This window comes from Rhodobacter viridis (genome assembly GCF_003217355.1).
Lineage (GTDB): Bacteria > Pseudomonadota > Alphaproteobacteria > Rhodobacterales > Rhodobacteraceae > Rhodobacter > Rhodobacter viridis.
Genome location: NZ_QJTK01000013.1, coordinates 1 through 55,513 on the forward strand (window position 1 = coordinate 1; position 55,513 = coordinate 55,513).

The 55,513-nt window shown below is 65.5% G+C and carries 53 protein-coding genes, 2 tRNA genes and 2 pseudogenes (1 of these 57 cut by a window edge); 37 read left to right on the forward strand and 20 right to left on the reverse strand.

Annotated features, from left to right (window positions below; translation table 11 throughout):
* Positions 1-87: 87 nt before the first annotated feature.
* Together C8J30_RS14275 and C8J30_RS14280 are read left to right on the forward strand one after the other, a co-directional pair.
* Positions 88-615 carry a DUF6634 family protein gene (locus C8J30_RS14275; protein WP_110806518.1) on the forward strand — a complete coding sequence of 176 codons (528 nt, stop codon included), beginning with the start codon at positions 88-90 and terminating at the stop codon, positions 613-615.
* A gap of 51 nt (positions 616-666) precedes the next feature.
* Positions 667-1,104 carry a hypothetical protein gene (locus C8J30_RS14280; RefSeq protein WP_110806519.1) on the forward strand — a complete coding sequence of 146 codons (438 nt, stop codon included), beginning with the start codon at positions 667-669 and terminating at the stop codon, positions 1,102-1,104.
* A gap of 24 nt (positions 1,105-1,128) precedes the next feature.
* Here C8J30_RS14280 and C8J30_RS14285 read toward each other — a convergent pair whose 3' ends face one another.
* Both C8J30_RS14285 and C8J30_RS14290 read right to left on the reverse strand, forming a co-directional pair.
* Complete coding sequence (locus C8J30_RS14285) at positions 1,129-2,409, reverse strand: type II toxin-antitoxin system HipA family toxin (protein WP_110806520.1); 1,281 nt, start codon at positions 2,407-2,409, stop codon at positions 1,129-1,131.
* Positions 2,399-2,728, reverse strand: coding sequence for a helix-turn-helix domain-containing protein (locus C8J30_RS14290; RefSeq protein ID WP_110806521.1), 330 nt, complete (start codon positions 2,726-2,728; stop codon positions 2,399-2,401). Before C8J30_RS14290 ends, C8J30_RS14285 begins: the two co-directional genes overlap by 11 nt.
* Positions 2,729-3,128: 400 nt before the next feature.
* Between C8J30_RS14290 and C8J30_RS14295 the strand changes: the two genes are divergently transcribed.
* The 12 genes and pseudogenes from C8J30_RS14295 (at position 3,129) to C8J30_RS14350 (ending at position 13,772) form a co-directional block, all read left to right on the forward strand.
* Positions 3,129-3,812 (forward strand): hypothetical protein, encoded by a 684-nt coding sequence (locus C8J30_RS14295; protein ID WP_110806522.1) that lies wholly within the window; start codon positions 3,129-3,131, stop codon positions 3,810-3,812.
* On the forward strand, positions 3,809-4,168 hold the full coding sequence (locus tag C8J30_RS14300) for a hypothetical protein (RefSeq protein ID WP_110806523.1): 360 nt from the start codon (positions 3,809-3,811) through the stop codon (positions 4,166-4,168). Before C8J30_RS14295 ends, C8J30_RS14300 begins: the two co-directional genes overlap by 4 nt.
* 195 nt (positions 4,169-4,363) lie before the next feature.
* Complete coding sequence (locus tag C8J30_RS14305) at positions 4,364-4,843, forward strand: hypothetical protein (protein ID WP_110806524.1); 480 nt, start codon at positions 4,364-4,366, stop codon at positions 4,841-4,843.
* Positions 4,844-4,860: 17 nt separating this feature from the next.
* Positions 4,861-5,661 carry a hypothetical protein gene (locus tag C8J30_RS14310; protein WP_220033756.1) on the forward strand — a complete coding sequence of 267 codons (801 nt, stop codon included), beginning with the start codon at positions 4,861-4,863 and terminating at the stop codon, positions 5,659-5,661.
* A gap of 107 nt (positions 5,662-5,768) precedes the next feature.
* Positions 5,769-7,931, forward strand: coding sequence for a DDE-type integrase/transposase/recombinase (locus C8J30_RS14315; protein ID WP_110806526.1), 2,163 nt, complete (start codon positions 5,769-5,771; stop codon positions 7,929-7,931).
* Entirely contained in the window at positions 7,928-8,983 is a 1,056-nt protein-coding gene (locus C8J30_RS14320; RefSeq protein WP_110806527.1) for a TniB family NTP-binding protein, read from the forward strand. Before C8J30_RS14315 ends, C8J30_RS14320 begins: the two co-directional genes overlap by 4 nt.
* Positions 8,984-9,693: 710 nt before the next feature.
* On the forward strand, positions 9,694-10,422 hold the full coding sequence (locus C8J30_RS14325; protein ID WP_110806528.1) for a VPLPA-CTERM sorting domain-containing protein: 729 nt from the start codon (positions 9,694-9,696) through the stop codon (positions 10,420-10,422).
* 643 nt (positions 10,423-11,065) lie between these two features.
* A pseudogene (locus tag C8J30_RS14330) lies at positions 11,066-11,545 on the forward strand (organoarsenical effux MFS transporter ArsJ); the annotation flags it as partial.
* A 239-nt stretch (positions 11,546-11,784) separates the two neighbouring features.
* A complete protein-coding gene (locus tag C8J30_RS14335; RefSeq protein ID WP_110806596.1) occupies positions 11,785-12,075 on the forward strand; it encodes an ArsR/SmtB family transcription factor in 291 nt (96 codons plus the stop codon).
* A complete protein-coding gene (locus tag C8J30_RS14340; RefSeq protein ID WP_110806529.1) occupies positions 12,072-13,127 on the forward strand; it encodes a permease in 1,056 nt (351 codons plus the stop codon). The genes C8J30_RS14335 and C8J30_RS14340 overlap by 4 nt, the downstream gene beginning before the upstream one ends.
* Before the next feature lie 11 nt (positions 13,128-13,138).
* On the forward strand, positions 13,139-13,369 hold the full coding sequence (locus C8J30_RS14345; RefSeq protein WP_110806530.1) for a thioredoxin family protein: 231 nt from the start codon (positions 13,139-13,141) through the stop codon (positions 13,367-13,369).
* Between the two features lie 10 nt (positions 13,370-13,379).
* On the forward strand, positions 13,380-13,772 hold the full coding sequence (locus C8J30_RS14350) for a rhodanese-like domain-containing protein (protein WP_110806597.1): 393 nt from the start codon (positions 13,380-13,382) through the stop codon (positions 13,770-13,772).
* A gap of 33 nt (positions 13,773-13,805) precedes the next feature.
* Here the strand turns inward: C8J30_RS14350 and C8J30_RS14355 are convergent, their stop codons facing one another.
* From C8J30_RS14355 to C8J30_RS14365, 3 genes are read right to left on the reverse strand one after another with little or no spacing between them, the layout of a single operon-like run.
* Complete coding sequence (locus tag C8J30_RS14355; RefSeq protein ID WP_110806531.1) at positions 13,806-14,867, reverse strand: 2Fe-2S iron-sulfur cluster-binding protein; 1,062 nt, start codon at positions 14,865-14,867, stop codon at positions 13,806-13,808.
* Positions 14,864-15,652 (reverse strand): PepSY domain-containing protein, encoded by a 789-nt coding sequence (locus C8J30_RS14360; protein WP_281269382.1) that lies wholly within the window; start codon positions 15,650-15,652, stop codon positions 14,864-14,866. Before C8J30_RS14360 ends, C8J30_RS14355 begins: the two co-directional genes overlap by 4 nt.
* 7 nt (positions 15,653-15,659) lie before the next feature.
* Positions 15,660-17,792 (reverse strand): TonB-dependent receptor plug domain-containing protein, encoded by a 2,133-nt coding sequence (locus C8J30_RS14365; RefSeq protein ID WP_181420896.1) that lies wholly within the window; start codon positions 17,790-17,792, stop codon positions 15,660-15,662.
* Between the two features lie 191 nt (positions 17,793-17,983).
* Here C8J30_RS14365 and C8J30_RS14370 point away from each other — a divergent pair, with 191 nt between their 5' ends.
* The 4 genes and pseudogenes from C8J30_RS14370 to C8J30_RS19310 form a co-directional block, all read left to right on the forward strand.
* Positions 17,984-19,069: an ABC transporter ATP-binding protein gene (locus C8J30_RS14370; protein ID WP_245909833.1), complete on the forward strand. Its 1,086-nt coding sequence runs from the start codon at positions 17,984-17,986 to the stop codon at positions 19,067-19,069.
* Positions 19,070-19,171: 102 nt separating this feature from the next.
* Positions 19,172-20,185: an extracellular solute-binding protein gene (locus C8J30_RS14375; protein ID WP_110806534.1), complete on the forward strand. Its 1,014-nt coding sequence runs from the start codon at positions 19,172-19,174 to the stop codon at positions 20,183-20,185.
* 8 nt (positions 20,186-20,193) lie between these two features.
* Positions 20,194-21,888 (forward strand): ABC transporter permease, encoded by a 1,695-nt coding sequence (locus C8J30_RS14380; RefSeq protein WP_245909835.1) that lies wholly within the window; start codon positions 20,194-20,196, stop codon positions 21,886-21,888.
* 152 nt (positions 21,889-22,040) lie between these two features.
* Positions 22,041-22,121: pseudogene (locus tag C8J30_RS19310) on the forward strand (hypothetical protein); the annotation flags it as partial.
* Positions 22,122-22,280: 159 nt separating this feature from the next.
* Here C8J30_RS19310 and C8J30_RS14385 read toward each other — a convergent pair.
* A complete protein-coding gene (locus C8J30_RS14385) occupies positions 22,281-23,585 on the reverse strand; it encodes a CorA family divalent cation transporter (RefSeq protein WP_110806535.1) in 1,305 nt (434 codons plus the stop codon).
* Between the two features lie 212 nt (positions 23,586-23,797).
* Here C8J30_RS14385 and C8J30_RS14390 point away from each other — a divergent pair, with 212 nt between their 5' ends.
* Positions 23,798-24,274: an SRPBCC family protein gene (locus tag C8J30_RS14390; protein WP_110806600.1), complete on the forward strand. Its 477-nt coding sequence runs from the start codon at positions 23,798-23,800 to the stop codon at positions 24,272-24,274.
* A gap of 52 nt (positions 24,275-24,326) precedes the next feature.
* On the opposite strand, the gene C8J30_RS14395 is transcribed toward C8J30_RS14390, so the two are convergent.
* Positions 24,327-25,184: a MurR/RpiR family transcriptional regulator gene (locus C8J30_RS14395; protein WP_110806536.1), complete on the reverse strand. Its 858-nt coding sequence runs from the start codon at positions 25,182-25,184 to the stop codon at positions 24,327-24,329.
* A gap of 91 nt (positions 25,185-25,275) precedes the next feature.
* Here C8J30_RS14395 and C8J30_RS14400 point away from each other — a divergent pair, with 91 nt between their 5' ends.
* From C8J30_RS14400 to C8J30_RS14420, 5 genes are read left to right on the forward strand one after another with little or no spacing between them, the layout of a single operon-like run.
* Positions 25,276-26,298: a polyamine ABC transporter substrate-binding protein gene (locus tag C8J30_RS14400; protein ID WP_110806537.1), complete on the forward strand. Its 1,023-nt coding sequence runs from the start codon at positions 25,276-25,278 to the stop codon at positions 26,296-26,298.
* A 4-nt stretch (positions 26,299-26,302) separates the two neighbouring features.
* Positions 26,303-27,379: an ABC transporter ATP-binding protein gene (locus C8J30_RS14405; protein WP_110806538.1), complete on the forward strand. Its 1,077-nt coding sequence runs from the start codon at positions 26,303-26,305 to the stop codon at positions 27,377-27,379.
* On the forward strand, positions 27,376-28,257 hold the full coding sequence (locus C8J30_RS14410) for an ABC transporter permease (protein ID WP_110806539.1): 882 nt from the start codon (positions 27,376-27,378) through the stop codon (positions 28,255-28,257). Before C8J30_RS14405 ends, C8J30_RS14410 begins: the two co-directional genes overlap by 4 nt.
* A complete protein-coding gene (locus C8J30_RS14415; RefSeq protein ID WP_110806540.1) occupies positions 28,254-29,081 on the forward strand; it encodes an ABC transporter permease in 828 nt (275 codons plus the stop codon). Before C8J30_RS14410 ends, C8J30_RS14415 begins: the two co-directional genes overlap by 4 nt.
* A gap of 3 nt (positions 29,082-29,084) precedes the next feature.
* On the forward strand, positions 29,085-30,143 hold the full coding sequence (locus C8J30_RS14420; protein ID WP_110806541.1) for a DmpA family aminopeptidase: 1,059 nt from the start codon (positions 29,085-29,087) through the stop codon (positions 30,141-30,143).
* A 15-nt stretch (positions 30,144-30,158) separates the two neighbouring features.
* Here C8J30_RS14420 and C8J30_RS14425 read toward each other — a convergent pair whose 3' ends face one another.
* Both C8J30_RS14425 and C8J30_RS14430 read right to left on the reverse strand, forming a co-directional pair.
* Positions 30,159-31,727, reverse strand: coding sequence for a trimethylamine methyltransferase family protein (locus C8J30_RS14425; protein ID WP_110806542.1), 1,569 nt, complete (start codon positions 31,725-31,727; stop codon positions 30,159-30,161).
* Positions 31,728-31,805: 78 nt separating this feature from the next.
* Positions 31,806-32,738 carry a LysR substrate-binding domain-containing protein gene (locus tag C8J30_RS14430; RefSeq protein ID WP_110806543.1) on the reverse strand — a complete coding sequence of 311 codons (933 nt, stop codon included), beginning with the start codon at positions 32,736-32,738 and terminating at the stop codon, positions 31,806-31,808.
* 100 nt (positions 32,739-32,838) lie between these two features.
* On the opposite strand from C8J30_RS14430, the gene C8J30_RS14435 reads away from it, so the two are divergent.
* Both C8J30_RS14435 and C8J30_RS14440 read left to right on the forward strand, forming a co-directional pair.
* Positions 32,839-34,815, forward strand: coding sequence for an oxidoreductase (locus C8J30_RS14435; protein ID WP_110806544.1), 1,977 nt, complete (start codon positions 32,839-32,841; stop codon positions 34,813-34,815).
* Positions 34,816-34,947: 132 nt separating this feature from the next.
* Complete coding sequence (locus tag C8J30_RS14440; RefSeq protein ID WP_110806545.1) at positions 34,948-36,501, forward strand: trimethylamine methyltransferase family protein; 1,554 nt, start codon at positions 34,948-34,950, stop codon at positions 36,499-36,501.
* Positions 36,502-36,590: 89 nt separating this feature from the next.
* On the opposite strand, the gene C8J30_RS14445 is transcribed toward C8J30_RS14440, so the two are convergent.
* From C8J30_RS14445 to C8J30_RS14460, 4 genes are read right to left on the reverse strand one after another with little or no spacing between them, the layout of a single operon-like run.
* Positions 36,591-37,931, reverse strand: coding sequence for an NAD(P)/FAD-dependent oxidoreductase (locus C8J30_RS14445; protein ID WP_110806546.1), 1,341 nt, complete (start codon positions 37,929-37,931; stop codon positions 36,591-36,593).
* Positions 37,928-39,424 carry an aldehyde dehydrogenase gene (locus tag C8J30_RS14450; protein WP_110806547.1) on the reverse strand — a complete coding sequence of 499 codons (1,497 nt, stop codon included), beginning with the start codon at positions 39,422-39,424 and terminating at the stop codon, positions 37,928-37,930. Before C8J30_RS14450 ends, C8J30_RS14445 begins: the two co-directional genes overlap by 4 nt.
* A gap of 1 nt (position 39,425) precedes the next feature.
* Positions 39,426-40,331: a dihydrodipicolinate synthase family protein gene (locus C8J30_RS14455; protein ID WP_110806548.1), complete on the reverse strand. Its 906-nt coding sequence runs from the start codon at positions 40,329-40,331 to the stop codon at positions 39,426-39,428.
* 15 nt (positions 40,332-40,346) lie between these two features.
* Positions 40,347-41,048, reverse strand: coding sequence for a GntR family transcriptional regulator (locus tag C8J30_RS14460; protein WP_110806549.1), 702 nt, complete (start codon positions 41,046-41,048; stop codon positions 40,347-40,349).
* Positions 41,049-41,206: 158 nt separating this feature from the next.
* Between C8J30_RS14460 and C8J30_RS14465 the strand changes: the two genes are divergently transcribed.
* From C8J30_RS14465 to C8J30_RS14505, 9 genes are all read left to right on the forward strand, one after another.
* The gene (locus C8J30_RS14465) at positions 41,207-42,292 is read left to right on the forward strand and encodes a quaternary amine ABC transporter ATP-binding protein (RefSeq protein ID WP_110806550.1); all 1,086 of its coding nucleotides are present in this window, start codon (positions 41,207-41,209) and stop codon (positions 42,290-42,292) included.
* Complete coding sequence (locus C8J30_RS14470; RefSeq protein ID WP_181420897.1) at positions 42,292-43,230, forward strand: ABC transporter permease; 939 nt, start codon at positions 42,292-42,294, stop codon at positions 43,228-43,230. Before C8J30_RS14465 ends, C8J30_RS14470 begins: the two co-directional genes overlap by 1 nt.
* A 33-nt stretch (positions 43,231-43,263) precedes the next feature.
* Positions 43,264-44,250: a glycine betaine/L-proline ABC transporter substrate-binding protein ProX gene (gene proX / locus C8J30_RS14475; protein ID WP_110806552.1), complete on the forward strand. Its 987-nt coding sequence runs from the start codon at positions 43,264-43,266 to the stop codon at positions 44,248-44,250.
* Positions 44,251-44,341: 91 nt separating this feature from the next.
* Positions 44,342-45,292 carry a GlxA family transcriptional regulator gene (locus tag C8J30_RS14480; RefSeq protein WP_110806553.1) on the forward strand — a complete coding sequence of 317 codons (951 nt, stop codon included), beginning with the start codon at positions 44,342-44,344 and terminating at the stop codon, positions 45,290-45,292.
* Positions 45,293-45,398: 106 nt separating this feature from the next.
* Positions 45,399-46,505, forward strand: a complete 1,107-nt coding sequence (locus C8J30_RS14485) for a mandelate racemase/muconate lactonizing enzyme family protein (protein WP_110806554.1) — start codon at positions 45,399-45,401, stop codon at positions 46,503-46,505.
* A 3-nt stretch (positions 46,506-46,508) separates the two neighbouring features.
* Positions 46,509-47,234, forward strand: a complete 726-nt coding sequence (locus tag C8J30_RS14490) for an SDR family NAD(P)-dependent oxidoreductase (RefSeq protein ID WP_110806555.1) — start codon at positions 46,509-46,511, stop codon at positions 47,232-47,234.
* Positions 47,231-47,962 carry an SDR family NAD(P)-dependent oxidoreductase gene (locus tag C8J30_RS14495; RefSeq protein ID WP_110806556.1) on the forward strand — a complete coding sequence of 244 codons (732 nt, stop codon included), beginning with the start codon at positions 47,231-47,233 and terminating at the stop codon, positions 47,960-47,962. The genes C8J30_RS14490 and C8J30_RS14495 overlap by 4 nt, the downstream gene beginning before the upstream one ends.
* A 103-nt stretch (positions 47,963-48,065) precedes the next feature.
* A complete protein-coding gene (locus C8J30_RS14500) occupies positions 48,066-49,445 on the forward strand; it encodes a dipeptidase (RefSeq protein WP_110806557.1) in 1,380 nt (459 codons plus the stop codon).
* Positions 49,446-49,506: 61 nt separating this feature from the next.
* Entirely contained in the window at positions 49,507-49,755 is a 249-nt protein-coding gene (locus C8J30_RS14505) for a hypothetical protein (protein ID WP_110806558.1), read from the forward strand.
* Positions 49,756-49,792: 37 nt separating this feature from the next.
* Here C8J30_RS14505 and C8J30_RS14510 read toward each other — a convergent pair.
* From C8J30_RS14510 to C8J30_RS14535, 6 genes are all read right to left on the reverse strand, one after another.
* Positions 49,793-49,869 (reverse strand) — tRNA-Met (locus C8J30_RS14510).
* A gap of 64 nt (positions 49,870-49,933) precedes the next feature.
* On the reverse strand, positions 49,934-50,980 hold the full coding sequence (gene mnmH / locus C8J30_RS14515) for a tRNA 2-selenouridine(34) synthase MnmH (RefSeq protein WP_110806559.1): 1,047 nt from the start codon (positions 50,978-50,980) through the stop codon (positions 49,934-49,936).
* The gene (locus C8J30_RS14520; protein ID WP_245909837.1) at positions 50,980-51,603 is read right to left on the reverse strand and encodes a L,D-transpeptidase; all 624 of its coding nucleotides are present in this window, start codon (positions 51,601-51,603) and stop codon (positions 50,980-50,982) included. Before C8J30_RS14520 ends, mnmH begins: the two co-directional genes overlap by 1 nt.
* A gap of 142 nt (positions 51,604-51,745) precedes the next feature.
* Positions 51,746-52,246, reverse strand: a complete 501-nt coding sequence (locus tag C8J30_RS14525; protein ID WP_110806601.1) for an acyl-CoA thioesterase — start codon at positions 52,244-52,246, stop codon at positions 51,746-51,748.
* A gap of 168 nt (positions 52,247-52,414) precedes the next feature.
* On the reverse strand, positions 52,415-53,062 hold the full coding sequence (locus C8J30_RS14530) for a GntR family transcriptional regulator (RefSeq protein WP_110806561.1): 648 nt from the start codon (positions 53,060-53,062) through the stop codon (positions 52,415-52,417).
* A 30-nt stretch (positions 53,063-53,092) separates the two neighbouring features.
* Positions 53,093-53,791, reverse strand: a complete 699-nt coding sequence (locus C8J30_RS14535) for a M48 family metallopeptidase (protein ID WP_110806562.1) — start codon at positions 53,789-53,791, stop codon at positions 53,093-53,095.
* A gap of 116 nt (positions 53,792-53,907) precedes the next feature.
* Here C8J30_RS14535 and C8J30_RS14540 point away from each other — a divergent pair, with 116 nt between their 5' ends.
* Positions 53,908-54,237, forward strand: a complete 330-nt coding sequence (locus tag C8J30_RS14540; protein ID WP_110806563.1) for an FYDLN acid domain-containing protein — start codon at positions 53,908-53,910, stop codon at positions 54,235-54,237.
* A gap of 197 nt (positions 54,238-54,434) precedes the next feature.
* A tRNA-Ala gene (locus tag C8J30_RS14545) sits at positions 54,435-54,510 on the forward strand.
* A 124-nt stretch (positions 54,511-54,634) separates the two neighbouring features.
* Here C8J30_RS14545 and C8J30_RS14550 read toward each other — a convergent pair.
* Positions 54,635-55,513, reverse strand: the 3' end of a protein-coding gene (locus tag C8J30_RS14550) for a phosphatase PAP2 family protein (RefSeq protein WP_110806564.1). It continues 1,437 nt past the right edge of the window; only the last 879 of its 2,316 coding nucleotides appear in the window; its start codon lies off the right edge, out of view; it ends in the stop codon at positions 54,635-54,637.

Sequence of the window (55,513 nt, forward strand, 5' to 3'; positions counted from 1 at the left end):
GCGGTGGTCCGCGGCTACGCTCATCGGCCCCGGCATCACTGAACTGGCGCAGTTTTTCGCACATTTGCAAAAGCAAGGAGGCCCCGTATGACGCCCGACGAGATCATCGATCCGCTGCGCCCCATGCAGCACCTATCCGACACGCTGCGCAACACATTGCATCCGCATCAAGGGGGGGCGCGCGATATCGCCCCCGAAATCCCTATTTTGCTCGAGACCTGCCGATGGATGCAAGGCGCGGATCCTACGGCGCCAATCTTGACGCGCGATCTGGTCAGCTTGTGCGACTATCTCGACGCGCTCGCCGACGCCGAACCGGAGGCGATCCTCCTTGCCGATGCGCCCCGGATCGATCGCTGGTGCGCCGCCGTGATCGCCGATCTGCCAGTGCTTGTCAGCCTCGTCACGGGCCATCCCCGGTTGCGGCAGGGCGCACGCACAGTCACCTCGCCCCTTGTTCGCATCGCCCCCGACCGGGGCTGGGCACGCACCTTTTCGCGCTATTACCGGCTCGGCCGCCCCGATCAATCCGTTTTTACCGCACTGCTCGCAGAGGGCCGCTTGCATCCGGGCGCACTGCGTTTCGACATTCCAGATCTCGGGGGCTGGACCTGAAGACTCTGGGAGGGGTATCCCGTGCCCACGCCCGAATATATAGGAGACCCGATGTCCCGAGACGCCGAAATTCGTGACAAGCTTGCCCGGCTCGAGGCCCTGTTCGCGCGCGGCGCGACCGAAGGCGAGCGCGCCGCCGCCGGAGCTGCGATCGACCGCCTGCAGGCTCGCCTAGGGTCTGCGGCACCCGCCGACGAGCCGGAAACCGAGATGCAATATACTTTCCCCGACAGCTGGTCGGTGCGGATCTTCATTGCGCTCTGCCGCAAGCATGGCGTTCGTCCCTACCGCTATCCCCGACAGCGTCGCACCACAGTGATGGTCCGCGTGCGGCAGGGCGCGTTCGAAGCAACCGTCGCGGCGGAATTTCGCACGCTGCACCGCGAACTGATCGGATATTTCGACGAGATGGTCGATCACCTGATCGCTGACGCGATGCGCAGTGATGGCAACGACGAGACCCTGGAGCAACGCCAGATCGCTAAGTGAGGGAAAGCCCCGACGGCCACGCAGTCAGGGCTTCAGAACTGCCAACGGACCATAGCCGTCGAAGGCATAGGCGGGAAGGAACTGCCGACCAGCGAAATAGTGCTGCTCGATGGGGCTCATGCCCGCCTCTTCGGTGACCTGCCGCCAGTTCCGCACAATCGTTTCGACCTGGGCATCGATGATCTGGCGCGCCGTTCCGGAATCAAGCAGGAAGGCCGGGGCTGCGGCCAGGGCAAGCGTCAACTGCGCCGTCCGACGACCTTCAGCCACGATCATCGCTTGGTTCGCCTCGATGCCCGACCGCCTCTGTGGGGCGATATCGTAGGCGGGGGTGAGATGCAGATATTTTCCGTCCCAGAAGGCCGCATGATTGCGCGCATGATCGTCAGTGTTGCCTACTAGGATGTTGAAACTCAGACGCGCGAACAGTTCGCATAGGGTCTCTTTCGGCGCCGCGAATTTCTTACGAATGATGTCGGCAAGCCCGGGGTAGGAAATGTGATGGGCCACCATCTCATGCTCCTGTGTCCAGGTCAGCGCCGAGACCATCGCCCGTCGAGCCCAGGCGCCTTGGCCTGCGGCCACCCGGTCGAACCGTTCCACCAGAAGAACGTCGCGATCGAGGACCCGCGTGATCGTCACGGGAGCGGTGTCGATCCCGGCCAGCGCCGCCAGCCGCATGGCGGTGAATTCGGCCTTGACCATCGCGAAGCTGTCGTTCGTCGCGGAGAATTTTGCGATCAGCTTTCGCTCGGACGTCGCGTCGGTGATCAGCGCCTTGGGCCGCGCGCCACCGATCGAACTGCCATGCAGGACGGCCCGGTCGAGCGCGGGCGGAACCGGATCGCCAGCCTCGATCCGGTCGGCGAAATCAAGCAGATCGGCGAGGCTCGCTTCTTCGCTTTCGCGTGGCACGCAATGCGTCCCCGCAGCCTGAAAATCGAGGGCCCCGATCCGGTCTGAGCCAGAGTGCGCCATGAAGGTCATCTCGCCAAAGGCATCCTCGGCGATTTCGGCGCGCTTGTGGCCCAAGAGATCATGCACGATGACACGCCTCCCCCATCTGTCGGGCAGGGCGTCGCGCAGACTTGGCGCCAGATCGTGCCCGGGCGGCGGATCGATCATGCCCGGCTGAAGCGGCAGGTCGAGATCGAATACGGCGATCGCGTCGGGACGATCAAGGTAGCTTCGCCCATAGTTGAAGAAGATCCGCGTGCCTTCCCGCGCCACCCGCCCGGCCACGACAGGCTGCGTCGCCCCGGGCAACCAGATCCAAACGAAGAGTTCCGTGGGCTCAGAAATCATCCTTCAACTCCGGCTTGCGGGAATGGATACGACGTGGCAGCAGATCGAGCCTGCCTCGCGTCTCTGCCAGCCGACCTTCAACAGCCGCCGCGTCCCCGAAGAGTTGCAGCCCGACAAGAAATGCAGCCTCGAACACCGTGCCGATCGCCACCGTCGGCTTGCCGCTTTCCAGCGCACGCACAGTTTTTCGAGCGCAACCCAACCGATCGGCAAGATCCTGTTCGCTCCAACGCAAGAGCTTACGGCGAGCCTGAATCTCGTCGGCGAGAAGCTGCAGGCCGTGTCGGGTTGCAAGGGAGTGGGGACGAGGGTGGGTCATCGGAGGGGGCGGGCGATGTTGATTTTCGGAGCGATCATGGCGGAAAACCTGTGATCATACAATGCCCTGAAAGGGTTAAAGACTATCTAAGGAAACTATAATGTGATTTATGACTCCCAAAAGATACAATCGCACATCATCCTAAGTCCTGTTCGGATGTTGCACCACGAGACGGGAACCCGATCCGGCTCTTCCACAACGCTGGGGCCTGGGATCTGCCATCTTTCACTTCCGCCTCTAGAAAAATGCCTTGCCGCATTGCGAGAGCGCGGTTGTCGAACACCGCGCGACAAGTATTGTAAAATTTTTTTCCGAATACTCCTTGCCATTTTCGTCTGGTCGTCATAGGTGCGATGCAGAAGTGGTAAGGAAGTGCCCTAAAATGGCTACAGTAGGTCAAATGCGCGACGCGCTCTGCGCCGAATTCGGCGTGAGCCCGATGCGAATGAAAGCGCTGTCCCAAGCGCTGTCCGAGGCTTCTTTGCGCACCGAGGGAGGGGCGGGCCGAGGCGCGGCGACGATGACCGGCACCGATGTTGCCATCCATGCGATTTCCGCAATGCTGAATCTGGCCACGAAAGACGCACCAGACGTGATCCGTAGTCTGCTGGCGATGCGGCTTGTTAATTTCGCCCGCCATTTGGGGCCCAATGCACTTTGCGAATTTCCGACCCAACCCAGCGGTTCGAAACTGCTTGACGCGTTGACAACTGTTCAGCAAAAGCTCGCGATGCCTGAAGCGGAGTACCCGGTGCCGGAGACTTTTGGCGCCTTTCTTGGGCAATGGGTGGAGGGTATTCTCGACCCGACCATCGGCACCTACCCCCAGGCAACTGGAAACCGTGTGCGCCCCGCGGATGGGACCGCAACTCTCAAAATCTCGCTCAATGGCCATTACGCGACCTACACCTACGTAATCAATAGCGGATCCCATGAATTCGCAGATGATTTTGACAGGGTTGAAGCGACCTATTCTGTCGACGGGGTTCTGGCCCCAGTGCGGCTAAAATGGGAGAATATGCTTATCATCACTGACGCAGTATTCCGGCGTTTGCGCGAGATTGCGGTGGAGACGAAGAAATGATGATGCACCCGCCCATTCAAGCCGACTCGGTAGAAGAGACCGCCTCTTTCATTTTCCTCTACGCCCTCACCATCGGCATGCCGTGGGGAAAATACTGGATTATTGGGTCGGCATTGTTGCGCGCAGTTGCAAATTCCGTTTCGGTTATGGCTCCATGCCTGGCCGCGAAAAATTCGGGCGGGAAAATGCAAGTGACGTGCCGGCAACGCAACTACCGCGCCGGGGCCGTCAGCGATAAAGTCTCTTCATTCCATTTTTCGCACATGGTCGAAAAATGCATTTCTTGCAATGAGTTGGCGATCATGGCCACCTCGTTTTCGCAAGCAGGCCGGACGGCGATAGGCATAATAGCCTGATCAATCCGGTCGGCGAAACGCCGACAAACACACCACAACCATTCTGCCCAGCAATGCCCTGACCGTGGCCACGGTCGCGCTTTGCCTGAATCCTGACCTCCATCGTCATGACGGCGATGGCACAGCCCGCCTCGCAAGAGGCCTCCCATGGACCCGTAACCCGGAACCCTCGACAAGTTCGAGAAAGGAGAAGCTATGCGTGAAGAAATCTCTATCCAATTGGCGCTGTCGCTCTACCAGCGCGAAACTGCCCGCCCTGAACTCGCTCCCGCCGTCGAGATTCTCGACGCCCATGCCACCGATGCGGCCGAACTCGCGGTGGTGCTGATCAACGAATTTCTGCGGGATCCCGGCGAGATGAAGAAGGCTCTTCACCGCCGTTATGTCGCGGAAATGGGCGGCATCAATCAGCGGCGTACGACTGCGGGTCAGTCGCGGATCAAGGGCGTTTCCGCCTCCGACTTGTCCCGGATTATCGACATCGTCTCCATGTTGGGGGGCTCTCTCTATCGCGTGTTCCTGGGGCTCCCCCTGCCCCCTTACCACCCCGATCCCGGGGACGATATCGCGCAGTTCTTCTCCGAACTGCGGGGGCGCCTGATGACCGAACTGGAGGCGGCCGGCAACGGCCAATTCCCTGCGTATAAAGCGATTTCGTCGAACGGGGGGCTGTGATGCGGGGTATCCACGCCATGATCGACGCGCACCGCCAACGCATGCAGAGCGTCAAGCAAAAGCTCGGCTATATGCCGGAAAATCAGCCGCCGAAACGCGCCCCGCGTAAGGCTCCGTCGCCGTTTGAGGGTCCGAAGCCCCGGGCGGTGATCCCGGCCATTTCGGCGCGCAAGGTGATCCGCAAATCCACCGCGAGTTGCCGCCTGAGTGTGTCTGCCCGCCACGTTGGCGACGATGCCATCATGATCCGCGAGCAGGAAAGCTACCAAGAATATAGGATTTTCGTTTGCCTCGAAAACAACCCGCTGACGGAGCGTATCGACACTCAGGCTCTTCGGGTCACTTATGAGGACAAGCGGATCGACAAGGACCGGCATCACTATCCCGACCTCATCGTGCGGTTGCGCGACGATCGCAAGATCGCGGTCCTCGTCAAGCCCTGGAAGCTCTCGCAGGACAAGGAGTTCCTGACAAAGGTTGCGATGATGCGTGCCGATCTTATGCCGGAGGTGTTCGACAATATTCTGGTCCGGACGGAGCGCCATGTGACGGAGGTGCAATTCCGAAATGCTCTCCTGATCCGGAACTATCGTCGTTCGCAGGATCCTGACGCGGACCAGCAGATTGCAGCCTTCGCCGCCACCCTCGCCGACGAAATCAGCGTGCAAAGCCTGATCAACTGGACCGGCCTCGGCGAACGCGCCTTCCCGGCGGTGGTCCGCGCCATCGGCACCGGCCTCTTCTCGGTGCGCCGGGGTACGCTGATCGAACCTGACGGCTGGGTCATTCCCGTCGGCATGGCACGCGGCGACATCTGATCCCTCGCCAGATCTTCAAACGCCCAACGCCTGCGCACCCAAGCGCAGGCGACCGGGGCCCTGCACCCACATGTCACTCCACAGGTCAGCCAACACAGGAGTATGAAATGACCACATCTGTCGCCCGCGTCGTCAATCTTGAAGATCTGATCTTTATCGGCACCACGCAATACTGCATCGACGAGGTCAACGAGGCCGGGCTCTGGCTCGAAACCCTGAGTGAGCCCCGTCTGCGCAAGTTTCTGGATTTCGCGGCGTTGGAAAAGCTGCGCCTCAGCCCGGATTATCGCGTTATCAAGAGGTATTTCGCCCCTCTCCACCGGCGCGAGGGAAAACCGGCCGCTGGCAGCATCCTCACCCGTCTGGACAACGATGAGACGGAAAAGCTCAACGCCCATGTCGAAATGACCGAGTGGCTGCTCGCAAAGGAACGTGCCGGCGAAATGTCCCGCAGCGACGACAGCATGAAGGCGCAGCTTCCGGCGCTGAAGGCGCACATGGATCTCTGCGCCCGTGCGGGACGCAAAAAAAATTATCGCACGAAGCGCACCGTTTTCGATGTGCCCTCGCTCAAGACCCTGCGCAAGATGATGAACGCCTACACTGAGGCGGGGAATGACCTTCTGGCCCTCGCGCCGAAGAAAGTGACCCGACCTTCGGAGAGGCGGCTTGATCTTACGGTCGCAAAAATCTTGCGCACCGTGGTGCGCACTGAATATCAAAGTCGTCAGCGCCCGAGCGGCAACTCGGTGCTCCTGGCGGTGGAAAAAGCCATCGACGATGAAAATGCCCGCCGGAGGCAATGCGGACAAGACCAGCTTGAATACCCCTGCCTGCGGACGATCTATCGCGAGATCGACAAGCTCGATCCGCTCGAGACCTATGCCAATCGTCACGGAGAAAAGGCGGCGAAGAGCAAGTTTAAGATCACCGACACCGGTTTGATGGTCACGCGCCCTCTCGAACGCGTCGAGATCGACGAGGTCAAACTCGATGTATTGTCGATTGCAATCGACAGCGGTATCGCCGCGAAAATGACGGTCGAGCAATTGCGTGAGCTCGAGCGGACGCGCCGCTGGGCCGTAGTGGCGATCGATATCGCGACGCGCTGCATCCTTGGCATCGTCGTCACCCCGGCGCCGTCTCGTGAAGCGACGTTGCGGGTGATGGAGCAGACGACACGCGACAAAAGCGACATCGCTGCGGCGTATGGTTGCCAAAACGACTGGTGCCAAGGCGGCCGGTGGGAACTCAGCGTCATGGACAACGGGACGGGTTTCGTGCCCCAGCGCATCCGCATGGCGGCGGCCGCCATGCAGGCAAGCGTGATGTTTACCGAAGCCGGAGAACCCAGCCAACGCGGAACCATCGAACGTTTTTTCCGCACTGTCGGCACGAAAGTAATGCCGCTCCTGCCGGGACGCACCTTCTCCAATACCCAGGAACGCGGGGACTACCCGAGCGCGGAAACGGCCTGCCTCACCGATGATGAATTGACGCGTATTTTGGTCAAATGGATCGTCGATTGCTATCATCATGAGCCCCATTTCGGTTTGGGCGGCGAGACACCCGCACATGCGTGGGCGCGGCTGACGGCCAAATATCCGCTTGTCGATGACTTGTCTGGCTACGAGCGGCGGGAGGCATTCGGACGCCGCTTCCGCAGGCAAGTGACGGGCCGTGGCATCATCCTGTTCGGGATCGAGTATGCGAGCGAACTGACCGCCCATATCCACCTGCACGAGAAGAACGATGTGCTGGACTGTCGCGTCGACGAGCACAATCTGGGTTGGATTTCGGTGCTTTGGGACGGTGAATGGCACCCGCTCAAGGCGAAATGGGATTTCTTCGACGGGATCCATCTTGCCGACTGGCAGGAGACCCTGGCCGTGATGCGCGCACAGAACAAACTGCTCGCGCGAGAAAGCAGGCGCACGGTCAAAGCTGCCCTGAACAGCGTTCGCGCCATCGTCGATGCCGCGAAAACGCGCTGCAACGTCGGCCCGGACTCGCTGAACTCGAAAACTTTGATCCGCATCGAGAAGGAAATTACCCGCTCGATGAGCCACATCGATCAGAACCCCGAAGCCACCGAAGCCGCCGATGGGGCGACTCTCGGCGCGCTGTTCGAAGACGATTTCGACGATTTGCTTCGCATCGCCCCGTGCGAAGTCGCCGCCGACGCGGCGACGCCGCCCGCCTCCGCCAACGGGAACAATGACGGCCGGACCGAAGACAACGACGACGATTATGTGGAGATTTCGGAATGACGACCGCTGCACCCCGCTCCAACGAGACCCTCGAACGCATCAAGGCGGCGGCCACCAAGAACGCCGCTCTGGAAGCGAAATTCGTGCGGACCAAGCGCTATGACCATGTTTTTGAGGAAATCCTCATGTTGCATGAACAGCGCAAGGCGGCGGCAGCCACCGGAACCTTGCGCAAGGCCCGTGGACTGGCTCTCTTGGCGCCGACGGGCAGCGGCAAGACCCGCACGCTCGACGTGCTCTTCTCGGAGCTCGAAACCCTCAACGGCAAGAGCGGCCGCCCGGGCGACCGCCTCATCCTGTCGGTGAAGGTGAAAACCCCGGCCAACCTGAAGTCCGTCGGCGTCGCAATCCTGCGGGAACTCGGCTGTATCGGCCAGGAATCCCCAAAGCGTCGTGACACCGACAGCGCGTCCGACATCTGGGAGGTGATCCATTGGCAGTTGCAGCAACAGGGTGTCGAGATCCTCCATCTCGATGAAGCTCAGGATCTTTTGGAAAGCGCCAATGTTCTTCAGCGCCGCGCCGTCCTGAGCACCCTCAAGACGCTCACCCAGAACGATCAATGGCCGGTCTGTCTCGTTCTTTCGGGCACCGAGACCCTGCAGGTGCTGCTCAACGAGGATCCTCAGCTCGCGCGCCGGCTCAATGTGATCGGCATTCCTGCGCTCGCCTATGCGACTGATCGCAAGATGCTGACCAGCATCCTGACGCAGTTTGTCGAAGGGGCGAGGTTCGAAACCGGTGGGCTCGATCAGGACGCTTTTCTGCCGCGCCTGATCGCCGGTTCGGCAAATCGGCTCGGAATTTTCATGGAGCTGGTTATCGGGGCGATTGTTGCGGCGACACTTGACGGGTCTTCGAAAGTGGAACTTCGGCATTTTGCGGCAGCCTTCGAACGTCGCACGGATTGCGCCAGTGCCGAAAACCCGTTTCTGGCCGAGGACTGGCACAAGATCGATGTCTGGAAGCTTTTTGCAAAGGCGATCGACAAGCCGGAACCTGGCCGCAAGCCGCGCCGCAAGAAATCCGATCCGCCGCCGGACGACCCGTGATCGCAGGATCATCCGCTTCGACGACAAAGGCCCGATGTTCGCATCGGGCCTTTCGCATTTGTTCCTCACGCGTCCTGGAAGGCGCGCACCGCGGGCAAAAATGCCGGAGGAAATTTGCGGGCCTCATGAATGGCAATTGCGGCACTTTCTATGGCACGAAATTGCGCCTCGACGAAAGATACTCATTTTATCAATATATTACAGTATGTTAGACCGTAACGGATTCGTGATGTCCGTGAATTGCGGCAAGTCTCAATGGCACAGCACAAGGGATTTATGGTGTGTCCCTCGAACTCGCCGCAAGGACAGGAAACGCCGCAAAAGTGACACTTGCAGCTTCCGCAGTCGCGTCGAGAGGGTTTCTTGAGCCGTACGCCTCGGTTTTGAAGCGGTTCTGGCCAGAGTCCCTCGCCTGATCCGATCCTTCGGGCCCCTGATCCTACAGGATTGCGGCCCCGACGTTTTCGAAGCAAAGCAAGGAAACCAGACTTCCCCGCCGGATCCTGCCTTCAGCCCTTCCCCGCCTCCCCCTCAGGTTCGACCCCGCACCCGGCAAAGCGCCGACCTTCTATCTCGCGCGCGTCAAAGTGCTTGCTCGGCAGACCAGACCAAGCGTATTAATTACAACCATACTGCGATTCCTGAACGATACGAATAAACTTAAAGTTTAGCGCGCGTCATCTTTCGACGCGCAAATCGAGGGAAAAGTCATGAAGCATTGGGAAAAACTCTCCGTCATTCTTGCCGCATGTGCGGCGATGCCGGGACTGGCGAACGCAGCCACATATGACGGGACGGCCGCGTTCATGATCGTCATGCCGGGAGCGATCGTGAACACATTTGGCTATGCACGCTTTCCCGCTGCGACCAGTGGGACTGCGGCTTCGACCGGAAATGCCTCAGCGTCCTACACCGCAGGGACGGAAACGGTTGCAACCGGAGGTGGTGTGACGGTAAACGTCAACGGCATGGCAATCGAAGGGGAGGCCAACCCCGATGGCCACGCCCTGTCCGACACGACGGCAACGGTTGTCTTCAACCTCGCAAACCTCACGGGTTCCACAGATGTAACCCCGCCAGCACAGACCGTGGATATAATCGTGACCGGAAGCTACACCTATGCGCTTGGGGCGGGGGCCGGAGGGTGCAGTGAATGCTCCGAATCCGCACTGTCCAGATTTTCATGGAACGTGACTTTTGACGGAACTTCGATCGATTCTTTCACCGATATGGTCTCGGCCGCCTACTTCGATCCGACCATCCCCTTCGCCTATACGCTCAGCCTCGCTCCCAATTCGGTGACACGCCTGTCATTCACCGCGACCCTGGATGGCGACGCGGTCTCCTCGGCGGTGGACAAGGTTCCCGTGCCGGCGGGCGCACCTTTGCTGATCTCTGCGCTGTTCGGCATTGGAGCGATGGCGCGGCGGCGGCGCTAAGATCCGACAAGAACGACTGCCGGAAATGAACTTCGCACCCCGCGCTGACCTGACGGGTTGTCGTGGGGTGCGCTGTCTGAGGTTTCTCGCTCCATCTTTTGGTATTGGCGGGTGAGGCGATGCGGGGACGGTCATGCCTCCCACCCGCCCCTGAGACATTCCGGGGCTGCTGAAGTAAACGATCAGATCGCCTTGGCTGAAATTAGGTCATCAAACGCTTCGATGTCCCGCGCGATCAGCGCGAGGTGAGGTTCGAGGCCGGGTTCATCGCCCTTGCCGACCGGCGAGCTTCCCTCTCCGAGCTTTCATCCCGCCGAGATCCAGCGCGTCCCTGCCCCCCTCCGCAGGGCGCGACGGCGACGGCACAGGCCAAGCCCGGTCATCACCACATCCCCTCGGCCTGCCGTCGGCTCATCTGTTCCGCAAAGGAAATCGCAGCGCTGATCCTCGACGGCAAACTGACGAAGATCAGTCGGCACACCGGGCGCGAGGGCGATCTCGCGGTGCTCGTCAATGTCCGGGAAATTCGCCCGCTCCTGCGGCGAGCCACGGCGACGGGTCTCACCGTGGAGCAGGCGGCGGAGCGCTTGGGCGTCACCCAGGCTCAGATGCGCGCGACGATCCGAGATGGCGTGATGAAGGCAGGATGTTGGTGCTGTTGCAGTTCAACGGGCTGGGCTTCAGCGCCTTGCACCTCGTCTGGCTCTTCCTGCTCTGTGAAGTCGCGGGGATCGCCACCAATCTTGGCGCGGGCTGGCTCGCTGCCCGCTTCGGCCTGGCCGCCACGCTTTACGCCGGGCTTGGGCTGCAGGTCGCGGCCCTTGCCCAACTCGATCCGGGCTGGTCAATCCCCGCCTCGGTCACTTTCGTGATGGCGGTGCAGAGCGTTTCGGGCGTCGCCAAGGATCTGGCGAAGATGTCATCAAAATCGGCGGTGAAACTGCTGGCGCCGAGCGGCGACGGCGGGCTTATCGCTTGGGTGGCGGCGCTCACCGGCTCAAAGAACGCGGTGAAGGGGCTCGGTTTCTTCCTTGGCGCTGCGCTCTTGGAACTTGTCGGCTTCAAACCGGCGATCTGGGGCATGGCGGGCTATCTCGTGCCGATCCCCTTCGCGCTGTCCCTCGCCGTGCGGATCACCCCCGCGCCCGCCCCTTGGCCGACCGCCACGATCCTCATCGGGCTTTTCGCCTTCGGCCTCGTCTTTGTCGTCAATTCCTCGGGGCATTCCTATCTGATCCTCGCCTTTGGCGATGCCAGACGGATCACTCGCGCGCAGGCTGGCGCGGGGCTGACCGGGCCTTATGCGCCTTGACGCATGGGATGCGCCGGGGCGAATATGCGCCAAAGCGCAAAAGGTGTTCGATGATTCTGTCTGTCCTCACCGCTCTGGCCGAGCCGACCCGTCTGGCGGCGATCCTGCGTCTGGCTGATGGGCGCGAGCATTGCGTCTGCGAGTTGATGGCGGCGCTGGACGCCACGCAAAGCCGGATGTCGCGGCACATGCAGGCGCTGAAACAGGCGGGGTTGGTGGTGGACCGGCGCGACGCGCAATGGGTGCGCTATCGGTTGAACCCGGAGATGCCGCCCGAAATCCGTGCCGTGCTGAGGGCCGTTCTCGACGCGGCGGCCGCAACCGAGAGGAGCGCCGCATGAGCGATCACACCGTCTCGACCCGTCCGGCCCCCGACTGGCTGTGGCATCTGGGATTGCTGGCGGCCCTTGTGCTTCGGGGGGTGATCTACCGTCAGCTTGCGCCCCTGTCCGAGCGGCTCACCGCGCTTTTGCCGATCAACCGTCATAGCGCCACCGGCGAAGCCATCGCGTTTTTCCTTTATGACGTGCCCAAGGTGATGCTGCTGCTGACGCTCATCGTCTTTGCCATGGGGGTGGTGCGCAGCTGGTTTGCGCCCGAACGCACCCGCGCCCTTCTGGCGGGGCGGCGCGAGGGCGTGGGCAATGTGCTGGCCGCAGCTTTGGGGGTGGTGACGCCGTTCTGCTCCTGCTCGGCGGTGCCGCTGTTCATCGGGCTGGTCTCGGCAGGCGTGCCCTTGGGCGTCACCTTTTCCTTCCTGATCTCGGCGCCGATGGTGAACGAGGTCGCCTTGGTGCTGCTTTTCGGTCTGGTCGGCTGGCAGGTGGCGGCAGTGTATTTCGGCTTCGGGCTGGCCGTCGCCATCGTCTCGGGCTGGGTGATCGGGCGGCTGCATCTGGAGGGCTGGTTGCAGGACTGGGTGCGTGACATCCACTCCGGCGCCGCCCTGCCCGAAGCGTTCGAGAGCGACCGGCTGAGCCTGATCGACCGTTACCGTCTGGGATTTGCGGCGCTGCGCGAGATCGTCGGCCGGGTCTGGATCTGGATCCTCGCCGGGATCGGCACGGGGGCGCTGATCCACGGCTATGTGCCCGAAGATCTGATGGCGCGGATCATGGGGGCGGAGGCCTGGTGGTCGGTGCCCGCCGCTGTGGCGATCGGCATTCCGATGTATACCAATGCCGCGGGCGTGATCCCGATCGTCGAGGCGCTTCTGGACAAGGGCGCCGCCTTGGGCACGGTGCTCGCCTTCATGATGTCGGTGATCGCGCTGAGCCTGCCCGAGATGATCATCCTGAAACAGGTGCTGAGCCTGCGGCTGATCGCGGTTTTCGTCGCCGTGGTGGGCAGCGGCATTCTGGCCGTGGGGTATCTCTTCAACGTTCTGTTCTGAAAGGACAAAACATGGAAATCAAGGTTCTGGGCACGGGCTGCGCCAAGTGCAAGGCCACCGCCGATCTGATTGCCGAGGTGGCGGCCGAGGCAGGCAAGAAGGTCGAGATCGTCAAGGTCGAGGAGATGCGCCAGATCGTCGGCTATGGCGTGATGGCGACGCCCGCCGTGGTGGTGGCGGAAAAGGTCGTTCACAAGGGCTCGGTGCCGAGCCGGGCGCAAATCCTGACTTGGCTGGCATGAGGAGACGATGATGACCGAACAAAAAGACCTGCCCGAGGCCCGCGAAGCCTGCCCGACCTCGTCGCAAAAGCTCTTGGCCGAGGGGGCGCTGCTGGTCGATGTGCGCGAGGCCGACGAGGTGGCGGCCTGCGGTTTTGCAGGCTGCGAGGTGATGCCTCTGCCGCTGAGCCAATTCGAGGCCCGCTTTGCCGAGATCCCGCGCGAGCGCGAGGTGATCCTCGCCTGCGCCACGGGCGATCGCAGCCTGAAGGCCACCTATTTCCTGCTTTATCAGGACTATACGAAGGTGACGAACATGAAACACGGGCTCGCCCGCTGGGTCGCGCGGGGTTTTCCGATTACCGGAACTGCCGCAGCCGTCAGCTCGGGCGGCTGCGGTTGCGGCTCGGGCAATTGCTGCTGAGGCAGAGGCGCAGAGCAGACTGGACCGGCGCCGTCACCGGCCCGGAGCGGCAAGGATCAGGTCGGTCTCGGGCAGCACCGAACAGGCGCGCACCCGGCCGCTGACCAAGGCGCCCGAGCGCAGGTCACGGGCCTGTCCGGACAGGATCGTGACCGCGCAAAGCCCGCATTCTCCGGCGCGGCATGCGCTGTCGGGGGCGATGCCGCCCTGTTCCAGCGCCTCGATCAGCGAACCGATCGGGCCGGGGCGAAAGGTTTTCTCGCCCATCGTCACAAGGACGCCCCGGTCCTCGGCGGCCAGCGCCAGCGAAAACGCCTCGATGTGCAGCCGATCGGGCGCCAGCCCCGCTTCCAGAAGCCCCGCGCGCAGATCCTCGGTCAAACCCGCCCCGGCGCAGAGCATCACATGGGCCTGCGGCGCCAGATCGGCCAGCACATCGGCCGCAGTCAGGCGGGGGCCGTCGCCGGTCAGCCGGGGCCGATACCGAAAGCCGCCCGCACGGGCCGAAAGCCGGGCAAAGCTCTCGCGCCAGAGCAATTCCCCTGCCGTGCGGGCGCTATGATGCAGCACCACCGGCGCGGCCCAGGGGGCGGCGGCGCGTTCGGCGATCAGCGCGCGAAACGGGGTGATGCCGATCCCGCCTGCCAGCAAAACCAGCGGCGCGCGGGGATCGGGGTCGGTGAAGCGACCGCGCGGGGGCGAGACGGTCAGCCGCCGCAGCGGCCGGGCAAGGCGGTGCAGCGCGGCGCTTGCCGCGGCCCCCTTGCGGATCGCCAGCGTGTAGCACAGGGGAAAGCGGCTCCAGCCCGCCAGCGAATAGGCCCGGCGCAGCACCCGGCCATCGGGCATCGGCACCGAGACCATCACATGCTGCCCGGCGGCGTGGCGCACCAGGAGCCCCGGCCAGCCGATCAGCCAGAGCCGAAACAGATCGGGCGTCGGATCGTCGCGCCAAAGCACGATCAGCCGCAACCCGGTCGTGGCCCGTCGCGCCGCCGCCCCGCGCGCCCAGGCCCGCAGCCCGGCCCCGAGGCTCCAAAGCGCCACCCCGACCGGCACGGCCAGCACCAGCCACGCGACAAGCGCCCCGGTCATGCGCCGCAAACCGGGTCGGGGCGGGCGGCGGCCTCGGCCTGACGCGCCCGCGCCGCCGCGGCACGGCGCCACACGACGATCCCGCTCAGCCCGAGGATCAGCATCGCCCCGCCAAGGGCGTCGATCCAGATCCATTCCCGCGCCGCGCCAAAGATCGCCTTGCCGGTGTGCAGATCCATCACCAGCTTTTCCAGCGTGTAGGGCGGGGCTTCGCCGGCGGCCATCCCGGCGGCAAGGGGCGCGGCAAAGTCCGGCGCGCGGCGCGGCGTGCCGGCCGCATCGATGCGCCAGACCCCGGCCTCGGAACTGGCCAGAACCTGATCGCCCTGAACCGTCAGGGCCTTGAAATCCTCCTGCACCAGACGCCGCCAGGTGCCATCGGTGCCGCGCAGATAGAGCCCCTCGCGCGCCGCGGCAAGCCAGCGCCCCGAGCCAAGCCGCGCCAGATCGCGCAGATCGGCGCGCAGATCGGCGGACCGCGCCGTCCCGCCCGGCTCGGCCCGCATCAGCCCGTATTTCGTGGCGTAAAGCAATGCGCCATCGTCATCTTGCGCCACCGCCCGCAGCTCGTAGCGATGCGCCAGCCCCTGCGCATCGGCGGCGGTCGCGCCGAACCGGGGCAGATGCACCCTGCCGGTGCCCAGACTGCCGTGATGCGCGATCAAGATCGCGGTGCCGCCCACGATCAGAAACGGCACGATCAGCACGACCGAAACCCAAGTGTGGAGTTTGCGCAGGCTCATCGATGTCTTTCCTTGCTGCGGGCGGGGGCATCCCGCGCCGATCCGGCCTTCAGAAGCGGCGGGTCACGCCGAGGGTGACAAGCGAAGGCCCGGTCTCGCGGGTGACATCGCCATTTGCGGCATGGGTGACGCGCGCGCCCTCCAGCACGTTCTCGCCCAGCAGATACAACTCGGTGCCGTTGTCGAAATCGTAGCTGACCTTGAGATCGAGCGTGTCTTCCGACTCGCGCCAGTCGGTGCCGCTGTCGCCCACCGCGGGCAGCTTGCCGGTGTAGTTGTAGGCGGCCATCAAGATCAACCGCTCGCTCGGGTCAGTCCATTCGACAAAGACATCGCCCCAGAAATTCGGCTGTTCCTTGAACTTGCGCGTCGCCCCGGTGACCGCCACATGCAGCTTCGAACTGGCCCAGTTTTCATTGGCGCCAAGGGTGAAGCCGCGCAGAACCGGGCTTTCCAGATGCGCCAGGCTGATGCGCTGCGTCAGCGACACGCCCGAGGTGGTGCCATCGCCCACATTCTGCGCCGAAACCACCGTCTTGCCGTCGCGGATCTCGCCGGTTGCGGTGCCTTCCTCGATCACCCCCTTGATGTTGCGGTGCCACAGTCCGAAAACCAGTTCGGCATGATCACCCTTGAAGGTCAGGTCGAGATCGTAGGTATTGGCCGGCTGCGGATCGAGATCGGGGTTGCCCACCGTCAGCGTGCTGCCCGAGGTGGTTTCGAACGGGGCGAGCAGGTCGAATTTCGGCCTGTTGACCGACCGCCCGAGCCCCCCTGAAAGCGTCCAGCGGTCATTGATCTGCCAGCTTGCCGCCAGCGAGGGCAGCAGATCGCGGGCCTTGCCCTCGGCGCGCAGGCCCGAGCCGATCGAGGTTCCCTCGAGCGTCACTGCCTCGAAGCGCAGGCCGGGTTTCAGCGTCACCGTCCCGCCCAGATCGAATTTGCCCATGACATAGGCCGCGCGGTAGCTTTCGTCGAGCGCGTAGCTTTCCTTGCCGGTGGCCACGGCGCCATTCGACACCTTGGTCTTGTCGCGGCTCTTGTCACGCAGGGCGAGACCGAATTTCAGCTCGCCCGCGACGGCGCCCAGATGGATCGGCGTCTTGGCGTCGACCTCCAGGGTGCGGTTCACGTCGGCCTTGTCCTCGGTCTCCAGCTTGCCTGTCCCCGCGCCTGCGGCGGTCGTGGTGGTGGTTGCGGCGGTCTTGTCCTCGTCGCCGCGCATGTAGCCTGCCCGTGCCTCGATGTCGAAGCCGCCGATCTGCTCGCCCCAAGACAGGGTGGCGCCGCGCGTCTGTTTCGTCTTGTCCTCGGCGCCCGTCTCGGAGCCGTTGAACGCGCCGTCAGCCGTCAGCTTCTGCAGGTCCTTCGTCTTTTCCTCGGTCTGATCCAGATAGACCGGCTTGAAGCGAAAGGTGCCGATCTCGCTGCGCCACATCACATCGCCCAGAAATTCCCGCGCGGGCTGGGGCTTTTCCTCCAGCGTGCGTTCGACCGCCCCCGAGGGCGAAGTCTTGACCTTGGTCTTCGAGGCGCCGTCACGGGCGATGTTGATCACCGCCTGCGCACCGAAATCGGCGGTGAACATGCCGCCGATATGGCCCGAAATCCCGAAATTCCCAATCCCGTCCGAGGTTTGCCCGCCCCGAACCGAAAGCGTCCGGGTCAGGGTTTCGGGGATGTCCTTGCTGTGCAGGATCACCTTGCCTGCGATACCGTCGGTCTCCATGTCGGCGGTTTTCGTGCGCACCACCTCGACCTGGTCGATCATCGCCACCGGGAAACGGTCAAGGTTGAACTCCCGTTTCTCGCCGCCGTCGGGCAGTTGATAGCCGTCGACCAGCGTGCGGGTGTATTCCTTGTCGAGGCCCATGATCCGGGCGTCCTTGTCCTCGCCCGGGCCGCCGCCGGTGGTGATCGTCGGCAAGCGCTTGATCAGCGCATTGGCCCGCGCTCCGGTGGGCAGGCGGTCGAATTGCGAGGCGTCAAGCGTCGCGCCCGGCAGGTCGGCACGCCCGACACCGCGGCCAAGACATTCGGGGCGGGTATCGGCCTCGGCCCGGGCCGCGCCGCGCGGCAGGCAATGGGCGGCGCTGGTGCCGTTCACGAGGATCGTGTCGAGGGCGAACACCCCGGCCGCATCGGGGCCGGCCTCTTCAGCGGTGGCGTGAAAACCCGGCAAGATCAAAACCGTGCTCAGCAAGAGAAAACGCGTCTACCCCATCCCTGGGCGCTCTGGCCCATGTTCGATTCCGTGGTGAGGCCCTGGCGGTCTGGCTTGAGCAGGACCGCGATCAATTATCCGACAGAAAAAGTCAAGTATTCGCGATGCCACCGAGGCCAAGGATTGGTTTTTTCCTGACGCCTGCCTAAATGGGGCGCATGACCGCCGCGCCCTTGCCCCCCGCCCCCGCCCCTGCTCTCGTCCTCGATGCCCTCAGCCGCCGCTTTGGCGCGGTGACGGCGCTCGAGACCATCTCGCTGTCCCTCGCCGAGGGCGAAATCCTGTGTCTGCTGGGCGCTTCGGGCTGCGGGAAATCGACGCTGCTGCGGCTGATCGCCGGGATCGAGCGGCCCGACAGCGGCACCGTCACCCTGTCCGGGCGGGTGCTGTCGGGGCCGGGGGTCTTCGTCGAGCCCGAGGCGCGCGGCATCGGCTTCATGTTTCAGGATTACGCGCTCTTTCCGCATCTGAGCGTGGCCGAGAACGTCGCCTTCGGGCTGCGCGGGCAACCGCGCGGGCAGGTGCAGGCCCGGGTGGCCGAGGTGCTGGCGGTGGCGGGCGTCGGCTCTCTGGCCGAGCGTTACCCGCACATGCTTTCGGGCGGCGAAAGCCAGCGCGTGGCGCTGGCGCGGGCTTTGGCGCCAAGACCCGGCCTTTTGTTGATGGACGAGCCGTTTTCGAACCTCGATCAGGGGCTGCGCGAAACCGTCCGGGCCGAGACGCTGGCGCTGTTGCGGCAGATGCGGGTGGGGGCGATCATCGTCACCCATGACCCCGCCGAGGCTTTGGCGGTGGCGGACCGGCTGGCGCTGATGCATCGCGGCCGGATCGAGGCGCTGGCCGAGCCGCGCCAGGTTTATCATTCCCCGCCAACGCTTTATGCCGCGCGCTTTCTGGGGCCGGGCACCGCCTTGCCCGGGGTGGTGCGGGGCGGTGTGCTGGCCACGCCGCTGGGCCGCTTTGACGCGCCGGATCTGGCCGAGGGGGCGGCGGCGGTGGCGTTTTTCCGCCCGCAGGCGCTTTCGCTGTGCGACCCGGCCGAGGGGGCGGCGGCGCGGGTGACGGCTTGCGCCTTTCTGGGCGCACAGGAGCGGCTCTCCCTGCGGCTCGAAGAAAGCGGGGCCGAGGTGCAGCTTGATCTGCCCGCCGCTCAGCCCCCGCGCGCCCTCTCGCGCATCGGCGTGCGGCTTGACCCGGACGCGGTGCGGGTCTTTGGCCCTTCGGCGCAAATGTGACTGAAACACTCATATTTAATTATTGACCAAATCAGTATGGCATGGCATCCGGGGCAGGCCCCTTGCGGGCGACATGACCTTTTCCGCCCCGGAGGCTCTGCCATGACCCTTTCCCTGCGCGCTCTGCTGGCCACCACGCTGCTCTGCGCCCCCGCAACCCTCAGCGCGGCCGAGCTCAACCTTTACACCTCGCGCGAGCCGAAGCTGGTCGAGCCGCTGCTGGCCGCCTTCACCGCCGAAACCGGGATCACGGTCACCACGGTGTTCCTGAAAGACGGTCTGGCCGAGCGGGTCGCGGCCGAGGGCGCCGCCTCGCCCGCCGATGTGCTGATGGCGGTCGATGTCGGCAACATGGCCGATCTGGCCGACAAGGGTCTGACGCAAGCCATTGACTCGGAAGCAGTTCTGGCGGCGGTGCCCGCGGCGTTGCGCGATCCGGCCAATCAATGGGTGGCGCTCTCGATGCGGGCGCGTGTCGTCTATGCCGCCAAGGATCTGGGCCTGAGCGCGATCACCTATGAAGATCTGGCCGATCCGAAATGGGCGGGCAAGATCTGCATCCGCTCGGGCCAGCACCCCTACAACACCGGGCTTTTTGCCGCCTATCTGGCGCATCACGGGGCGGAAGCGACCGAGACCTGGCTGGCCGGTCTCAAGGCGAACCTTGCGCGCAAGCCGGGCGGCGGCGATCGCGATGGCGCCAAGGACATTCTGGGCGGCATCTGCGACATCGCCGTGGCGAATTCCTATTACGTCGGGTTGATGCGCACCAACGAAAAGGAACCCGAGCAAAAGGCCTGGGGCGAGGCGATCACCGTGCTGCTGCCCACGTTCAAGGACGGCGGCACGCATGTGAACATCTCCGGCGCGGCGATTGCGAAACACGCGCCGCACAAGGCCGAGGCGGTGCAGCTGCTCGAATATCTCACCTCGGAACCGGCGCAAAAGCTCTATGCCGAGGCGAATTTCGAATATCCGGTCCGCGCGGGGGCCGCGCTTGCGCCGATCGTCGCCTCCTTCGGCCCGCTTGCCGTCGATCCGCTGCCGCTGACCGAGGTGGTCAAGGCGCGCAAGGCGGCAAGCGAACTGGTCGACAAGGTCGGTTTCGAGAACTGAGCCCGGCCGTGGCCGCAATCGACGCGAACCTTGCGCCGCCGCCGCCGCGTCGCCAGACCCGTCCCCTTTCCGGGGGCGGGTTTGCGTGGGTTCTGGCCAGCGCGCTGGTGGCGGCTCTGGTGATCGCGCCGGTTCTCGCGCTGATCTGGCAAGCGGCGCAGGGCTCGACCGGGCTTTGGAGCCATCTTTGGGCGCATGTTCTGGCGCCCGCGCTGGGGCAAACCGCGCTGTTGCTGGCCGGGGTCGGGCTGGTGGTCACGGTGCTTGGCACGGGGCTTGCCTGGCTTGTCGCGGCGCATGACTTTCCGGGCCGCCGCTGGCTCGATTGGGCGCTGCTGTTGCCGCTGGCGGTGCCAAGCTACATCATCGCCTTCGTCTATCTCGAACTCTCACATCCGCTTGGCCCGCTGCAGGAGGGGCTGCGGGCGATGCTGGGCTACAGCTCGCCGCGCGAATTTCGCCTGCCCGACATCCGCTCGCTTGCGGGGGCGATTTTCCTTTTGGGGCTGGTGCTTTACCCCTATGTCTATCTGCCGGTGCGGGCGATGTTCGCGATGCAGGCGGCGGGGCTTCTCGAGGCCGGGCGGATGCTTGGCTGCACCCGCGCGCGGCTTTTCACCCGGCTGGCGCTGCCGCTGGCCCGCCCGGCCATCGCGGTGGGGGCAAGCCTTGCGCTGATGGAAACGCTCAACGACATCGGCGCCGCGGAATTCCTTGGCGTGCGCACCCTCACCGTCTCGATCTATGCCACCTGGGTCACCCGGTCGGACCTGCCCGGGGCGGCGCAGATTGCGCTTGTCATGCTGGTGGTGGTGGCGGGGCTCGTTGCCTGCGAGCGGCTGGCGCGGCGGCAGCAGCGGTTTGCGGGCGGGGCCCAGCGGATCCGCCCGCTGGAGCCGGTTCGGCTGGCGGGCCTTGCCGGCTGGGGGGCGCTGGGGCTTGGCCTTGTGCCGGTGGCGCTGGGCTTTGGCGCGCCGCTGATCTGGCTGCTGTCCGAGGCGGGCAGCCGCATCGCCAGCGCCGGGATTTCCGCGCAGCTTTGGGCGGAACTGCGCGCCACCCTTTGCCTTGCGGGGTCCGCCACGCTGGCGGTTTTGATCGGCGGGATGGCCGTCAGCTTTGCCGCCCGGCTGGTGCCGGGGCGACTGACCGAGACGCTGGGGCGGCTTGCCAGCCTTGGCTATGCGATGCCCGGAACCGTGGTGGCGCTGGGGGTTCTGGTGCCGACGGGGGCGCTGGATCGGTGGATCGACCGGGGCACCGAGGCCGCTTTCGGGCAGGGCACGGGGCTTTTGCTGATCGGATCGGGGGTGGCGCTTGGCTATGCCTATCTGGTGCGGTTTCTGGCGATTTCGGTGGGCGGCGTTGAAAGCGGTCTGGCGCAGATCCCCCGCGCGCTCGATCACGCCGCGCGCAGCCTTGGGCACGGGCCGGGGGCCAGCCTGCGCCGCCTGCATCTGCCGCTGCTGCGTCCCGCGCTCATCGCCGCGGCGCTGCTGGTTTTTGTCGATACGATGAAGGAGCTGTCGGCCACGCTGCTGCTGCGTCCGCTTGGCGTCGAGACTTTGGCCACCCATCTTTACGGCGAGGCGGCGCGTGGCAGTTACGAAGACGGCGCCATTGCCGCGCTTGCCATTGTCGCCGCAGGCATCGGCCCGGTCATCGCGCTGTCCCGGATCGGGCGGGCAAAACCGGGGGGCTGAGGCGCACGGGCGGGATCAGACCCCGCGCGCCCCTGCGATCAACCAGCAGGCGGGCCCCGTCACACAGGCGACGCATGTCAGCCGCCAGTGCCGATCGGGCACGGCTCGCCACGCATCAAAGCGCCGAGGTCGTCTAGGAATCGATCCGTGCGATGAGCGCGATCGAAGACGGGTCGGAACGGATCGCCCGCATCCTGTCGGTGATCGATGACATCGCCGTCCAGACCAACCTTCTGGCGCTGAACGACATGGCCCGTCAGCTCTGGGATGCGATGGTGGCCTTCAAATCGACCGAGGCCACGGCCGAGTTGCAACCTTTCCGCCGCGCCAGCCGAGCAGGGCCAACAGCCCCCGGGGGTCGCTTGCCGACCTCCGGGGGATCGGATTTGCCCCTATCGCTTCGCCGTCGTGCTGCGGCGCCGGTTTTCCGAGCGGCGCACCAGCACGTAGGTCGTCCAACCCACCAGTCCCGATCCGAGCAGGAAGCCCAGATAGGCGATCGGCCAGGGGATCGACTGCGTCATCATGCTGAACTCGGACATGCCGCCGATGCCTGCCAGCACGTTGATCGGCATGATCACCACCGAGAACATCGTCAGTTGCTGCACGCGCCGGTTCTGGTTGATGTTGATGAAACCGATCGTCGCATCCATCAGGAAGTTGATCTTGTCGAAGAGAAACGCCGTATGGCTGTTCAGGCTGTCGATATTGCGCAGGATCTGCTTGCAATCGACGAATTGCTCGCCCGACAAGGCCTTGATCTGGATGAGAAATGCCAGCGCCCTTTGCGTGTCGAGGATATTCGAGCGGATCCGCCCGTTCAGGTCTTCCTCCTCGGCGATATCGGCCAGAACCGCCGCCGCCTCGGCATCCGACATCTTTTCCGACAGCACATGTTTGCCCGCGCGGCTCAGCGTCTTGTAGATATCCTCGAGCGAGTCCGCGGAATATTGCACGTCGGCGCCGTAAAGGCTGAGCAGCAGATCGAAGCAATCCTTGGTCGTGTCGGCCATGGTGCCGATCTGGCGCCGATGCAGCCGAAACACCGGCAATTCCTCGTTGCGCAGCGAAAACAGGATGCCGCGATGCACGATGAACGCCACCGGTACCGAGCGCGAATTGCCCTCGCGGTCGAGCAGGAAGTTCGAATGCAGATGCAGCTCGCCCCCCTCCTCGATGTGAAAGCGCGAGGTGACCTCGAGATCGGTGGTATCGCCCGGGTCGGGCAGCGCCAGCCCGAAGAGCTCGCCCACATAGGCCCGCTCGGCCGCAGAGGCATTCAGCATGTCGATCCAGAACGGCGTCACATCCTTCAGATCGCTCTTGCGGGTGACGCTGATCTGGCGCAGCCGGCCGTCCTTCAGTTCGAAGGCATGGACGTGATTGGCGGAAAACCGCGGCTCGTGCAGCCCGGCAAGCCGCTCGCGCAGATCGGCGTCCAGCTCCCACAGGATCTCGTTCTGCCGCTCTTCGGAAATGCGCTGCCAGACCTGCGACGCTTCCTCGAGCGGCAGGTCCTGCAACAGGCCCGCAATCTGCGCCACCGAGAGACCGGCCAGGGTGCGCTCGATCTCGACCAGATGCTGACGCTGCAGGATGGTCTCGACGACCTCCTGATTGCTGCTCTGGTTGCTGCGCACCAGATCTTCGACAAGGCGCTGCTTGCGCAGCAAATCCCGAATGGTGTCCACGAACATTTCGCCACCACCTTTCCTTGCCCGCCGCTCTGGCAGAAACCTGCGCGTCAGGCAATCCTTTCGGCACGCCCGGATCGGGCCTTGAGGCCGAGGCCGCGGGGCGCGGACCGCCACGCCCCATTGCCGGGTATCGAATCCGCCCTAAAGTCCGGTAAAGGCCCCCTCGCCTTCCGGGATTGCCGGGCGAGAGGATGCCAGCGGAGGATGTGCCGATGATCCCTGACCTCGACCCGACGCGGGACCTGAGTTTCACCCGTCCACTCGCCGCGCCGCGACGGCTGATCTGGGAGTGCTGGACCCGCCCCGAGCACATCCCGCAGTTCTTCATCCCCGCCCCGAACCGGGTGACGGCGGTGGCGATCGAGCTGCGCATCGGCGGCCGCTTCGACACCACCTTTGACGTGGCGGGGCAAAGGATCGACAACCGCGGCGTCTATCTGGAGATCGTGCCGCAGGAAAAGCTTGTCTTCACCGACAGCTACACCGAGGGCTGGGTGCCCGCGCCCGAGCCCTTCCTGACCGCGATCCTGCTTTTCGCCGATGCCCCGGATGGCGGCACGCTTTACACCGCGATTGCCCGCCACCGCAGCGCCGAGGCCTGCCAGCAGCACGCGGCGATGGGCTTCTTCGAGGGCTGGGGCATCGTGGCGGACCAGCTTGAAGCCTATGCGAAAACGCTGAGGACATGAGCGATCTCGTCGCCCGCGCCTGAAGCGTGGCCCGGCGGGAGGCGGTTTCCGCCTAGAACAGCGCCAATTCGCGCAGCAACGCGGGCCAGGCGGCAAGGCGGGCCTTGGCGCGGGCGGGGTCCTGTGCCGCGACGGAATGCGTCACAAGGCTCAGAAGCGAGGCCAGCGGCCCCGAGCTTTCGACATAGGCATGGGCCTTCGAGCTGACAAAGAACACATGCGGCGTCAGCGCCGCCGCCCAGGTGTTCAGCTCGTCCGTCAGCACCACGACCGCCATCCCCTGCGCCCGCGCCAGCCGCACCAGCGGCTCGGCCTCGCGCGCATAGGGGATGATGTCGATCAGGATCAGACAGCGCGTCTCGGCCGGGTCCGGCGCCAGCCATTCCGCCAGCCCCGAGTCATGCGCCGCGACGAAGCGCACCCGGTCGCGCAGGATCGACAGCCGCCGCGCGAAATCCGCCGCCGCCCCCTTCACTGTCTGAAAGCCGGTGACGAAGACCCCGTCGGCGGCATGAATCGCCGCCACCGCCTCGGCCCATTCGGGGCGGGCCACCTGCGCCGCCAGCGCCAGAACCGCCTCGGCATCGCGGCGGATGAGCGTGCCCATCTCGCCATCCAGAAGCCGCAGCCCCAGATCCGCGCCGGGCAGTTGTGCCGCGCCGCGTTCCAGCAAGTCCTCTTTCAGCGCCGCCATGCCGCGATAGCCGAGCCGCCGCAGAAACCGGCTGACGGTGATCTCGCTCACCCCGGTTTTCGCCGCGATCGTCGCGCCGGTCTCAAGGCCCAGCGCCGCCTCGTTCCGCGTCAGCCATTGCGCAAGAACTGCCTCGGATTTGGTCAGTGACCCCTCGACTGCCTGCAAACGCAGCAGAAGCGGCGAGGGAGATTGGGGCTCGGAACGGTCAGTCATGATGATGCTTGCGTCATTTCAGATCAATGTTAGCATTCTACCATAATCAGAACAAGACTCGGCGCATCGCGCCATCAGGGAGATCACTACCATGAAAAAGGCCATCGTCCTTGCCCTGTCCTGCCTTGTGGCCGGCACGGCTGCCCGGGCCGAGGAAACCCTCGCGCTTTACAACTGGGGCGACTACATCAACCCCGCCGTGCTGACGAAATTCACCGAGGAAACCGGCATCAAGGTGACGCTCGACACCTATTCCGCGAACGAGGAGATGCTGGCGAAGATCCAGGCGGGGGCGACGGGCTATGACATCGTCTTCCCCTCGGTCTGGATGCAGGACATCATGGTCAAGCTCGACCTGCTCGAACAGACGAACATCAACGCCGATCCGGCTTTTGCCAATATCGACCCGGCCTTCCTGCGCTCGAAGGAAGACCCGCAAAGCAGCTACTGCCTGCCCTATGCCTGGGGCACGGTCGGCATCTTCTACAACGAGAACGTGACCGGCCCGATCGCCGGTTGGGACGACTTCTTCGCCATTCCGCAAAAGACCGGCCAAAAGATCACGCTTCTGGATGACATGCGCGAGGTGCTCGGCATGGGGCTGATCATGACCGGGCATTCGGTCAATTCGACCGATCCGGCCGAGTTGAAGGAGGCCGCCGATTACGTCACCGCGCACAAGGCGGAGGTGACCGCCTTCACCTATGAATCGATGCCGCTGCTGCTGTCGGGCGATGTGGCGGCCGCGCATTACTTCGTCGGCGGCAACATGTTCTTCGTCGATCATCCCGAGATCAAATACATCATCCCGAAGGAAGGCGCGACGATGTATCAGGAAAACATCTGCGTGCTGAAGGACGCGCCGCACAAGGAGGCCGCGCAGAAATTCCTGCAGTTCTACCTGCGCCCCGAAATCGCCGCGCTGAACGTCTCGCAGCAGTTCAACGGCACGCCGAACCGCCCGGCGAATGACCTGACGCCCGATTTCATCAAGTCGAACCCGAACATCAACGTGCCCGCCGAGACGCTGGCGCGGCTGCAGATCTTTGCGGATCTGGGCAAGGCGCTGAAGCTTTACGACCGCGCCTGGAACGCGATCCGCACGGCGCAGTGATCCGATGTCCCGGTCCCGACTTCTTGACATCCGCGCGGCGCGGCGGCTGTTCACCACCCCCGAGGGCAAAAGCTTCGCCGCGCTCGACGGGGTGGATCTTGCGGTGGACGAAGGCGAATTCGTCACCCTGCTTGGCCCCTCGGGCTGCGGCAAGACCACGCTTTTGCGCGCGATTGCCGGGTTCGAGGAGCTGGACGAGGGGGTGATCCGCCTTGACGGGGCGGATCTCTCCGGCCTGCCGCCGCATCGCCGCCCGGTGAACACGGTGTTTCAGTCCTATGCGCTTTTCCCGCACATGAGCGTGGCCCGCAACGTCGGCTATGCGCTCGAGGTGCAGGGCGCCCCCCGGGCCGAGCGCGAGGCCGAGGTGGCGGCGGCGCTGGAAAAGGTCGGGCTCGCGGGTCTGGGCACCCGCCGCCCGGCGCAACTGTCGGGCGGGCAGCGGCAACGGGTGGCGCTGGCCCGGGCGATCGTCGCGAAGCCGCGGCTTTTGCTGCTCGATGAGCCGCTCTCGGCGCTGGATCGCAACCTGCGCCAGCAGATGCAATTCGAGCTGAAGGATCTGCAGCACCGGCTCGGCATCGCCTTCGTCTTCGTCACCCATGATCAGGAAGAGGCGCTGACGATGTCCGATCGCATCGTCGTCCTGCGCGCGGGCAAGGTCGAGCAGGCCGCCCCCCCGCGCGAGATCTATCGCCACCCGAAGACCCGCTTCGTCGCGGAATTCATCGGCGAGACGAACCTGCTGCCTGCCCGGGTCGAGGGGATTTCCGGCGCGCAGGCGCTGCTGTCGCTGCCCGGTGGCCAAAGCCTGCAGGCCGAGGCGGCGGGGCTGGAACCGGGTCGCACTGTCACCGCCGTGCTGCGCCCCACCGATATCACGCTCGGCACGGGCGATCTGGCGGGCACGCTTCTGCGCGCCGATTTCATGGGCGCGGACCGGCATCTGCGCGTCGCGCTGGAGGGCGGCCCCGAGATCAGCGTGATCGCCCGCGACACCGCCGTGCTGCCGCAACCGGGCACCAGGCTGCACCTGGGCTGCGATCCGGCGCTGGTCCATGTGATGGAGGAGCCGACATGACCCACCGCGACCGGCTGCATCTTTGGGGCCTGCTCGGCCCGGTGACGCTGTTCCTTGGCGTCTTCTTCCTGATCCCGCTGCTGACGATCGCCCTCTATTCCATCCTCACGCCCGGGCTGTACGGCGGTGTGGAATGGGCCTTTTACCACTGGAACTATGGCCGCATCTTCGGCTGGGCCGATGGCATCGACGAGGTGTTCGAGCCGGTCTATCTGCAGATCCTTGCCCGCTCGCTCGGGCTGGCGCTGACGACCGTGCTGCTGTGCCTTGCGATCTGCTACCCGGTCGCCTTCTGGGTCGCGTGGCTGCCGCAACGCTGGCGGATGCTGTTTCTGTTCCTGATCGCCCTGCCCTTCTTCGCCAGCCTGATCGTGCGGCTTTACGCCTGGCTTCTGATCCTGAAACCCTCGGGCCTTCTGAACACCGTGCTGCTGGCGACGGGGCTGATCTCCGAGCCGCTCGACCTGCTGTACACCCCCTCCGCGGTGGTGCTGGGCATGGTCTACATCTTCCTGCCGTTCATGTTCCTGCCGCTTTTCGCCGCCATCGACACGCTCGACGCGGCGCTGATCGAGGCCTCGGCCGATCTGGGCGCAAAACCCTGGCAGACCTTCCTCAAGGTGATTTTCCCGATGACCCTGCCCGGCGTCGTCGCCGGATCGGTGATCGTCTTCATCCCGGCGGTGGGCAATTTCATCGTGCCGGACATTCTGGGCGGCGCCAAGGGGCTGATGACCGGCAACCTGATCGAGCAGCAATTCCTGTCCTCGCGCAACTGGCCGTTTGGCTCGGCGCTCGCCATGGTGGTGATGGCGGTGGTGCTGGGCGCGCTGACGATCTTCGCGACGCGGGCGAAAAAGGCGGGGGGTGCGGCATGAAACGGTCTTTCCTGACGCTCTTCGCGCTTGGCTTCTTTGCCTTCCTCTACGTGCCGCTTTTCGTCATCATCGGCTATTCCTTCAACGCCAACCCGGTCAACATGCTGATCTGGGACGGATTTACCCTCGACTGGTATCGCGGACTTCTGGGCCTTGGCACACCCGGCCTCGATGCGCAAAACCGCGGCATCTACATCGAAAGCACGCCGCAACTGCTGGCGGCGCTGAAGACCTCGTTGATCGTCGCCTGTTCGACCACGGTGATCTCGACGATCTTCGGCACCTCGCTCGCCCTTGCGCTGGCGCGGTTTCAGTTTCGCGCCAAGCCGCTTTACACGGGCGGGCTGATGCTGCCGATCATGATGCCCGACATCGTGCTGGGCATCGGCCTCTTGATCTTCTTCTCGACGATCGGCCTCAGGCTCTCGATCCTGACCATCGTGCTCGGCCAATGCACTTTCCTGACCTCCTATGTCTGCATCACCGTGCAGGCGCGGCTCGCGGGGCTTGACCCCGCGCTCGAGGAGGCCTCGGCCGATCTCGGTGCCAATGCCTGGACGACCTTCCGCAAGGTGACGCTGCCGCAGCTCGCCCCCGGACTGGTGGGCGGTGCGCTGCTGGCCTTCATCATCTCGATGGATGATCTCGTGATCACCTATTTCATCTCCGGCACCGGCTCGCAGACCCTGCCGATCTATATCTTCGGCATGATCCGGCGCGGCGTGAAGCCCGAGATCAATGCCATTGCCACCCTTATCATCCTTGCCTCCATGCTGGTCGCGGCCCTCGGGCTGTGGCTGCGCGCGCGGCAAGATCGGAGCTGACCCATGACCAAATCCCGCGCCCGCGATCTGGGCCTGCCCTTTCCGGGCACCCCCGGCCCCTGCAATGCGATCACCGATGTTCCCGGCGTCGAGGTCGGCTTTTGCACCCTCACCGACCCGGCGCAAAAGCTGCGCACCGGCGTCACCGCAATCTTGCCGCGCGGGCGGGCGCCCGAGCCGGTGCCGGTCATGGCCGGGCATTACGCGCTGAACGGCAATGGCGAGATGACCGGCACGCATTGGATCGACGATGCGGGCTATTTCCTTGGCCCGGTCCTGATCACCAACACCCATGCGGTCGGCGCCTGCCATACCGCCGCGGTGCAATGGATGATCGACATGTATCCGGCGCATTTCCGCGCCCATGCCTGGGCGATGCCGGTGGTGGCCGAGACCTATGACGGCGTGCTGAACGACATCACCCGGCTTGCCGTCACGCCCGATCACGCCCGCGCGGCCCTCGATGCCGCCGCCCCCGGCCCGGTGACCGAAGGCTCGAGTGGTGGCGGCAACGGCATGATCGCCTACGAGTTCAAGGGCGGCACCGGCACCGCCTCGCGCCGGGTCTCGGTGGGCGGCGACTGGACGGTGGCGGCGCTCGTGCAGGCGAATTTCGGCCTCCGGCCCTGGCTTTCCGTATTGGGCAAGCCGGTCGGGCAGATGATGACCGAGGACCGGCTGATCGAGACCGAGACCGGCTCGATCATCGTCGTCCTTGCCACCGATGCGCCGCTCTCCGCGCTGTCGCTGCGCGCGCTGGCCAAACGCGCGGCGCTTGGAATCGGCCGCTCCGGCACGGTCGGCGGCAACAGCTCTGGCGATATTTTCCTTGCGTTTTCAACGGCCAATCCGCAGCCGATGGCGGCGCGGGCGGAAAAGCTGCGGACCGTGACCGAACTCAACCCGGAACATCTCGACCCGATCTATCAGGCCGCGGTCGAGGCGGTGGACGAGGCGGTGATCAACGCGCTTGTCGCGGGCGAGGATGTGGCCACGGTGAACCCGCCCGGGCGGGTTTGCCGCGCCATCGACCGCGAGGCGCTGCGCCAGCTTTTCGGCTGAGCGCAGCGGGCGCGCTCAATACCACATGTCGGGCATGCCCCCCTTGCGCCGCGCAATGAAGTCGCGCAGCGCCGCATCGATGCCCGCATCAAGCGGCGGCGCCTGATATTCGGCCAGACGCTTCTTCCAGAGCCGGTTGGCGCGGGTGGCGGCATCGGTCGAGCCCTCGGATTGCCATTTCTCGAAGGGCTCGTTGTCGGCCAGATCGCTTTCCCAGAACGCGCCTTCGTAATGGGCGAGCGTATGGGCACAGCCGAAGAAATGCCCGCCCGGACCGACCTCGGCAAAGGCGGGCAGCGCCAGCTGATCGTCGTCGACCTGCACGCCCTTGAGATAGCTGTGCAGCGCCCCGCACAGATCGGCATCCATCATGAATTTCTCGTAGGACATCGACAGAAGCCCGTCGAGGAAACCCGCCGAATGCAGCACGAAATTCGCGCCGCATTGCACCGCGGCGAGCATCGACATCACGCCCTCGGTCATCGCCTGCGCATCGGGCAGTTTCGAGGTGGTGAAGTTGCCCGAACAGCGCAGGGGCAGATTGAGCCTGCGCGCAAGCTGTCCGATCACCAGTGACCCCACCGCCGGTTCCGGCGTGCCGAAGGTCGGGCTGCCCGAGCGCAGGTTCATCGACGACAGGAAATTGCCGAAGACCACCGGCGCGCCGGGGCGTTCGAGCTGCGTCAGCGCGCAGCCCGCCATCGTCTCCGCGACCGCCTGCGCAATCGCCCCGGCCGAGGTGACCGGCCCCATCGCCCCGCCCAGGATGAAGGGCACCAGAACGCAGCCCTGCCCGGCGCGGGCGTAAGCGCGCATCCCCCGCGTCACCGCACCGTCCCAGACCAGCGGCGAATTGACGTTGAAGTTGCCCATGATGACACAGTTTTGCGCCACGAAATCGGCGCCAAAGACGAGGCGCGACATCTCGATGCTGTCTTCGACCCGCTCGGGCGCCGTGACCGACCCAAGAAAGGCGCGGTCGGAATAGCGCAGATGGGCATAGACCATGTCCATGTGGCGCTTGTTCACCGCAACATCGGTCGGCTCGCAGATCGTGCCGCCGGAATGGTGAAACCACGGCGAGGATTGCGCCAGCTTGATGAAATTCTCGAAATCCTCGAGCGTGCCGAAGCGGCGGCCGCGGTCGAGATCCATCACGAAGGGCGAACCGTAAGAGGGCGCGAAGACGATATTCTTGCCGCCGATGCGGACGTTGTTCGCGGGGTTGCGGGCGTGCTGGGTGAACTCCGCCGGCGCGGTCTTCAGGATCTCGCGCAGCATCCCCGGGGGGAACCGCACCCGCTCGCCCATGATCTCGGCCCCGGCCTTGCGGAACAGCGCCAGCGTCTCGGCATCGTCGCGGAACTCGATCCCGGTTTCGGCCAGAAGCCGGTCGATCGCGGTCTCGATCTTGATCAGGTTTTCCTCGCCCATCACGTCATAGGTAGGGATGCCGCGCACGATATAGGCGCAGCCAAGATCGGTGCGGGGGGCAGCGCGTTCGGCGGCCCGGCTGGCGCGACCGGCGCGTTTGCGGGATTCGGCAGCGGGTTGCGGGGCGGCAAGAGTGGTGGGGGCGTCCATCGGGCTCTCCTCGTGGCTTTCGATCAGACTAGCCCCGCCCCCGCCGCTTGTGGCGTGCAGTAATTTTCCCGAAATCCATCAGCTTTCGTTATGCGTATCGGCAAAGCAGGCGGCGATCCAATCGATGAAGCCGCGCGCCTCGGGGCCGGGATCGGCACCGGTCGGCACCAGCAGGTGATAGGATTCGGGCGGGCAGAGCCCCGCCGTGCCCAGCCGCACCAGCCGTCCCTCGGCCAGCGCGCCACCCAAGAGCATCTGCCAGCCAAGCGCCACCCCCTCGCCCGCGATCGCCGCCTCGATCGCGTCAGCGTAATGGGTGAAGCGCAGCCGCGACAGATCCGAGGCGCGGCCAAGCTCCGGCCCAAGCCCGGCGCCGCGCGCGAACCCCCGCCACGACAGCCACGAGGGCGTGATCATGTCGGCCGCAATCACCGGCAGCGTGGCCGGATCGACGGTCTCGGCCCGCGCCCCGAAGCGGTCGAGAAGCTTCGGGCTGGCCACCGGAAAGACCGCATCGCGGCAGCTGGCCAGACTGACGCCATCGGCAAAGGGCGCGATGCCATAGCGGATCGCAACATCCAGCCGGTCGCGGCGCAGATCGCTTGGCGCATCCTCGGCCACCAGTTTCAGCTTCACCTCGGGGTAAAGCGCCCGAAACGCGGCCAGCCGCGGCATCAGCCAGAAATGGCTGAAGGCAAGGCTGGTGCCGATGGTCAGGCTGTGCGGCGCGGCCGTTTCGCGGATCGCCTCGATCGCATCGGCCATCCGCCCGAAAGCCCCGGTCACCGCCCCTGCGAGCGCCACCCCAGCCGGGGTCAGGACGACGCGCCGATGCGCGCGCAGAAAGAGCGCGCAGTGCAGATCGGTCTCCAAAAGCTTGATCTGGCGGCTGACGGCGGCCTGCGTCACCCCCAGTTCCGTCGCGGCCAGCGTGAAGCTTTCCAGCCGTGCCGCCGCCTCGAAGGTCGCCAAAGCGCCGAGCGACGGCACCGCGCGCCGCAGATTTGCCATTCCCCTCTCCCAACCATGACATAAGGTTATCCATAGCTGATTTTTTCGAACGTTGTGAAAATTCCGCCCCCCGGCAAGACTTTGCCAAAAGGGAGATCCCATGACGCACCATCGCCACCTGCTTTCCCCCCTCGATCTGCGCGGCCAACGCTTACGCAACCGCATCGTCTTTGGCGCGCATACGAACAACATGGCCGAAAACGGCCTGCCGGGCGCGCGGACCGGCGCCTATCTGCTGGAGCGTGCCTTGGGCGGCGCGGCCATGATCGTGGCCGAGCCGATGCCGGTGCACCGCACCGCCGTGCTGACCCGGGGCAACTACCGGCACGACAGCGACGCGGTGATCGCCCCCTTCCGCGCCATCACAGAACCCGTGCGCGATGCGGGCGCGGTGATCTTGCAGCAGCTTTACCACACCGGCGCGCATGGCGATTCCGACCTGTCCTTCGCACCGCATTGGTCACCCTCGGGCCATGCCTCCTATCACGACAGCGACGGCTCGCACCGGATGACCGAGGCCGAGATCGAGGAGATCATCGAGGGGCATGTCCGCGCCGCCCTGCGCTGTCAGCAGGCGGGGTTTCAGGGCGTCGAGGTCTGGGCGGCCTATCACTCGTTGCTCGATCAGTTCTGGACGCCGTGGTCGAACACCCGCGACGACCGCTGGGGCGGCAGTCTGGAAAACCGCACCCGGCTGTCGCGCACGATCATCGAGCGGATCCGCCGCGCCTGTGGCGAGGATTTCCTCATCGGCCTTGCCGTCTCCACCTCGGATGCGCAGACGGTGACGCTGTCGGTCGAAAGCCTGCTCGAAATCACCGCGCTGCATGATGCGAGTGGCCACGTCGATTACATCACCTGCGGGCACGGCGGGTATCTGGATTTCGAGCGGCTGATGCCGACCTTTCTTTACGGCGAAAAGCTGACCGCCCCGGTGACCGAGCAGATGAAGGCGGTGGTCAAGCACGCGAAGATCATCTCCGAAGCCCATGTTCGCACGCCGGAAAATGCCGAGGCGGTGATCGCCGCGGGTCAGGCGGATCTGGTCTCGATCGTGCGCGGGCAGATCGCCGATCCGCATCTGGCGCGCAAGGTGGCCGAGGGCCGGGCCGAGGATGTGCGCGGCTGCATTTCCTGCAATCAGATGTGCTGGGGGCGGCGCTCGCGCGATTACTGGATTTCCTGCCTGATCAATCCCTCCGCCGGGCGGGAGTTCGAGTGGGGCGGCGATCGCTTCACACCGGCCGAGATGCCGCAAGATGTGCTCGTCGTCGGCGCCGGTCCTGCGGGGCTTGAAGCCGCGCGGGTGGCGGCCGAGCGCGGCCACCGGGTCGAGATCGTCGAGGCCGGGTCGCAGATCGGCGGGCAGTTTCGGCTGGCCGGGATGCAGCCGCGCCGGGGCCAGATCCTAGAGCTGTTCGACTGGTATGAACGGCAATTCACGCGGCTGGGCGTGACGCTGCGGCTGAACACCTTCCTCGAGGCGGATGAGATCGCAGCCCATCCGGCGCCGGTGGTGGTGCTGGCCACCGGCTCGCTGCCCGATCCGGAGGCGGGCCAACGCTGGCTGCCTGCCGAACCGGAACTGCCGGGTCTGGCGCGCGGCAATGTCTGGTCGGCCGAGGAGGCGATGCGACGCGAGGCGCGGCTGGGTGAGACCGTGCTGCTCTATGACGAGGGCGGCAGCTGGCGCGGCGTCGGCACCGCCTGGACCTTGGCCGAGCGCGGGCATCGCGTCGTGCTGGCGACGCCCGATCCCTATGTCGGGCGCGAGATCACCCGCACCTCGGCCGATGGCCCGGCGCGGGCACGGCTGGCGAAACTCGGCGCGCGGATGATCCCCGAGCATGTGATCGCCGCCTGGCACGGCGACGGCGCGACCCTGCGCAGTCTGCTCACCGGGGCCGAGGACCGGATCGAGGCCTCGGCTCTGGTGATGGCGACGACGAATATCGCCTTCGACCCCTGCCCCGAGACCTTGCCCGGCAAGGTTTTGCACCGCATCGGCGATTGCGCGACCCCGCGGCAGGCGCCCTTTGCCTTTCACGACGGCCGGGCCTGCGGGCGCGCGCTCTGAACGCGCGGCGGGCAGGTCGTTTTCCGCCCCCTGCCCGCCGCATGTCGCTTTTTCGCGTGATCGCTTCGCGGAATCGACTGTGGAAACGCGGCTTTCACGGCCTGATGGAGCGGCACAACAGGAGGGCAGAGCATGGGAGAACTTCCGATCAGACAGGGTCGCGCCGGGGGCCGGGGCGCCAGACGCGCGCTGCGCGAGGCGCCGGATTTTGCCATGCTGCCCGCGCTGCATCGCGGCCTGCCGACCTGCGAGATCATGGATCCCGAACATGTCGCCCGCATCGATGCCGCCTCGATGGCGATCCTCGAAGACGTGGGCGTGATCTTCCGCGATCCGATCGCGCTCGCCGACTGGAAGCGCGTCGGCGCCGATGTCCGCGGCGAGCGGGTGCATCTGGACCGCGCGCTGGTGCGGCAACTGATTTCCACCATTCCGTCAAGCTGGACCTATCGCGCCCGCAACCCGGAAAAGAGCCTGCCCTTTGGCGGCAAGAACGCGATCTTCGTGCCGATGACCGGGGCGCCGTTCCTGCGCGATCTGGACGACGTGCGGCGCTGGCCGACGCTGAACGATCTCGCGATGTTCCACAAGCTCGCGCACATGTCGCCCGCGCTGCATTCAACGGCGCATCATATTGTGGAACCGATGGACAAGGTGGTGGCGCATCGCCATCTGCACATCACCTATTCCTCGATGAAACATTCGGACAAGACCTTCATGGGCATGACCACCTCGGGCAAGAACGCCGAGGATGTGATGACCATGTGCGAAATCCTGTTCGGCCGCGACGTGATGGAAACCACCCCCGTCACCACCGGCAACTGCAACGGCAACTCGCCGCTTGTCTGGGACGAAACCATGCTCTCGGCAATGCGGGCGTTCTGTTCCCGCAATCAGCCGGTGCTGTGCTCGCCCTTCGTGCTGGGTGGGGCGAACACCCCCGCCTCGGTCGCCCCGGCCGTGGCGCAGCTGAACGCCGAGGCGCTGTCGGCGCTGGCTTACACGCAGGTGATCCGCAAGGGCTGCCCGGCGATCTACGGCCATTACCTCTCGACCGTCTCGATGAAATCGGGCGCGCCGATGGCGGGAACGCCGGAAATCAGCCTGATGAACTTCATGATCGGGCAGATGGCGCGGTTTTACAACGTGCCGTGGCGGACCTCGAACCTGCTGGGCGGGGCGAAGACCTTCGACGCGCAGGCGGGTTATGAAAGCGCCATGACGATGAATGCGGTCCTGCATGCAGGCGCCAATTATATCTGGCATTCGGCGGGCTGGAACGAGGCGGGGATGCATTGCTCGGTCGCCAAGTTCGTCGTCGATGCCGAGATGTGCGCGATGGGCTATCGCATGGCCGAAGGCCCGCGCTGGGACGATTTCGACGTGGCGATGCAGGCGGTGCGCGATGTCGGCCCGGGCGGTCACTATCTGGGCCACCCGCATACGCTGGAAAACTTCGAGCGCGCCTTCTTCATGCCGAAGATGTTCGACAACAACTCGATCGAGCAATGGCAGGCCGAGGGCTCGGTGGAAATCACCGCCCGGGCGCTGGAGCACGCGAAGAAGCTGCTGGGCGACTACGAGGAACCGCGGCTTGACGCCGGGATCGACGAGGCCCTGCGCGACTTCATCGCCCGGCGCGAACGGGAAATCCCGGCCGTCGACGCGCTCAACACCGAGCACTGACACTCCCCGACTGGCCGCCCCTCGGGGCGGCCCTTTCTGTGACGCAAAAGGGGCGGCCCGCAAGCCGCCCCTTTTCGATGTCATGAGTCTTATTCCGCCGAGGCCCGGTATTCCTTCCAGCGCAGGAAGATATTCGCGCCAAGGGTCGAGATCGGCGGCGGCAGCAGTTTCGTCGGCTCGGGTTCCGCACTGAAATGGCGGCTGATCGGACTTTCGACGCCGCAAGCCAGTTCTGCCGCGCCGATGCCGGTCAGCGTGCCCCGTGCCGTGCCAAGGCCGTTCTGCACGCAGGCGGCAAAAAGCCCGGTGTCGAGCTGTTTCATCACCGCGACGCCGTTGCGGCTCAGGCACAGATGCCCAGCCCAAGCGTATTCCATCTTCATCCCCGCAAGTTGCGGAAAGCGTTCCGCGAATTTGCGCGCATGGACGGCGGCGGTGCGCGCCATCGAGGCGGCTGACGCCTCCATCCCCGGCTCGAAACTGGCGCAGGTGCGGGTGATGATGCGGTTGCCGCCCTGCCCGGTGTCGATCCGCCGCATCGTCGTGCCCATCGGGTCCGAGGGCGTGATGCCCCAGCGGGGCGCGCCGCCCAGCGCGTTGAGCGCCTCGGGGCCAAGATCGGGCGTCATCGAGGCGTAAAGAAAGACATGCATCAGCCGCCCGCGGGCAAAGCCGAAGCTTTCAAGCTGGCCGTTATTGGCCAGGATCACCCGCGCGGCGCTGACGGTTCCCTGCGGCGTCGTCACGGCCCACGCGTCGCCCTGACGGTCGAGGCGGGTGACCGGGGTGGTTTCGGCAATCGTCACGCCATCGCGGCGCAGACCCTCGGCCAAAGCGCGAATGAAGCCCGCGGGTTGCAGCATCACCGTGCCCGGCGTGTAAAGCCCCGACAGATAATGCCGCGAGCCGGTCAGCGCGGTCATCGCCTGCGCATCGAGCCGTTCCGAAGGCTCACCGAGCTTCGTCAGATGCGCGGCGTAGCTTGTGTTCAGCGCATCCGCCGTGGCCGAGGCCGCGCCATTCACCTTGCCGCAGGGGTCGAAGTAATCGGCGGGAATGCCGTACTCCTCGACCGCCTTGCGGGCAAAGGCGATGGCCTGACGATTGAGCCCGATCATCAGCCGGTCATCGCCATGGCCGGAATAATCGTCCGAGGCCAGATCATGCGGCAGGTCGATCATGAAACCCGAATTGCGCCCCGAAGCGCCTTCGGCGATCCGCCCGGCTTCCAGCACGACGACCTTCGCCCGCGGGTCCAGCTCGCGCAGCCGACGGGCGGCGGCGAGGCCGGCAAATCCGGCCCCCACAATCGCATGATCCGCGGTCATGCCCCCTGCCAGCGGCCGGGGCGGCGCCTGACCGGGCAGGATCGCCGACCAGGCCGCCGGGCCGCGATGGCGCGGCGTTCGGACGGCGGAATAGGTGCTCATGCCACCTCCTCGCCCGCGTCGTCGCTCAGATCGACCCAGATCGTCTTCAGCTGCGTATATTGGTCATGCGCATGGATGCCGTTGTCGCGCCCGCCAAAGCCCGAGTGCTTGAAGCCGCCAAAGGGGGTGGTGATGTCGCCCTCGCCAAAGCTGTTGACCGTCACCGTGCCCGCCCGGATCGCCCGCGCGCCGCGCAACGCGCGTTTCACATTGGCGGTGAAGATCGAGGCGGCGAGCCCGTATTCGGTGTCATTCGCCAGCGCGATCGCCTCGTCGAAGCTTTCGACCGTCAGGACTGACAGCACCGGGCCGAAGATTTCCTCGCGCACCTGTTTCGCGGCGCGGTCGGTGATGTCAAGGATGGTCGGCGCCACGAAGCCCGCCTCGGCGGTGCCGCCCATCAGCACCTTCGGCCCCGTGGTCAGATAGCTGGCCACCTTGTCGAAATGCGCCTTCGACACCAGCGCCCCCACCCGATTGACCGGGTCCAGCGGATCGCCCATCGGCCATTCGCGGGCATGGGCGAGGATCTTCGCCAGCAGCTTCTCCTTCACACCCCGCTGCACGATCAGACGCGAGGCGGCCGAGCAATTCTCGCCCATGTTCCAGAACGCGCCGTTGACGATATGCGCGGCAACGCGGTCCAGATTTTCGGCATCATCCAGCACCACCGCCGGGTTCTTGCCACCCATCTCGAGCGTCACTTCCTTGAGGTTGCTTTCGGCGGCATAGCGCAGGAACCGCCGCCCCGTCGCGGTCGAGCCGGTGAAGGACACGGCGTCGATATCCATATGCCGCCCGATCGGTTCACCCACCTCGGCACCACCGCCCGGAACGACGTTCAGCACCCCGGCAGGCAGCCCCGCCTCCATCGCCAGTTCGGCAATGCGCAGCGCGGTCAGCGGCGTTTCCAGAGCCGGTTTCAGCACCACCGAGCAGCCCGCCGCCAAGGCCGGGCCGATCTTCCAAGCGAGCATCAGCAGCGGGAAATTCCACGGCAGCACCAACCCGACGACACCCACGGGCTCGCGCACCACCATCGCGATGTGATTGTCCGAGGCGGGCGAGACCTGATCGTAGATCTTGTCGATGAGTTCCGCATGCCATTTGATCACATGGATCGTCTCGGGCACGTCGACGGTTTCGCAATCATAGATCGTCTTGCCGCTGTCGAGGCTTTCCAGAACCGCCAATTCGCGCGCATTGCGGGTGATCAGTTTCGCAAGCTTGATCAGCACCGCCTTGCGACTGCCCGGAGGCAGCTTCGACCAGCGCCCGTCCTCGAACGCATCGCGCGCCTTCGCCACGGCGAAATCCACATCGAGCACATCGCAGGCCGCGACCTTGGCCAGCACCGCGCCGGTGGCGGGGTTCACCGTGTCATAGGTGGCCCCAGACATCGCCGGGCGGAAGGCGCCGTCGATGAAGGCGCCCGTGGGGAAGGACAGGTTGGCGGCGATGGCCTTGTAATCCTCGTGGGTCAGAAGGGTCATCTCAGGCCTCCGCTTCGATCATCGCAATGGTTTGTTTGAGGACATGCACGGCCTGTTCCAGCTCGCGCTTGTCATCCTTGTTCAGCGCTTTCAGCGGCGGCCGCGGCGGACCGGCGCGCAGGCCCGTCCTCTCGACGCCATGCTTGATGCATTGGACAAACTTGCCGCCCTGTTCGAGCACGCGCATGAGCGGCAGCATCGCCGACATGATGCGGCGGCCCTTGGCGAAATTGCCCTCGACCACGCAGGCGCGCCACAGCGCCAGATGCTCCCCCGGCAGGAAGTTCGAGCCGCCACAGACCCAGCTGCGCGCGCCCCAGGCAAAGAACTCCAGCGCCTGATCGTCCATGCCGCAGGACATCTGGATATGCGGATAGTCGCGGGCGAGCAGGTGCACCCGGTTGATATCGCCCGAGCTTTCCTTGATCGCGCAGAAGTTCCGCGAACGCCCGACGCGGTCGAGGAACTCCTCGCCCATCATGATGCCCATCCGGCCCGGATAGTTGTAAAGCATGATCGGCAGATCCGCCGCGCGGTCGATGGCAAGCGCGTTGAGCGCATTTTCCCGCTCGGTCGGCACCGCATAGGGCGGCGAGCCTACCAAGAGCGCCGCCGCGCCGATCTTCGCCGCGGTTTCCGCCATGCGCAGAGAATCCTCGAGCCGGATCGCCACCGTGCCGACGATCAGCGGCACCCGGTCGCCGATGATCGCTTTCGCCCGGCGCGCCATCTCCACCCGCTCGTCCATCGACTGGGCGTAATATTCGCCGGTCGAGCCACCGTTGATCAGGCCATGCACGCCTGATGCGATCAGATGCTCGATCATCGCTTCGAAACCGGCGTGATCGATCGATCCGTCGTCACGATGGGGCGTGATGACGGGCGTGTAGATTCCCTCGAACTTCATGGGCTCCTCTGAGCGTTAGGCCCCCGGTGCGCGACCAAGAGGCATGCGGATGGCTTCCGGCGTGACGAAACTTTCGATCTGCGCGCGCGACAGTTCCCAATGCGCGACGGCCAGTTCGGCCGCGCCAGTGGCGTCGCCCGCCTCGATCAGGGCGATGAAGGCGTCATGCTGCTCGACCGCCAGCGCCTGCGGCTCGGCCATGTTGCTCCGGCGCGGGTTGTAGAAGGTCATGCCGATCCTTGTATGGTCGATCAGCAGACGGCGCAGGCTGGGCAACAGATACTCGTTATCCGACATTTCGCCGATGATGGCGTGGAACCGCTCGTTCGTCAGCGCGCGCTCGGCGGCATCGCCCGAGCGGATCGCGGCGCGAAAGGCGATCTGCGCCTGCTTGAGCCGCTCGATCTGCTGCGGGCGGGCATTTTCCGCCGCCAGATGCGAGGTCGCGGCATAGATCATCGGCGCCGCGACGAAGAAATTGTGCAGGCTCTTGTGCGTCATCGGCACGACCTGAGCGCCGCGGTTCTCGTGCAGGATCACATAGCCCTCGCCCGCCATCTGGCGCAGCAATTCGCGCAGCGGCGGCCGGGACATACCGTAGATCTCGGACAGTTCCGTCTCGTCGAGATAGGTGCCCGCCTCAATCTCCTGCGTCAGGATCTTGCGGCGCAGATCCTCGATGCACAGGGTTTTCTTCGTTTTTGCGGGCGCGTCCAAGGCCGTGTCTCCTGCCGGTTTCGTTGCGCAAAGCCTGCCCCTGACTCGGGTCGTTACGCAACCTTAGCTGAGCACAATACATATTGTCTACATACACAAAATACATGTTGTCTACTATAGGGTTTCATGTTTGTCTTCTTTCAACGGGGAGAATCCGCATGACCAAATCCGCCAGAGAGGACGTCATACGCTGCGAGGGGATCTGGAAGATCTTCGGCAAGAGATCGCATCAGGCGATGGAAGCCATTCGCGCGCATGGGCTGTCCAAACGGCAAATCCGGGAAGAGTTCGATTGCGTCGTGGGCGTTCAGGACGCCTCCTTTTCGGTCAAGCGCGGCGAGATTTTCTGCATCATGGGGCTGTCGGGGTCGGGAAAATCGACGCTGATCCGCCATATCAACCGGCTGATCGAGCCGACCTCGGGATCGGTGATCATCGAGGGTCAGAACGTCAACGCGATGAACGCGCGCGATCTGCGGGCGCTGCGGGCCGAACGCATCGGCATGGTGTTTCAGTCGATGGCCTTGATGCCGCACCGCACCGTGCGCGACAACGTGGTGTTTTCGCTTGAAGTGCGCGGTGTGCCGGAGGCCGAGCGGGCGAAAGTCGCCGCCCATGCGATCGAGGCGGTCGATCTGACCGGCTGGGAAAAGAAATATCCCGACGAGCTTTCGGGCGGCATGCAACAGCGTGTGGGTCTGGCCCGCGCGATTGCCGCCGATCCGACCATCCTTCTGATGGACGAGCCGTTCTCGGCGCTTGACCCGCTCATTCGGCGGCAGTTGCAGACCACCTTCATGTCGCTCTCGGCCGAGTTGCACAAGACCACCGTCTTCATCACGCATGACCTCGACGAGGCGATCCGCATTGGCGACCGCATCGCGATCATGAAAGACGGCGTGCTGGTGCAGATCGGCACGCCCGAGGAAATCGTCACCCGCCCGGCCGATGATTACGTCGCCGATTTCGTCGCGGGGATTTCGAAACTGGACCTCGTTTCGGCGGCGCGGATCATGCAGCCGCTCGATCAGTATATCGCCCAACGCGGCGATGCGGGCTTTGCCGACTGGCCCGCCTGCCATCCCGAGGACAAGCTGAACACGCTGGTCGATATGGCGGTGGGCACCGACTACCCGATTTTGGTGAAAGCCGAGGGCGCCGTGATCGGCGTCGTGTCGAAACGCGCGCTGTTGCGCGGCATCCAGGGCCGCGAAGAAGCGTCGCCCAAGGCGGAGACCCTGTGATGGTGGACAAAGCTTTCAGCCTGCTCGACCCGTTTTCCGCGATCGATCTCGATATCGACGGCCGCGCCGGGGTGGTCAAGCAATGGGCCATCGAGAACCGCGCCGCCCTGCAACCGATCAAGACCTTCTTTGACGGGCTGATCACCGGGATCGAGCATCTGATGCAGGCGATCCCGCCTTCGGTGATGCTGGTGATGATCGTGCTGGTGTCCTGGCAGGCGGCCGGACGGCGCGTCGGCATCGTCGTCGCGGTGGCGCTGATCGCGCTGGGGCTTCTGTCGCCCGAGGCCTGGGGTCTGGCGATGACGACGCTTGCCATCGTCAATTCGGCCGTGGCTTTGTGCATCATCATCGGCCTGCCGATGGGGGTTCTGGCGGGCAAAAGCGACCGCTTCGAAGGGGCGATCCGCCCGATCCTCGACACGATGCAGACCATTCCGGCCTTCGTCTATCTGGTGCCGGTGGTCATGCTTCTGGGCATCGGCAACGTCTCGGGGGTGATCGTGACGATCATCTTCGCCCTGCCGCCCTTGGTCCGGCTCACTTCGCTGGGCATTCGCGGCGTCAATCCGGGCGTGGTCGAGGCCGCCCGCGCCTTTGGCGCCAGCCCCACCCAGATCCTTCTCAAGGTCGAACTGCCGCTGGCCACCCCCACCATCCTTGCCGGTCTGAACCAGACGATCATGCTGTCGCTCTCGATGGTGGTGATCGCCTCGATGATCTCGGTGCGCGGCCTTGGCAACGAAGTGCTGCGCGCGATGGGGCGGCTTGATGCGGGCAAGGCCATCGTCGGCGGGCTTGGCATCGTCATCCTCGCCATTGTGCTGGACCGCGTGACCCAGGGCCTTGGCCGCTCGGGGCGCGACCGCAACCACCGTCACTGGTGGCAGGACGGCCCCGTCGGCCTGATCCTGAGCCTTTTCCAAAAGAGCGCCTGAAGGCGCCGACTGCCCAACCAACAAGGAGAAATCATGAAACACTTCAGCCTTGCGTGCGCACTTCTGATGTCGGTCGCCGCAACGCCGCTCATGGCCAATGACACCCCCGGCGCGGGCGTCACCGTGCGCCCGATCCTGCCGACGCAGATCGAGGAATTCTTCCAGCATCGGGTGCTGTTCCGCGCGCTGCAAGACCTCGGCTACACGATCGCCGAACCGAACGAGGTCGAATATCAGACCATCCACCTTGCCATCGGCACCGGCGACGCGGATTTCACTGCCGTCAGCTGGCGGGCGCTGCATGACGCCTTCTATCAGGAAGCGGGCGGCGACAAGGTGATGACCAAGGTCGGCACGCTGATCGATGGCGCGCTGCAGGGTTATCTGATCGACAAGGCCACCTATGACTCGGGCGTGCATGACCTGAGCCAGCTCAAGGACCCGGAAATCGCGAAGAAATTCGACGCCGATGGCGATGGCAAGGCCGATCTGGCGGGCTGCATCCCCGGCTGGGGCTGCGAGCGCGTGATCGAGCACGAGCTGACCGAATACGGCCTGCGCGACACCGTCACCCACAATCAGGGCGCCTATCAGGCGATGATCGCCGATGTGATTGCGCGCAACGCCAACAAGCAGCCGGTGCTTTACTACACCTGGACCCCCTATTGGGTCTCGGGCGCGCTGGTCCCGGGCCGCGACGTGGAATGGCTGTCCGTGCCCTATACCTCGCTGCCCGACGGCGGCACCGGCAACACCACCTTCAACGGCAAGAACCTCGGCTTTGCGGTGGACAGCATCGGCGTCGTCGCGCGCAACGATTTCCTCGCGGCGAACCCGGCGGCGGCGAAGCTGTTCGAGGTGGCCAAGATCGACATCAACGACGTTTCGGCGGAAAACAAGCTGATCACCGACGGGCAGAACACTTCGGCCGATATCGACAAACATGCCGACGACTGGATCAAGGCGCATCAGGCGACCTATGACGGCTGGCTGGCCGAGGCCCGCAAGGCCGCCGAATAAACCGACGGCATGGGGGCGCCCCCCGCCCCTTTCCGCCCCGGCCCCGGCCTCAGTCATTGGGCCGGGGCTTCCCCGTTCGACGGAGTCCCCGATGGCCGAAACCGCGCATTTCGTCTTTCTTCTGGTCGAGAACTTCTCGCATCTGGCGTTTTCCTGCGCCCTTGAACCGCTGCGGATCGCCAATCTGCTGTCAGGTCAGGAGCTTTATCGCTGGTCGCTGGCCAGCGAGGACGGGGTCTCGGCCACCTGCTCGAACCGGTCGGTGACGCTCGTGCATCGCGGGCTCGAACCGCTGGACCGCGGCGACAGGCTGTTCCTGATCTCGGGCATCCATGTGCAGCGCCACACCACACCCGCGATCCTGAATTATCTGCGCCGCGAACGGGCCGCAGGCACCCCCATCGGCGCAATCTGCTCGGGCGCCTATGTGCTGGCGAAGGCCGGGTTCCTTGACGGGGTGAAAACCGCGATCCACTGGGAATACCACGATCTTTTCATGGAGGATTTCCCCGAGGTCGATCTGGTGCGCAATGTCTTCGTCACCGATGCGAAATTCGTCACCGCCTCTGGCGGCACGGCGGCGGCGGATCTGATGCTGCATCTGATCGCGCTGGAACATGGCAAGGATCTGGCCACGGCCGTCGCCGATCAGATGGTCTACAATGCGGTGCGCGAAGGCACGGCGGCGCAGCGCGTCTCGCTGCAATCGCGCCACGGGATGCGCAACGATCACATGTCGCGGGCGATTGCGCTGATGGAGGCGCAGATCGAAGAGCCGATGACGCCCTTCGAACTGGCCGACCGGCTGGGCATTTCCACCCGGCAACTGGAACGTCTGTTCGGCAAGTATCTGAACACCTCGCCCAAGCGTTACATGATGGAGATGCGGCTGCACCGCGCCCGCAACCTGATCGTGCAGACCGAACAGTCGATTTCCGAGATTGCCATGGCCTGCGGTTTCACCTCGACCTCGCATTTTTCCAAGGTGTTCCGCGCCCGCTACGGCGTCGCCCCGATCAGCCACCGCGCAACGCTGGGCTGAGGCTGTCGCGCAATGTCGCAATTTGCACCGGTCGCTTCGGGAAAGCGACTGTGCCGGGGCCGATCTGGCGCTGTCATGGCAGGCATATTCCCGAAAGGCGGCCCCCATGAAGATCAAGGCGATCCACGTTTACGCCCATGAATTGCCGGTGAAGAACGGCCCCTACCGGATGGCCAATGCGCTGGTCTACAAGCTTGACACGACGCTGGTGCAGGTGATCACGGACACCGGCCACGTCGGCTGGGGCGAGACCTGCCCGGTCGGCCCGACCTATCAGCCGCATCATGCGCTTGGCGCCCGGGCGGCGCTGGCCGAGATGGCGCCGGGGCTGATCGGGGCCGCGCTGCATCCGGTTTCGCTCAGGCGCAAGATGGACAGCCTGCTGAACGGGCATCGCTATGCGAAAGCGGCGCTCGATATCGCCGCACATGACGCGATCGGCAAGGCGACGGGGCTGCGGGTGGCCGAGCTTCTGGGCGGGATCGCCACGGCAAACGTGCCCTCCTACTATGCCTCGGGGGTGGGGGCGCCGGATGAAATCGCCCGTATCGCCGCCGAGAAGATGGCGGAAGGTTACCCCCGGATGCAGGTGAAAATCGGCGGTCGCCCCGTCGAGGAAGACATCGCCGTGCTGCGCAAGGTCTGGGAGGTGATCCGCGGCTCCGGCATGCGGCTGGCCGCCGATGGCAACCGTGGCCTGCCGACGCGCGATGCGCTGCGGCTCTCGCGCGAATGCCCGGACATTCCCTTCATCCTGGAACAGCCCTGCAACAGCCTTGAAGAACTGGCGGCGATCCGGCCGCAGCTCCATCACGGCCTTTACATGGACGAAAACGGCGAGGATCTGGCGACGGTCATTCGCGCCGTGGGGCAAGGGCTGGTCGATGGCTTCGGGATGAAGGTCACCCGCATCGGCGGGCTGCAGCAGATGGCGACCTTCCGCGATATCTGCGAGGCGCGGTCGCTGCCGCATACCTGCGACGATGCCTGGGGCGGGGACATCATCCACGCCGCCTGCACCCATATCGGCGCGACGGTCAGCCCCCGGCTGAACGAGGGGGTCTGGCTCGCCGCCCCCTATGTCGAGGGGCATTACGACCCGAAAAACGGCCCCGAGATCATCGGCGGCCATATCAAACTGCCCGAAGGTCCGGGGCTCGGCGTCGTGCCCGAGGACGGCCTCTTCGGCAATCCCATTCTGTCGGTGGAGTAAGACATGAAGCTGCAAGGGAAAAAGGCACTGGTGACGGGGGCCGCCGGGGGCATCGGCGCCGCGGTGGTGCGGGCTTTGCGCGCCGAAGGGGCGGCGGTCGCCGTGGCCGACCGGGAGGTCGCGGGCATCGAGGCCGAGGCGCATCTGCCCGGCAACCTGCTTGATCCGGCCTATGCCGACGGGCTGGCGGCGGCGGCGCATCGGGCGCTCGGCGGGCTCGATATCGTCATCAACAACGCGGGCGTGATCACCCGCGGCAAGGTCGATGAAACCTCTGACGCCGATTGGGATCTGTCGGTCGGCGTCAATGTCGAGGCGCCGTTCCGGATCTGCCGCGCCGCCATTCCGCTGCTTCCCCCCGGCTCGGCCATCGTCAACGTCGCGTCCTGCTGGGGTCTGCGTCCCGGCCCCGGCCATGCGGTCTATTGCATGACGAAGGCGGCGATTGCGTCCCTGACGCAATGCATGGGCATGGACCACGCCGGATCGGGCATCCGCATCAACGCGGTGGCACCGAACGAGGTGAACACGCCGATGCTGCGCACGGGCTTCGCGAAACGCGGTTTCGACCCGGATACGGCCGTGGCGGAACTGGGCAAGACCGTGCCCCTTGGCCGCATCGCAGACCCCGAGGATATTGCCGATGTGATCCTGTTCCTCGCCTCGGACGCGGCGCGCTACATCTGCGGCGCGGTGATCGAGGTGAATGGCGGGAAGCCCGTCAAATGAGCCGCTTCGCAGGGAAAACCGCGCTGGTCACCGGCGGGCGCTCGGGCATCGGGCAGGCGATTGCCCGCAGGCTGGCCGCCGAGGGCGCCCGCGTCTTCACCGCCCAGCGCGGGCCAGACCCCGACTTCGAGGCGATCGAGGCCGATATCACCGATACCGACTGCCCGGCCCGGGTGGTTTCGACCGTGCTGGCCCGCGCGGGCGGCCTTGATGTGCTGGTGAACAACGCGGGCGTGATGCAGGAGGCGGGCGTCGAGGCGATGCGCCTTGAAGACTGGGACCGCACGCTGCGGATGAACCTGACGGCGCCTTTCCTGCTGATCAAGGCCGCCCTGCCCGCCCTGCGGCAAGCGCGCGGCGCCATCGTCAACATCGGCTCGATCGAGGGGCTGGGGTCGAACCCGCTCCACGCAGCCTATTGCGCCTCCAAGGCCGGGCTGCACGGGCTGACGCGCGCGGTCGCGGTCGATCATGGCACCGAGGTGCGCTGCAACGCCGTCGCCCCGGGCTGGATCGATACCGAGTTGAACGAGGCTTTCGTCAACGCCATGCCCGACCCCGTGGCCTTCCGCGCCAATATCGGCCGCATCCACCCGGTCGGCCGCACCGGCCGCCCCGAGGAAGTGGCGGCGCTGGTGGCCTGGCTCGCCTCCGAGGAAGCCGGGTTCGTCTCGGGTCAGGTTTGGACGCTCGATGGCGGGCGGATGGCGAAACTGCCCCTGCCCTGAGCAGAAAGACCGGGCGGGGGAGATCGACACCGGTGCAATCCGTTCGCGATTGCACCCGCCCGCGATCCTGTCAGACTGCGGTCATTCGAACCGGAAGACCGCCATGACCCCCAACGACTATCTTGATGCCCACCAGCCCCGCTTCCTGCAGGAATTGCTGGCGTTTCTTGCCATCCCCTCCGTCTCGGCCAATCCCGCGCATCGGCCCGACATGGCCCGCGCTGCCGATTGGGTGGTGGCCCGGCTGACCGCCGCCGGGGCCGAGAATGCGCGGGTGGTGGCGACAGAGGGGCATCCGGTCGTCATGGCCGACTGGCTTCACGCCGGGGCCGACCGGCCGACGGTGCTGATCTATGGCCATTTCGACGTGCAGCCGCCCGAGCCGCTCGATCTGTGGACGACGCCGCCCTTCGCCCCCGATCTGCGCGACGGGCGGGTCTATGCGCGCGGGGCCTCGGACGACAAGGGCGGGATGCTGATCCCGATCCTTGCGCTCGAGGCGCATCTGGCCACCACGGGCACGCTGCCGGTCAATGTCAAATTCTTCTTCGAGGGCGAGGAGGAGATCGGCTCGCCCTCGATCCCCGATTGCGTGCGCGCCCATGCGGAGGCGCTGGCCGCCGACATGATCTTTTCCGCCGACGGGCTGCAATGGGCGCCCGATCAGCCGCAGATCCTCGAGGCGCTGAAGGGCATCCTGAAACTTGAAATCGTCCTGCGCGGGCCGCGCGCCGATCAGCATTCGGGCCTGCATGGCGGTGGCATCACCAACCCGGCGATGGCGCTGGCGCAGCTTCTGGCCTCGATGAAGGCGCCCGACGGCCGGATCACCATCGCGGGCTTTTACGACGCGGTGATCGATCTCGCGCCCGAGGATCGGGCCGCCATCGCCCGCATCCCCTATGACGAGACCGCCTATCTGGCCGAAACCGGGGCCCCTGCCGCAGTGGGCGAGCCGGGCTATTCGACGCGCGAACGGCTCTGGGCGCGGCCCACGCTTGATGTGAACGGGCTGACCTCGGGCTGGCAGGGGGACGGCTCGATGACGGTCCTGCCCGCGATGGCCCGGGCGAAGATCACCTGTCGGCTCGTCGCCGCGCAGAGGCCCGAGACAGTGGCGCAGGCGATCCGCGATCATGTCCGCGCCCACACGCCCGCGGGCGTGACGGCCGAGGTGACGATCAGCAAGGGCGGCTCCGATCCGCTGCTTCTGCCCGCCGGTCATGCCGCAGCCGCCGAGGCAGCGGCGGTGCTGACCGAGGTCTACGGCCGCGCCCCGTACCGCACCCGGGTCGGCGGCTCGATCCCGATCCTGTCGACCTTCCGCGATGTGCTCGGGCTTCAGGCGGTGGTGCTTGGCTTCTCGCATGACGACGAGAACCTGCATGCACCGAACGAATTCCTGCGCCTCGACTGCTTCCGCCGCGGCCAGAGCGTCTATGCCCGTCTGTTCGAGCGTCTGGGCGGCACGGTCCGAAGGTGACCGCCCGGGTCACACAGCGACAGCCAGACCATCCCTCTCAGGACAGGATTTCGGAACCACCGTGGCCAAGATCTGTTTCACTCCCCCCACGGCGTCGATCGCCGCCCATGCCGCCGCGACGAACCTTTTGCTCACGCGGATCACCGCGATCATGCACCGGGCCGAGAAGGACCCGGAAACCGCGGCCATCGCCGCGGAATTGCGCGCGGCATTGCGGGAAGCCTTCCCGGAACTGCAACGCACTTCCGACACCCAGCCCCCCGGCTGGGAACCCGATGGCGAGAGCCTCATAAACCCAGACGAAAGCTGAGCCTTCGGGAGGCATCACACGGGAGAGAGGGGGATCTTGGTGGCGAGGGGGGGACTCGAACCCCCGACCCCGTGATTATGAGTCACGTGCTCTAACCTGCTGAGCTACCTAGCCACTGGCGGCGTCACTAAGGGATGGCGGCGGGGGCGTCAAGGGCGAAATCTGCAAAAAATCCGGCTCAGCGCACCAAGTTCTCTGCCGCGGCCATGACATCGCGTGCGAGCGCGCCCAAAGCCTCGGGCGCAAGGGTCGGTGCTGCGACCTCGATCACCGGGCGCTCCTGCCGCGCGCGGTGCTTGTCGTAGCGCGGATCATAGTGGCGCTGCATCAGCTCGGCCGCGAGCGCGACGAAATCCCCCGCTTCGGCCAGCGCATGCCAGCCGTGAATCACCTCGGCCGCGTGATAGGAGCGCAGCTGGTCGATCAGGCGCGTCAGCCGCAGCGGATCGGCGACGATATCGGCATAGGCGCGCGCGAGATAGGTGGCACGCTCGGGCAGCGGCGCCACAAGCCGCACCCGCGGCGCGACGCGCAGCGCGTTCCAGACGCATTTCGGCAGCTGGATCTCGCCCACCTTCGAGCTTTCGCCCTCCAGAATCACCGGCCGCGCCGGATCAAGCTGCGCAAGTGCCACCGCGAGCTTGCCCTCGAAGCCGGTCTGCGCCGGTTGCCCCCCCGCCATCGCGCCAAAGATCGAGCCGCGGTGATTGGCGAGCCCCTCGAGGTCGATCACCTGCGCGCCCTGCGCCGCGGCGGCCTGCAGCACGGCGGTCTTGGCCGAGCCGGTATTGCCGTCGAGCACCACCACCGGCGCGCGGATCGGCTGATCAAGCGCGTCGATCACCAGCCGCCGCCAGGTCTTGTAGCCGCCTTCGACCAGATCGGTGCGCCAGCCCACCGCGCGCAGGATCGTTGCAAAGGAGCCCGAGCGCTGCCCGCCGCGCCAGCAATAGACAAGCGGCCGCCAGCCGCCGGTCATCTCGGACAGCGGGCCTTCAAGGTGCAGGGCGACATTCTTTGCAACGAGCGCCGCGCCGATCTTGCGGGCGTCGAAGGGCGACACCTGCTTGTAGATCGTGCCGACCCGGGCGCGTTCCTCGTTGTCGAGCGCAGGCAGGTTGATCGCACCCGGAAGATGGTCGATCGCATATTCCGCAGGCGACCGGACGTCGATGATCGTGTCGAAGTCAAGCGCCGCCGCCTGCGCGACCGAGGTCAGCTGCATCAGTAGACCGTCACCGGCGTGCCGATGTCGACGGTCTTGTAAAGCTCGATCACATGCTCGTTTTCCATCCGCAGACAGCCGTTCGAGACGGCATGGCCGATCGACGACGGCTCGATCGTGCCGTGAATGCGGATGCCGGTGTCATGGCCGTTCTGGAACAGATACATGGCGCGCGGACCAAGCGGGTTGCCGGGGCCGCCGGGCATCCCCGTCTCGGCGTATTTCGCGTAATGGCTGGGGTTGCGCTTCACCATCTCGGGCGTCGGCTTCCAGCTCGGCCATTCGACCTTGCGCGCCACCGTGGCCTGACCGCGGAACTGCAGTTCGGTCTTGCCCACCGCCACGCCATAGCGCATCGCCTTGCCCGGCGCGATGATGTGGTAAAGGAAGAACTTGTCCGAAACGACGATGATCGAGCCCACGGCCAGCTCGGGTTTCACCGCGACCTCGGTCGGGTAGAATTGCGGCGCGATCGGCCAGCTTTTCTTCGGCGCCGCCACCGGCTTGACCGGGGCAGCTGCCGTAGCGGGCGCCGCAGGCGTCGCCGCAACGGGGGCCGCCGCGGGTTGGGTCTGGGCAAAGAGCGGCTTTGAGGCCACGCCCAGCGCGACAAGACTCGTCATAAAAGTGCGGCGATGCATTGGGGTCTCCCGGTTCGGTTGCGGGCAGGCTAGCAAAGCCCCCGCAACCACTCAACGTCAAAAGGATGTCCGGGTTCCGAACCGGCGCGCGGCGCCGACGTGCCGCGCCCCTGCCCGCCCGGTGTCACTCGGCCTTGCCCTGTGCGGCGGCTTCCATCTGCTCTTCATGCGCGCGCCGCAGCGCCTTGCGCAGCTCGGCCGCCTTCCAGCGCAGCTTTTCGCTTTCGGTCTCGGGAACGAGCATCGGCACCGGAACGGTCTTGCCCGCCTCATCCACCGCGACCATGGTGAAATAGCAGCTGTTGGTGTGCCGCCGCGTGCCTTCGCGGATGTTTTCGGCCTCGACACGGATGCCGATCTCCATCGAGGAGCGCCCGGTATGGTTCACGCTGGCGCGAAACCGCACCAGCTCGCCCACATGGATCGGCTCTTTGAAGATCACCTGATCGACCGAGATCGTCACCGCGTAGCGCCCCGAATAGCGCGAGGCGAGCGAGAAGGCGACGCGATCGAGCCAGTTCAGCAGCGCGCCGCCATGCACCTTGCCGGAAAAGTTCGCCAGATCCGGCGTCATCAGCACGGTCATTTCCAGCGTCTTGCGTTCTTCGGCGGAAAGCGGGTTCATCATCTGCGGCCTCGTGCAAATCGAAATCGTGGCAAGAGGCGTATTTCAGCCAAGAAGAAACTGCCACAGCTTCTTGGCACATTTGCGCGATCGGAGAATTGGCCGCAGCCCCTGCTTCATCTTGCGAAAAATATCTCGGGGGGCGGCGCAGCCGGGGGGCAGAGCCCCCTACCCGGTCAGATGCCGCAGGCCCTGCGTGACATCGGTGCGCACGGCCAGCCGCAGCCCCGGCTCGTCGCCCGCCCGCAGCGCCGCCAGAATCAGCCGGTGATGCCGCGGCGGCTCGGTGCGGGGGAACTTGCCGTGCAGCTGCCGCATCGTCGGCCCCAGCTGCAGCCAGACGGTTTCGAGCACGGCCAGCATCGCGGGGGCCTGAGCGCGCAGATAGAGCGTGCGGTGAAATTCCAGATTGGTGCGGATATAGGCCACCGCATCGCGGCGCGCGACCGCTTCGGCATTCGCCGTATTGATCGCGGACAGCCGGTCGATCAGGGCAAGGTGCGCCCGGGGCAGCGCGCGGGAAGCCAGTTCCGGCTCGATCAGCGCCCGCAATGCCGCCAATTCCTCGATCCGCTCGTTCGTCAGTTCTGGCGTCGAAACCCGACCCGAGGAGGACAGCGTCAGCGCCCCCTCGGCCACCAGCCGGCGCAGCGCCTCGCGCACCGGGGTCATCGACAGGCCATATTGCTTGCCAAGCCCGCGCAGGGTCATCGCCTGCCCGGGCATCAGTTCGCCCGTCAGGATCTGCTGACGCAGGCTGCGATAAAGCCGATCATGGGCGGCGGTCTCGGTCGGGCGGGTTGCGGGTTGGGCCATGCCCCACTGTGATCACGAATCCCGCCGCGGTCAATCCGTCAGACGGATCGCCTGCAAGGCCGCGCCATGACGTTTCAGCCAGGCCCGATGGGTGGCGTAATCGGGGCAGAGCCGCGCCACCACCGCCCAGAAGGCCGCGGAATGGTTCATCTCGATCAGATGCGCGACCTCATGGGCGGCAACGTAATCGAGCACCTCGGGCGGGGCCATGATCAGCCGCCAGCTGTAAGACAGCGACCCATCCGGCGCACAGGAGCCCCAGCGCGAGCGGGTATCGCGCAGCGTGATGCGTTTGAAGGCGCGATCGAGCGCCTTCGCATGGGTCTCGGTCGCCGCTTGCAGCCGGATCCGCGCACAATGGCGCAGGAAGGTCTCGAGCCTTGCGCCGAGCCGATCGGCGCCCGCGGGCACCAGCAGCCGATCGCCCTCGCGCTTCGGCGCGCGCAGCGTCGCCGCCTCGATCCGCAGCGCCTGCCCCTCGAAGGGAAGCGTGTCGCCGAAACCCGGGCGGGTTTGCGCGGGCAGTTGCAAAAGCGTGCCGCGCAGCCAGTCCGACTGCGCCGCGGCAAAGGCCACGGCCTCGGCCAGACGGGCGCGGGCGGGCAGCGTCAGCGTCACCGCGCCATCGATCCGGCTGACGCGCAGCGAAAACCGCCGCGCCCGTGCGGAACGGCGCAGATGCACGGCCACACCGGGCAGATCGGGCAGGATCAGGGGGCTTTCCGTCATATCGGGCTGTGGTCCGGCTGGAAGCGACAGGTTGCACGCGAAAAGGCTTTGACACCCCGCGGCGGTTGTGGCAGTTGGCTGCGACTCTGTGCGATAGAGCTTGCCAGGAGACTTCCATGCCGAAAGAGGATTGGGGCGTCAAGCGCCTCTGCCCGCATTGCGCGAGCCGGTTCTATGATCTGGCCAAAGACCCGATGACCTGCCCGGTCTGCTCGAACAGCTTCTCGCTCGAGAGCCTGACGGCCGCGGGCCGCAGCCGTGTGATGGTGTCGGACAAAGTGGCCCCGCGCGCGGCCGATCTCGATGTCGATGATCTGGCTGATGACGATCTGGACGAAGACGGCGGCGACGTCGATCTGGACGACGATCTGCTCGAGGATGACGAGGACGACAACGTCTCGCTCGACGACATCGCGGATGTCGCAGGCGGCGAAGACGAGGCCTGAGTCGGCCCGAAAGGGTCGGATCACTGCCGAAACGGGAACCAGGCGCGAGGGCAACTTCGCGCCTTTTCCTTTGTCGCTTGAGGATTTTAGCCGCGTCGAAACTTTTTGCATCGCGGCTCGTTTTTTCCTCTTGCACCCGCCGCTGGGGGCCCGTAATAAGCCCCCACGCAAGACGGAAACGTCGAGCGGAACCCGGTGGGGTCATAGCTCAGATGGGAGAGCGCTTGAATGGCATTCAAGAGGTCCGGGGTTCGATTCCCCGTGGCTCCACCAAATAAAACAAAGACTTGAACGACAGTCGCCCCGCCTCGTGCGGGGCGTCGTCGTTTTTGGGCCTCGGTATTGCAAGCCGATTCCCCCGCGGCCGAAGCCGCAGGGGGAGTGCCGCGCCTGAGCCTTACGGCAGGCGGTAGGCGCGCAATTCATGCCCGGCCAGCCAGGCCTCGCCGACCTCGGTGCCAGTCTCGGGCGCGTCGCTCGCGCTCAGGATCAGCCCGCCCGGATGCTGCCCGACCCAGCCCGCCACCTCGTCCTCTGCCAGCACCTGAATCGGGGTGGTCAGCCGCGCGGTGAAGCCAAATTCGCCCTGATAGGGATAGCCGACGATGGCGACCCCGGCCTCGGGCGCGCGGGACAGTTCCGTGGCGAAGCGGGCCGAGTCGAAATGCTCGAACAGCGCGGGACGGAGCGCAAGGTGCATGGTCAGCAGCGCGACCGGCGCGACCATCGCCCAGGCGAGATGCGGCACCCGGCGCGCGGCCAGGTGAATCGCCCCAAGGCCCAGAAGCGCCACCGCCGTGGCGAGGAGCAGCGTCAGCGGCCCAAGCGCGGTCACTGCGCCGCCGTCGATCTTGGCCCGACCTGCCGCGAGCAGCCCCGCCCAGATCAGCACCGGAACGGTGACGAGTGCACAGGCGACAAGCGCCCCCCAGCCGCGGCGCGGCGCGGGGGCCGCGGCCAGCGCCAGGGCCGCGGCAGGCAGCGCCGGAAGCAGGTAATGCACCTGCTTGCCCGAGATCAGCGAGAACAGAAGAAGCGTGCTCAGCCCCCAGATCGCCAGCAGCCGCGCGCGCGGATCAGCCCAGGTTCCGGCACGGAAAAGCCCGCTGAGCGTCGGCAGGCGCCAGGCCCAGGGCCAGAGCAGCACCGGCAGCGCCGCCACGAAGAACCAGACCGGGCGGGCGTGGTCGAAGGCATTCACCATCCGCCCCGCGCTTTGCCGCCACAGGATCTCGGCGCGGTAATCGGCGCCGCCAAGCCAGAGCGCGGGCAGAAG

Coding starts and splice junctions, on each gene's coding strand:
- C8J30_RS14485 (WP_110806554.1), top strand. CDS start 45,399: ATGAAGATCAAGGCGATCCACGTTTACGCCCATGAATTGCCGGTGAAG.
- C8J30_RS14430 (WP_110806543.1), bottom strand. CDS start 32,738: ATGGCAAATCTGCGGCGCGCGGTGCCGTCGCTCGGCGCTTTGGCGACC.
- C8J30_RS14410 (WP_110806539.1), top strand. CDS start 27,376: ATGACCCACCGCGACCGGCTGCATCTTTGGGGCCTGCTCGGCCCGGTG.
- C8J30_RS14325 (WP_110806528.1), top strand. CDS start 9,694: ATGAAGCATTGGGAAAAACTCTCCGTCATTCTTGCCGCATGTGCGGCG.
- C8J30_RS14425 (WP_110806542.1), bottom strand. CDS start 31,727: ATGGACGCCCCCACCACTCTTGCCGCCCCGCAACCCGCTGCCGAATCC.
- C8J30_RS14375 (WP_110806534.1), top strand. CDS start 19,172: ATGACCCTTTCCCTGCGCGCTCTGCTGGCCACCACGCTGCTCTGCGCC.
- C8J30_RS14315 (WP_110806526.1), top strand. CDS start 5,769: ATGACCACATCTGTCGCCCGCGTCGTCAATCTTGAAGATCTGATCTTT.
- C8J30_RS14415 (WP_110806540.1), top strand. CDS start 28,254: ATGAAACGGTCTTTCCTGACGCTCTTCGCGCTTGGCTTCTTTGCCTTC.
- C8J30_RS14405 (WP_110806538.1), top strand. CDS start 26,303: ATGTCCCGGTCCCGACTTCTTGACATCCGCGCGGCGCGGCGGCTGTTC.
- C8J30_RS14385 (WP_110806535.1), bottom strand. CDS start 23,585: ATGTTCGTGGACACCATTCGGGATTTGCTGCGCAAGCAGCGCCTTGTC.
- C8J30_RS14320 (WP_110806527.1), top strand. CDS start 7,928: ATGACGACCGCTGCACCCCGCTCCAACGAGACCCTCGAACGCATCAAG.
- C8J30_RS14395 (WP_110806536.1), bottom strand. CDS start 25,184: ATGACTGACCGTTCCGAGCCCCAATCTCCCTCGCCGCTTCTGCTGCGT.
- C8J30_RS14480 (WP_110806553.1), top strand. CDS start 44,342: ATGGCCGAAACCGCGCATTTCGTCTTTCTTCTGGTCGAGAACTTCTCG.
- C8J30_RS14440 (WP_110806545.1), top strand. CDS start 34,948: ATGGGAGAACTTCCGATCAGACAGGGTCGCGCCGGGGGCCGGGGCGCC.
- C8J30_RS14400 (WP_110806537.1), top strand. CDS start 25,276: ATGAAAAAGGCCATCGTCCTTGCCCTGTCCTGCCTTGTGGCCGGCACG.
- C8J30_RS14495 (WP_110806556.1), top strand. CDS start 47,231: ATGAGCCGCTTCGCAGGGAAAACCGCGCTGGTCACCGGCGGGCGCTCG.
- proX (WP_110806552.1), top strand. CDS start 43,264: ATGAAACACTTCAGCCTTGCGTGCGCACTTCTGATGTCGGTCGCCGCA.
- C8J30_RS14350 (WP_110806597.1), top strand. CDS start 13,380: ATGACCGAACAAAAAGACCTGCCCGAGGCCCGCGAAGCCTGCCCGACC.
- C8J30_RS14470 (WP_181420897.1), top strand. CDS start 42,292: ATGGTGGACAAAGCTTTCAGCCTGCTCGACCCGTTTTCCGCGATCGAT.
- C8J30_RS14345 (WP_110806530.1), top strand. CDS start 13,139: ATGGAAATCAAGGTTCTGGGCACGGGCTGCGCCAAGTGCAAGGCCACC.
- C8J30_RS14335 (WP_110806596.1), top strand. CDS start 11,785: ATGATTCTGTCTGTCCTCACCGCTCTGGCCGAGCCGACCCGTCTGGCG.
- C8J30_RS14275 (WP_110806518.1), top strand. CDS start 88: ATGACGCCCGACGAGATCATCGATCCGCTGCGCCCCATGCAGCACCTA.
- C8J30_RS14370 (WP_245909833.1), top strand. CDS start 17,984: ATGGGGCGCATGACCGCCGCGCCCTTGCCCCCCGCCCCCGCCCCTGCT.
- C8J30_RS14355 (WP_110806531.1), bottom strand. CDS start 14,867: ATGACCGGGGCGCTTGTCGCGTGGCTGGTGCTGGCCGTGCCGGTCGGG.
- C8J30_RS14340 (WP_110806529.1), top strand. CDS start 12,072: ATGAGCGATCACACCGTCTCGACCCGTCCGGCCCCCGACTGGCTGTGG.
- C8J30_RS14295 (WP_110806522.1), top strand. CDS start 3,129: ATGCGCGACGCGCTCTGCGCCGAATTCGGCGTGAGCCCGATGCGAATG.
- C8J30_RS14465 (WP_110806550.1), top strand. CDS start 41,207: ATGACCAAATCCGCCAGAGAGGACGTCATACGCTGCGAGGGGATCTGG.
- C8J30_RS14455 (WP_110806548.1), bottom strand. CDS start 40,331: ATGAAGTTCGAGGGAATCTACACGCCCGTCATCACGCCCCATCGTGAC.
- C8J30_RS14500 (WP_110806557.1), top strand. CDS start 48,066: ATGACCCCCAACGACTATCTTGATGCCCACCAGCCCCGCTTCCTGCAG.
- C8J30_RS14420 (WP_110806541.1), top strand. CDS start 29,085: ATGACCAAATCCCGCGCCCGCGATCTGGGCCTGCCCTTTCCGGGCACC.
- mnmH (WP_110806559.1), bottom strand. CDS start 50,980: ATGCAGCTGACCTCGGTCGCGCAGGCGGCGGCGCTTGACTTCGACACG.
- C8J30_RS14310 (WP_220033756.1), top strand. CDS start 4,861: ATGATCGACGCGCACCGCCAACGCATGCAGAGCGTCAAGCAAAAGCTC.
- C8J30_RS14490 (WP_110806555.1), top strand. CDS start 46,509: ATGAAGCTGCAAGGGAAAAAGGCACTGGTGACGGGGGCCGCCGGGGGC.
- C8J30_RS14305 (WP_110806524.1), top strand. CDS start 4,364: ATGCGTGAAGAAATCTCTATCCAATTGGCGCTGTCGCTCTACCAGCGC.
- C8J30_RS14525 (WP_110806601.1), bottom strand. CDS start 52,246: ATGAACCCGCTTTCCGCCGAAGAACGCAAGACGCTGGAAATGACCGTG.
- C8J30_RS14535 (WP_110806562.1), bottom strand. CDS start 53,791: ATGACGGAAAGCCCCCTGATCCTGCCCGATCTGCCCGGTGTGGCCGTG.
- C8J30_RS14390 (WP_110806600.1), top strand. CDS start 23,798: ATGATCCCTGACCTCGACCCGACGCGGGACCTGAGTTTCACCCGTCCA.
- C8J30_RS14280 (WP_110806519.1), top strand. CDS start 667: ATGTCCCGAGACGCCGAAATTCGTGACAAGCTTGCCCGGCTCGAGGCC.
- C8J30_RS14445 (WP_110806546.1), bottom strand. CDS start 37,931: ATGAGCACCTATTCCGCCGTCCGAACGCCGCGCCATCGCGGCCCGGCG.
- C8J30_RS14540 (WP_110806563.1), top strand. CDS start 53,908: ATGCCGAAAGAGGATTGGGGCGTCAAGCGCCTCTGCCCGCATTGCGCG.
- C8J30_RS14285 (WP_110806520.1), bottom strand. CDS start 2,409: ATGATTTCTGAGCCCACGGAACTCTTCGTTTGGATCTGGTTGCCCGGG.
- C8J30_RS14530 (WP_110806561.1), bottom strand. CDS start 53,062: ATGGCCCAACCCGCAACCCGCCCGACCGAGACCGCCGCCCATGATCGG.
- C8J30_RS14300 (WP_110806523.1), top strand. CDS start 3,809: ATGATGATGCACCCGCCCATTCAAGCCGACTCGGTAGAAGAGACCGCC.
- C8J30_RS14435 (WP_110806544.1), top strand. CDS start 32,839: ATGACGCACCATCGCCACCTGCTTTCCCCCCTCGATCTGCGCGGCCAA.
- C8J30_RS14290 (WP_110806521.1), bottom strand. CDS start 2,728: ATGACCCACCCTCGTCCCCACTCCCTTGCAACCCGACACGGCCTGCAG.
- C8J30_RS14450 (WP_110806547.1), bottom strand. CDS start 39,424: ATGACCCTTCTGACCCACGAGGATTACAAGGCCATCGCCGCCAACCTG.
- C8J30_RS14520 (WP_245909837.1), bottom strand. CDS start 51,603: ATGACGAGTCTTGTCGCGCTGGGCGTGGCCTCAAAGCCGCTCTTTGCC.